We start from the raw sequence: 57671 nt of genomic DNA on the forward strand, positions 1-57671 counted from the left end.
AAGAACTGAGAAGTTCTAAAGTCTGCCTCAGAGTTTGCTACAGCTGCTAAATTGTTTATTAAAGATGTAACCTTTTTTTCATGAGCTAATGTACGCTCAAGAATATCCATTGCAGAAGTAAAGTCTGAATCTGGCATTGGGATAGCATCAAGTTGAACTTTTCCTCCTACATTATGTAAATATTTGTAGAAAAACATAGCATGGTCTGTCTCTTCTTTATATTGAACATAAAACCAATTAGAAAATCCTTTAAGTCCTTCTGCTTCAAGGTAAGAAGACATAGAAAGATAAAGATATGCAGAATATAATTCATGGTTAATCTGCTCATTAAGTAATTTTTCCATTTTAGCTGAAATCATTTTCATACCTCCAAATTTTAAACGCTCTTATAAAATATAATAATATTAAATGGAAAAATATTCAATAAAAGTGTTTAAATATTTTACATATTTAATAAAAATTTATACTTCCATTAAAAAATTTGTAGCTGACAATAGCTATAGAGCCGATTAATGGTGCATTTGCTCCAAAATTTGAATGTTTTACACTTATTTTTTTATATTTAGAAAAACTTGCCGAAGCAGTTAGTTTTTTTAATAATGTATTTTCTATGAATGTGCCTGGTATATTAAAATCATAGCCTATTATTATAGAACTACAGTCAATCAATGTAAGTGTATTTACTAATGCGTATGATATATATGTACAAAATTCATCAAGTAAAAACATAGCAAGAGTATCCTTATTATTTGCCTCATCTATTAACTTAACTAGAGAAAAGTCTTTACAGTTAATTAATGGAGAGTCAGGATAAATATGGCTCAATGATTCAATTCTTTTAATTAAATTACTAACACTTGTGTAATAATCCAAGCATCCATTATTACCACAACTACATAATGGTCCACTAAAATTAATAGATGTATGTCCTATTTCTCCACTCTGACCCAGATTACCAGTATGAAGCCTATTTTCCAGTACTAGACCAGCTCCAATACCATTCATTATGTGCAAGTATATATAATTTGATATATCTTTACCTAAACCATACATTTTTTCAGCTAAAGCACCTGAATTAGCATCATTTATCAAAAATATTGGCAAATCAGACATTTCTTCTATAAAATTAACTATATTTAGATTTGATACATTTCCAAAGTCTGGAGGATTCAATATAATACCATTTATATTATCTACTGGACCTATTGAAGAAATACCAATTCCAATTATATCTCTTTTATTATTCTTCATTATCTTAGTAAACATTCTTTTTATTATATCTTTTAAGACCTCATTTGATAGATACTTAGGGTAAGTTTCAGAAAGTTGTTTTACAATATTACCTTTCAAGTCTGAAATAATTACCTTACATATATTTCTTCTTATTAGAATTCCACAGATACAAGGTGATATATTAGAAATATCTAATAAAATAGGTTTACGACCTGATGAATGTGCATTTAAAGTTGATGACTCTATTTCTCTAATCATGTTTTCATTAATAAGTTCTGTAACTAGATTTGATAAAGTCATTTTGGTAAGTCCTGTAGACTTTGCTAAATCAACCCTAGACATAGGTGTATTTGTAGAAAGTAATTTCAATATTATTAACTTATTTTTAATTTTTACATCTTTTATGTTAGAACCTTGTTTGTTGCTCATCGTAAATCTCCTTAAATAAAGTTAAGTGTTTTATTTATTTTCAAGCACAATGTCACTTTATAAAACAGTAACATTTTTTAATTTGAAAATACCATTAATTAGAATATATCACATTATATATCATAAGACACATAAAAATATGTTAGAATTAAATTAAAATTGAAAAATATGTTTACATATTATATAGTAAAAACAGTATGTACTTAATAAAAAAATTGACACATAATAAATTTATTAAAAAATGTATTTTTAACAATATTGATAAAGAATTTACTTAATAATGAATAGATTCTGTAAAAATATAATCTGTTTGTTGTATACAATAAATTTCCATTTTGTAAAAAAATATAATAAATATGAGATATAAATGTCGATTTTTATTACAAATTGTTACTAAATATATGTACATATGAACTGAAACCTTAGAAATTGTAACTAAAATGTAAATTTTTCCTCTAATCTATCTAATATTATGGAAACTTTTTGTAATTTATGATATAATAACAAATATATAATTATTAAATTATAATAAATGACTATAGCATAGATGTAGTACTATGCTATAGTCATTTTTGAATTAAACTTGATATATCAAGGGGGAAGAATATGAGAACAATTAAGAGAGTTTTAGCATTAGGTCTAACATTAGCTATATTTCTAATAAATGTGCCTAATGTAAATGCATTAACATCAGATACTATTAAAGGTAACAATATATATGAGACGGCTGGATTAATAGCAGACAAAAAGAGTTATGATACAGCGATTATGGTAAATATGGATAGTTCGATAGCAGATGGTCTTTCAGCAAGTGGTCTTGCTGGTGCTGTTGATGCTCCAATTTTACTTGCACAAAAAAATAACATACCAAATGAAACGAAACAAAGATTAAAAAATGTCAAAAAAATATACATAATAGGTAAAGAATTATCAATAAGCAAATCAGTAGAAACTGAACTTAAAAACACAGGAGCACAAGTAACTAGATTAGGTGGAGATGACAGAATAAAGACTAGTTATAGTGTTGCTAAAGAGGTAAGTAGTATTAAAAAAGTTGATGAAGTGATATTAACTAATGCATATAAAGGAGAAGCTGATACTATAAGTGCAGCACCTGTGTCAGTAAGAGATGTAGCTCCTATAGTGCTTACAGATGGAAAGAGTGTTCCTTTTTCAACAAGTGATGTAAAATCATATGCAGTAGGTGGAAGTATATCTATGAGTACTAGCTTAGTTAATAAGACTAACTCTAAAAGACTTGGTGGCTCAGATAGATATGATACAAATAAGAAAGTTATAAAAGAATTTTATCCAGATGCATCAGAATTTTATTTAAGTGATGGATATGATTTAGTAAATGCACTTACAGGTTCTACAATTGCTAAAGAAAATCCAATTGTGTTGGTGTCAGAAAGTAGTGATAAATCTATATTAGCAGGAGCAGACAAAATTACTAGATTAGGTACAATAAGTGATAGCATATATAATAAATGTGTTTCTGCTGCACAGAATAATGGTGACTCATCTACAAAAGGTGATTCTCCTATGAAAAATGAGACAAGCATATTAGGTGAACCAACAGCTAGTTTAGAAGCTTGTTTAAAATGGGCTAAATCTAAAAGAGCTAATGATTTATTTATAGAATTAATACCAATATTGTATGATACTGCTGTTCAAGAAGGTGTAAATCCTGTATTAGCAGTAGCTCAATCTGCAAAAGAAACTGGTTTCTGTAATTTTGGTGGGGTATTAGATGCATCATTCAAGAATCCTTGTGGACTTAAGACTTCTTCAGGAGGTTCTGATACTGATAAGAATGCCCACTCAAGATTTGGTACGTGGGAAGAAGGAATCTTAGCTCAGATTCAACATTTATGCTTATATGCAGGACAAGATGGTTATCCACTTTCAAATCCAGTAGACCCTAGACATGAAAAATCTTTATTTGGGAAAGCTAAAACAGTTGAAGGTCTTTCTAATAATTGGGCTGGAGGTCAATATGGACAAGATTTAGTTAGAATGATGGGGGAAATTGAGGCTACAAAATAATTAAAGTATTAATTTAAGATATGCTTATTAAAGATTATCAAATAGCTGACAAATAAGGAATGATTATTGTGAAAAAGAGTAATATTTTTAGTATCATATTTCCCACAATTATAATGATATTAATGTTTTTAACCTTTGCTACAGATATATTTAATATACCAAATGTTCAAGCTAAAGGGATTTTTGTAATAGGAATGGTATTGATTTTTCCAGTTGCCTTTTTAATGCAGGGGATAGTTTGTGTACTAAATAAAACTAATTGGATTTTATCACTTGTAGTGTCTTTAGTAACTTATATAATATTAATGTATATATTTTTAAATGATTCAGCATATGTATATGTTTTACTTTATGCAGCTTTCTATATGATTGGGCATATAACTGCTAAACTCTATTACAAAATTAAGACTTTTAAAAGTTAAATAAAAAAGTGTGTGAAAGAGAAGCATCTTTAATGATTTTCTAAAATCAAAATAGATGCTTCTTTTTTATGAAAAATTATGTAAATAAAATTTAACTCTTATAATATTCTTTTAACACTTGTATACAATGAACTCGTAGTATAATTGAGATAGATAAAATAAAGGGAGGGATAATATGAATTTAATAGATAATCATATTCATACTAATTTTTCAAGTGATGGAAAGGATTCGATGGAAGATACAATAAAAAAAGCTATAAGTATTGGTGTTAGATATTTAACTTTTACAGACCATTTAGAGCATGATGAAGGTAGAGGCTTTTGCATTAATTATAATGACTATGTTCCAGTGTTTAATAAGTTCAAAGAAAAATATAAAAAGGACATAGAGTTATTATTAGGAGTTGAAGTTGGTTATAGAAAACATCTAAAAAATGAAATAGATGAAATAATAAACTCTAATCCTTTTGATTTCATATTGTGTTCAACTCATACAATTGATAATATACCTGTTCCATCAAAGGAGTATTTTAAAGGGCTTAGCAAAGAAGATGCATATTATAAATATTTTAATAGTATACTTGAAACTAATCGTGAATTTAGAGACTATAACATATATGGGCATTTAGATTACATATCTAGATATGGAATATATTCAGATAATAGAGTTATATACAATGATTTTAAAGATGTTATTGATGAAGTTTTAAAATCAATAATCGATAATGGAAGTGGTATAGAGTTAAATACTTCTGGTTATAGATATGGATTAAATGCTATACATCCAAATGAAGATATATTAAAAAGATATAAAGAGCTTGGCGGATTTATAGTTACTGTAGGTTCTGATTCTCACAGAGTAGAAGATATATGTAGAGATTTTGATGTGGCTTATGATATGCTTAAGTATCTTGATTTTAAATATGTATCTTTATTTAAAGAAAGAGAAACTTATTTTATAAATATAGAAAAAGTTAAATCTAACAATATAGCTTAGAGTATGTTTTGAAATGAATTAACAGATAGTAAAAAAGTTAATAGTATAATATTGTATCCTCTAGAAAAATACTAGAGGTTTTTATTTTGCAAAAATAACTGGATAAAATTAAATTTAATAATATAATTTATTTTAACTTGGATAGCATATTGTTAATATATTTTACTATTATATATTTTTATTGTGATATAATAATAAAATATATTAACCTATCTTTAAATTATGTAAATTATTATAAAGGAGGGAGAAATTTAAATTGTCTAATAAAAATAAAAAGAATATAAATTTAAGCAATAAAATCAAAGAAACTACTAAAAAAAATTTAACAAAAGAAGCCATATTACATATACCAATGAGTAACTATGCCTATGGTTATGATAGAGAAACATTACATATAAGACTTAGAACTAAAAAAAATGAAGCAAAAAAAGTGATTTTGAGAATAGGAGACCAATATGTATGGGACAAAGGTGGTGCAGGAGGAGGAAATTTAAATGCATCTGGGATTGGTTGGTCTGGTGGTTCAAATATAATAATGGATAAAGAAGTAGAAACTGAATTATTTGATTATTGGATAGCTAAGTGCAAACCATTAAACAAACGTTCAAGATATGGGTTTATAATAGAAGGCCAAGAGGAAAAGATTCTATTTACAGAAAAAAGGATAATAGAGTTGGGCAATGAAAATGACAAAAAAGAATTGTGTGAGATAAGTAATTTTTTTGGATACCCATATTTAAATTATATAGATATACCTAAAGTACCAGATTGGGTTAAAGAGACTATTTGGTACCAGATATTTCCAGATAGATTTGCAAATGGTGACCCATCTATAAATCCAGTAGGAGTGGAGGAATGGGGAGCTATTCCAACAAGAGATAATTTTACAGGTGGAGATTTGCAAGGTGTGATAGAACACTTAGATTATTTGAGTGATTTAGGGATAAATGGAATTTATTTTTGCCCTATTACAGTTGGAAATACAAATCATAGATACGATACAATTGATTATATGAAGATAGACCCTTCATTAGGAGATAAAGAGACTTTAAAAAGGCTAATAAAAGAAGCTCATAAGAAAAATATAAAAATAATGCTGGATGCTGTTTTTAATCATATAGGATACTATTCTAAACAGTGGCAAGATGTAATTAAAAATAAGGAAAATTCTAGGTATAAAGAGTGGTTCTATATAAAAGACATGAGCAAAGTTGATACTCCAATAGAACAAATAGATGAAAAAAATATACCTTATGAAACTTTTGGCTGTGAAAAGTATATGCCTAAACTTAACACAGAAAATTTAGAAGTAATAGAATATTTATTAGGTGTAGGAAAGTACTGGATACAGGAGTTTGATATAGATGCATGGAGATTGGATGTCTCAAATGAAGTAGACCACGTTTTTTGGAGAAAGTTTAGAGAAGAACTTAAAAAAATAAAACCAGATATATATATACTGGGCGAAATTTGGCATGGTAGTTTACCATGGTTGATGGGGGACCAATTTGATTCAGTTATGAACTATTTGATGTCAGAAGCTATGAAAAAATTCTTTTGTACAGATGAGATAAATGCTGAAGAGTTTAAATACATGATAAATGATATAATGGTAAGTTATCCAATGCAAGTTAGTGAAGTTATTTTTAATTTACTTGGAAGTCATGATACCACAAGGATACTGAATTATGCTAGAGGAAATGTTGATAGAGTTAAACTTGCATATTTGTTTATGTTTATACAATCAGGCAGTCCTTGTATATACTATGGTGACGAAATTGGAATGGACGGAGAACTGAGTTCAATATCTGAAGGACAAAGAAAATGTATGGAATGGAATGAAGAAAAATGGAATAAGGATATATTTGATTTTATGAAGAAGATTATTAGGCTTCGTAAAGAAAATAAAGAACTTAGGTCTATGTCAAATGAATGGATATTAGCAGATAAGGAAAGTGGAACTATTCTACTAAAAAAAGAATCCATTTCCATAATAATAAATAATTCATCTAAAGATATAACTTTAAAATTACCAGATTATTTGGCTAATAGAAAAGTAAAAGATTTGTATGAAGAAAAAATAGTAGACTTAAAAGAAGAAATAAGAGTAAAAAAATACAAGTTCATCATTTTAAAATAATATAAAATGTATTTATAGAAGATAGATGAAATACGCTATCATAGACGTAAGTGTTAGTTCAAATAGAAACTATTTTCAGTAAAATAGATTCAGTATGCTTTTTATTTGAATAAAAACAAATATTAACACTTCTAATCATTCTGTAATTCAATAAGAAAAGTAATTACTGAATAGGTAGGGGGAAGGAGCGATATGAATGACTATAAAGAACATATAGTTATAGTAAAATCAGGAACTGTAAATTTAATTTTAGGTGTTATATTTTTATTAATTGGAATTGTTATAAATGTATTACTTCTATATGTTAAACAGTATTATATAGCAGGAATCACTTTTATATTTACAATGTATGGATTATTTTCAATTTTTGATTATACAAGAAAATATATTATTTTTGATTTACATAATATTAAAGTTCGTAAATGTATAGGAAGTGAAAAAGAGTATTCATATCATGATATCACTAGGATTTCAATAAATAATAAAAAACAAGGGTGTCCAGTTAAAATATATGTAGATAAAAGTAAAATTGTAACTTTTTTTATATCTGATAAAAATTACATGTCTGCTATAGCTGAGATGAAGCGAAGAGAGTTACCTTTTGATAATAAAGCCATAGACTATATATCAGATACTTCATTATGGGTTCCAATTCGAGATAATGAAATTAAAGAATTCTGTAATGAAGCATCACTAAAACTTGAAAATCAGATTCGGGAAAATCTGCATAAAATAGAAAAAGAGTTGGGAACAGATATATCTTTTTCTTTTGGTATGGATGTTGAAGAAAATCCATTTGTATGTGTATTTTTAGTGTGTATTATGAAGAATGAAAACTATACAAAATTTGTAAAAAAATACAGGGGAAAAGAAGCATGGGCTATATTTCCAGTATATATAGTTGGACCACAATTATATAATAAAGAAATTGAAAAAGGAAAGTTTATTTGCAATATAAACTATTTAAATGCCTTTTCTGGAAGAATGTGGTCAAATTTTTGTAGAGCAATAAAAAAACAAGGTGTAAAAGAAAGTGAAATGGAAATAGATTTTGAGTTAAAGACTGAATTAGAATAGAAAATTCTATAAATAATACCTTAAATGTAAGAGAGAAGGTATAAAATAAATTGATTATTAGTCTAAAAATTTCTTGTAGAAAGAGGAAATAAGAATGATTGAAGCATTTATATTTGATTTGGATGGTGTAATTACAGATACTGCATATTATCATTATATGGCTTGGAGAAAACTAGCTCATAAGGTTGGGATAGATATAGATACAAAATTTAATGAATCTTTAAAAGGCATAAGTAGAATGGAGTCATTGGACAAGATATTAGAATTTGGAAATAAGAAATATTTATTTTCAGAAGAAGAAAAAGTGAGAATGGCCGAAGAAAAAAATAGTTATTATGTATCACTGATAGATGAGATAACTTCAAATGATATTTTGCCTGGAATAGAAAATTTATTAGGTGATATAAAATCTAATAACATAAAAATAGGTTTATCATCTGCAAGTAAGAATGCAACAAATGTGCTAAATAATTTGGGTATGAGTGATAAATTTGATTTTATAGCTGATGCAGGAAAATGTAAAAACAGCAAACCTCATCCAGATATATTTCTTATGTCAGCAGAAGGGCTTAATGTAAATCCTCAAAACTGTATAGGAATAGAAGATGCAAGTGCAGGGATAGATGCTATAAATTCTTCTAATATGTTTTCTGTTGGTGTTGGAAACTATGAGAATTTTAAAAAAGCAAATTTAGTTGTAGATTCAACAAGTCAATTAAATTTCGAATATATACAAGAAAAGTATAATGAGTATATGGTTAGGAGAATTATATGAAATGTTTATTTAATAATATAGATGAATGGAAGATTATACAAGATAAGATTGAAATCAAAGAAAATAGATTAGCAGAATCTATAATGAGTATAGGTAATGGTTATATGGGTATGAGAGGAAACTATGAGGAAAATTATAGTGGAGATACTCATAAGGGGTCTTATATAGCTGGAGTATGGTTTCCAGATAAAACTCGTGTAGGATGGTGGAAAAATGGATATCCAGAATACTTTGGTAAAATCCCTAATTCAATTAACTATATAGGAATAAGAATTTTTATAGATGACATAGAATTAGACTTAGCAAAATGTAAAATTGAAAATTTTTATAGAGAATTAGATATGAAAAATGGGATTTTAAATCGTAGGTTTATTGTACACATAAGTGATAAAAAATTTGAAGTTAACATTATTAGATTTTTAAGCATATCAGTTAAGGAGTTAGCAGTAATTAAATACAGTATAAAAGCATTAAATTCTGATGCTAAAATAAAATTCATACCATATTTAGATTCAAACATAAAAAATGAGGATTCAAATTATGAGGAAGAGTTCTGGAATGGAGTTTCTTCAAGTTCTTCAGAATATCGAGGAAGCATACTTTCTAGAACAAAGGAAAATGCATTTAATACACCAGTATTTACTGTGGGTGCAATGATGTATATTAAGGCAAGAGGTAAGATAAAAGACCTATCTCATACAAATGAATATAACTACTGTGAGAATTCAATAACAATGGATATTCTAAAAGATGAGGTTGCTAGTATAGAAAAATATGTATCTATAACTTCAACTAGAGACTATAAGGAAAGTGAGCTATTAGGAAAATGTGAAGATATTTTAAATAGAGAAATATCTAAAGATTATGATGATATATTAAATGAACATACAGAGTTATGGAATAAAAGATGGAAAAGTGCAGATGTAAAAATAAATGGAGATAAAAGTAGTCAACAAGGAATACGATACAATTTATTTCAACTATTTTCAACATATTATGGAGAAGATTCAAGATTGAATATAGGTCCCAAAGGCTTTACTGGAGAAAAGTATGGAGGGGCTACTTATTGGGACACAGAAGCATTTTGCGTTCCAGTATATCTAGGGGTAACAGATAAGAAGGTAACTAGAAACCTTTTGGAATATAGATATAATCAATTGGAACAGGCAAAAGATAATGCAAAAAAACTAGGGCTTAAAGGTGCTTTATATCCAATGGTTACATTTGATGGAGTAGAATGCCATAATGAGTGGGAGATAACATTTGAAGAAATACACCGAAATGGAAGTATAGTATATGCAATATATAATTATGCAAATTATACAGGTGACTTTGAATACATAAAAGAAAAAGGAATCGATGTAATAATAGAAATAGCTAGATTTTGGGCTAGTAGAGCTCATTTATCTATAAAAAAAGATTTGTATATGATACATGGTGTAACCGGTCCAAATGAGTTTGAAAACAATGTCAATAATAATTGGTATACTAATTATATAGCTAAATGGTGCTTAGAATATGCTGTAGAAAATGTATTAAAATTAGACATAGAATATAGTGAATGTATTGATAGAAATAATGTAACTAAAGAAGAAGTTGAGCTATGGCAAATGATATCAAAAAAAATTTATCTGCCATATGATGATGAGTTAAAAATAATAGTTCAAAATGATAATTTTTTAGATAAAGAATTTATAGAAGTAAAGGATTTACCAAAAGAAAATCTTCCTCTTAATCAAAATTGGTCTTGGGATAGGATTCTTAGGTCGTGTTTTATAAAACAAGCAGATGTATTACAGGGAATTTACTATTTTGGAAATAGATTTACTAAAGAAGAAAAGAAGAGAAACTTTGATTTCTACGAAAAATATACTGTACATGAATCTTCTTTATCTTCTAGTATTTATTCCATTATTGCTTCTGAAATAGATGATTTGGACAAAGCTTATGAATTATACTCAAGAACTGCTAGGCTTGATTTAGACAATTATAATAATGATACCAATGATGGACTGCATATAACTTCTATGTCTGGTTCATGGCTTTCTATTGTGCATGGGTTTGCAGGTATGAGGACATGGGATGAAACATTATCTTTTGACCCTAAGTTACCGAAAGAATGGAGAGGTTATTCTTTCAACATAAGCTATAGAGATAACATTATTAATGTAGATGTATGTAGTGATTTAATTAAAATAGAAAATTTAAAAGGTAAGCCAATAAAAATTATTGTATATGGTAAAAAATATATATTAGAAAAATATATAAAAATTGATAGAAATAAATTTAAATAATATTTTTATTATGTAAATAGTTAAAATAAGTTTATCTAATTATGAATTTATTTTAACTATTTTTATTTAATAGAAAACTATATATTATAACAATAATTGCGCTTTTAGTTAAATATATTTCATAAATCTTCATAAAATCTTCAAAATTTCGTAAAGAAAATGTAACAAAAATAAGATATATTGTATTCAGCAGATAATATGAGGGAGGACAATAATTATGAAGAATAAAAAATTCATTGTTATAATACTGATAATATCAGTTTTAATAGGTGTAGGAGTAAAAGAGTATTTCACCAGAGATATAAACAAGGAAGATATAGAGGTTAGTAAGTATATAAAATATTCTGATTTAGCAAGTAAAAATAATGTACAAGTTAACTGGAAGTATGTAGCTTCTATTGTTGCTGTATTGAATAAAAACAACTTAAAAGAAGTTAAAGATTCACAAATAAAAGAAGTATCAGATTTATTTGTTAAAAATTTTTCTGAAAATAATAAAATAAATAAATTAAGTAATGTCTTGGATGAATTAGAATTTAGTAATAAACAAAAAAGATTGGTTGATAATTATATTGACGAACTTAAGGATTATGGCATAAAGCCAGAAAGATTGAAGTCTGATACACAGTATATGAAGTTTATAAACGAAATTAAAGAAGAAGCTATACAAAATTACGAAGATTATAAAATACTTCCATCTATAACTATTGCACAAGCTATAATCGAATCTAGCTGGGGCAAATCAACTTTAGCAAAACAACACAATAATCTATTTGGCATAAAGGCAGATGCCTCTTGGAAAGGTAAATCAGTGACTTTAGAGACAAAAGAACATTTAGATACAATTATAGATGATAAATTTAGAATATATGATGATAAAAACGAATCTATAAAAGACCATGCAAAGTTTTTGGCTACGAATAAAAGATACAAAGCCAATGGTGTATTTGATGCAAAAACGTATATATATCAAGCTAAAGCATTGGAAAAAGCAGGTTATAGTACAGCAAAAGATGAAAATGGAAAGAGCATCTATGCAGACCGTTTAATAGAAATAATTCAACAATACAATCTTCAATTAATAGATAGTGAAATTCAAAGCAACATGTAACTTTGATGTAACATAAGGATGATATATTTATCGAGGAGGTGGCTTTTATGAAAAAAATAGTCTCGATATTTATAAGTTGCATGGTTGTTATAACTACTATTACTGGTTGCAGTAGTGGGGAGGTGGCTAATAGCAAATCATCCATGTACAATGTTAAAAATTTGGATTTTAGTTTTGAAGTGAAACCTGAAACCTTTGAGGTATCAGTTGAATCTAATGGTTCAAGAGAAAAGATATCCGAGCCATTAAAAGAAAGGAAGGTATCAAATTTCAAAAAGACAAAAACAGAAGCATCATGGACATATCCTGATGAAAACATAGACATAAATATAAAAAAAGAGAACAATTATTTAGATGTAAACATTAAATCTAATTCAGAACAAGAAGCTAGTTTTAATTGGCCTAAAGTTGAAGGTGAAAGTTATGTACTACCACTTTATGAAGGTAAGTTTATACCAAGTAATGATAAGTATTGGAAAGAACATTTAAATGAGTCTACTTATAATGTTATAGAATCTTTTTCAATGCAATTCTTTGCAGTAAATAAAGCAAAATATTCTGTGTTATATATTATTGAAAATGAATTCAACAATGAAATTGAATTTAGTTCTAAAGATAAGATTAATTTTACGTTTAAACATGAATATCCAAGTATCAATAAAAATAAAGAGTATGGGTTTAAAGTGTACTTGACCAATAAGAATATTACAGATGTAGCGAAAACTTATAAAAATTATATAGTTGATAAAGACGAATTTAAAACATTAGAAGAAAAATCTAAGGAAAATAAAAATATTGAAAAACTCTATGGAGCACCACAAATTTATTTTGGAGATAAATCTATAATCACAATAAATGATATTAAATGGAATAAATTAAAAGAAAACTTATCAGATGATTTGATTAATTGGATGAAAGAACTTTTAAGTATGAAGTCTGATGATAGTGAATTTATAGAAGTGACTAATCAAATAAAAACTCAAGACTATATAGATAAATATCAAAAAAATCAAATAGTTCAAGCATTTAATGAGGTTATGCAAATGAATACTTTTTATAATGACAAAGTTTTTAATAGTAAGGATAGAGATATAAAAAGAGTATTAGACAAAGGTATATCTAAATTAAATAGAGTAGAACTTATAGAATTTAACAAGAGATTATTAAAATCAAAACTAGGAGATAGTGTGAATGATGTTGCTACATGGACAAGATATAATACAATTGATGTGATTAATGACATCAATAAATCTGGTATTAAAAATGCCTGGATAGGTTTTGATGATATGAAAGAAGGTTATGTATCTCCAGAGATGGTTAAGAGAGCTAATGATTTAGGATATCTAGTAGGGCCATATGATTCATATCATTCTATACACAAGCCAGGAGAAGAAAAATGGAGTACAGCATCATTTAAGGATAAATCTCTATATGAAAATGCTACTATAGAAAACAAAAAAGGTGAAAAAGAAACTGGATTTCAAGGAGAAGGAAGAAAATTAAATCCTACATTGTCTTTACCAAGTGTGAAAGAGAGAGTACAAAGTATATTGGATGAAGGATATAAATTTAATTCTTGGTTTATAGATTGTGATGCTACAGGTGAAATCTATGATGATTATTCTCAAAGTCACATAACAACTCAAGCACAAGATTTAAAGGCTAGACTTGAAAGGATGTCATATATAAGAGATAATGCAAATATGGTTATAGGTTCAGAAGGTGGAAATGATTTTTCAAGTAGTACCATAGCATTTGCACATGGTCTTGAGACACCAGCATTTGCTTGGGTTGATAAAGACATGAGCAAGAATAAAGATAGTGAATACTATGTCGGTAGATACTATTCTCCAACAGGAGGAGTACCAGAAGTATTTTCAAAACAGATACCTGTAAAAGAAAAATATAAAAAAATATTTATAGACCCAACTTACTCTCTTCCTTTATTTAGATTAGTTTATAATGATTCTGTTGTATCTTCTCATCAGTGGTTATGGGGAACTTTCAAAATTAAAGATGAAGTTGGAAGCAGAATGATGAGAGAAGTATTGTATAATACGCCACCTATGTATTATATAGATAGAACTGAATGGGAAAAACACAAAGATGAAATAGTTTCACACAATAAAGTATGGTCAGAATTTAATAAAAAGGCTATAAAAAGAGAAATGACAGATTTTAAATTTATTTCTGATGATAGGTTAGTTCAAATGACTGAGTATGGAGAAGATTTAAAAGTAGTAGCTAATTTCTCTCAAAAGGATGTTAAGTATGGGGCTGAAGTTATAAAAGCAAAATCTTTGGTAATATATGATGATGATAATAAAGTTGTATATAAACCAGAACAATAAATTTAATAAAAACAAATAAACATTATGTCAAATGGTCATTCTGAAATAAGAATCAGTCTAGCCATTTGACATTAAAAAGTATCTTTGAGGAAATGAAATGTATATTTTTAGCTGTAATATGATTTTATTATGATATCTCATTCTTATATAGATACTTAGCAAGAACTGAAATTAATAGCATAATTATAAACATACATATTATAGGTATATAAACTTTAAGGCTAAAAACTTCAAATAATTTACCATGCATAATTTGACCTACTGGAGCAACACATTGTGATACAGCTGTAATAGTGGCCATTACCTTTCCCAATAATTCATTAGGTGTTTGTTTTTGGACAATAGTTAGGACAAATACAGTGATAATTGTCATAGACATAGCAATAGGTATAATGCAAATAAATAATAATATAAAAGATGGATAATATCCTAGTCTGAGCATTGAAGGAGAAATTGAAATAGCCATTGGAATCATTAAAATACTAATTAGCATTAACCAGCGATATAATGTATTCATCTTCATTTTTTTTGCAAATAAACCTATTGAAAGTGCACCTAAAACACTACTAAATTCTATAATCCCTATTCCTATGCCATACATATTATTGCTACTGTGCATTGTTACACGCAAAATATATTGTATTCCGACAAGTAAAAATGGAGTTAAAAATAAATTTAAAGAAGCTGCCAGAATCATAGCTTTACTAATATAAGGCTGTTTTACAACATAAGAAAATCCTTTTTTCATGTCATTAACTATAGTCATTACTATGTCACCATTAAAGTCTCTTTTATTAAAAGGGATATAAATAAACATCTCCATTACTGCTGATAGAAAAAATGCAACGCAACTTATAATAAGAAGCATCTTAAGTCCAATAAGACCGTATAAAAGACCTCCAAGTACAGGAGCAAACATACTTGAAAGTGCACCTATTCCATTTACAATTCCATTTGCTTGTTCTAAATCTTTTTCATTTACTATTAAAGGTATGCTTGCCTGTACAGTAGGCTGATACATACAACTAATAATAGATAGGAGTATCATAATAATTCCAATTAATACAATAGAATCATTTATAGTAGAAAAAAGACAGATAAAAATGAGGATAATTATAGAACTCATAAAATCAAATATAACCATTAGATTTCTACGATTGAATCTATCAGCTATTGCACCACCAATTGGGGACAATAGAAGTGGAATATTTGATATTGCATATAAAGTTGCAAATATATCTGCACGACCTGTTATATCTAAAATATAAGTAGAAAGACCAAATCTTAATAATGATGAACCCAGTATAGATATAATTTGACCGAGTACTACAAGGTTAAAGTTTTTGTTAAAAGAATTATTTGTTTTATCTAAATTTTGCATATATAGGACACCTCTCTTTTTCTTGACCGACTGTCGGTCTATTAAAATTATAATAAACTATATTCCAAAAGTCAATAGTATATATTCAATGAAAAATTTTAAGATAAGTTTTTACTGTTAATATAGAAATCAATATGTATGAAAGATTATTATGTCTTAAAAAGGATAAGAGCTATATGGTGAATAATCAAAAATGGGTAATTTAGAAGAGTTTTTATGAATAGTATTAATATATAGATATAGGGAGATTGATGTGATTATGTATGAAAATAATAAGGTAATATATAATTTTGAAAGATGTGAAAGACTAGAAAATACTTTTTATTTATCTCAATTTAATACATATAAAAATTTTAAGTTAGCTTCTAAAAAATCCATAGTAAATTCATTGGAGACATCTGTTTGTAATATGAATATTCATAATATAAGTCTTGTTGATACGATGGAATGTGTATCATTAGAAGATGAGCAAATGACGGGTAAGAAATTAATTTTAGTTGGTGATATAGATACTGATGTGATACTAGATTATGTGGGGAATAAGAGAAATAGAAGCTCTAATAAGAGAAATATACTTAAATTAAAAATACCTTTCAGTACATTTATACAAATGCCTAGGAGAATAGAAAATAAAGAGAAAATTAATTTAAAGTATCTTATACAAGATATGGCATCGTCTATTTTAGATGATAATAATTTATTTATTAGTGTGACTGCAATTATAAGTTATGAAAATAGTTCTAAAATGGAGTAATCTTTAGATTATAGAAAGGTGGATGCAATGAGAATAACTAAAACTACTTTTAATGATGTCTTTTCAAATGATATAAGTGGAAGTATTTTAAAAGTAGAAAAATATGTTGATAAAAAATGTGCATCTGTATTCGACATTTTGACTTACACTATTATTGTTACAAATACGAGTAAATATAAAACAGGAAATATATTTTTTAAAGATTATATTTCTAAATATATAGAATTTATAAATAATACTGTAAAAGTTAATAGTATTACAAAATGTGGATTAGACCCACAACAAGGTTTTTACATAGGAAAAATAGATGCTAATTGTAAAAAAATAATATCTTTTAAGAGTGTAGTTTTGCCAAATTCAGCATATAGAGTTATAAAGAATAATGCTAATATATACTATTATTATAAGTGTACCCTAGATAAATTTCCAACAAGAATATCAGTGGAAAGTAATAGTGTTTATACCAACATAAACAAAACTGTATTTAAGCAGTTGAATATAAGCAATACTTTAAAGATGCCTAAAAACCTAAAAGATATATTAAAAGTAAACATAAATAGTAAGATACTTTATGTTAAACCTATAAAAAATCCTACAAACAAAGGAAAAGATTTAAATCTGTGCAATTTAATAGTTTTTGGAAGTATAGAATTTGAAATGGACTATAGTTGTAGAAATCATAGTAAGTTTAAAGTAATGAGCAAGTCTGATAATATTCAGAAAGAAATGGGTTATGATAATGATTTACAAAATAATAATAAGAATATAAGTGACTGTAAGAAGCAAACAAATTTTAATGAGAATAAAGTAAAAAAGATAACAAAAACTTTTGGATTTTCTTGTTTTATTTGTTCACCAGTTGGAATTGTTTATGAGGATATGAAAAATATAAATATAAAAATTGAACATACATCAGTAAATGAGCTAAATGCAGATGAATTATTTATAGATACATCACTTTTATTGTATTATTAACTCTTCAAAGTTAAAAATTAAATTTATTAAGCTAGCATTTTATTAGATAGAAAAACATAGATATTGATATATATTGTATATATAAATAATTAATAGAAATTCTTAATTTTAAGTAATTCTAAATAATAAGTATAATATAATATTTTAAAAGTGTAGATTTATGATAAAATAAGACAAATATGTTAAAAAAATGATAATCACAGAGAACTTTTGCCTTCTTCAATTAATATATTATTATTAGTAATAACTTTAAAATCATATTACTATTATATAAAAATTGGCTTAAAAGAAGGTGAAAAAGGTAAATGAAAATATGCATAACAGTAGGTCATAGTATACTAAAGGGTGGTAAAAGTACAGGTGTAAGTGGCATAGTTGATGAATACAATTATAACAAAAAATTAGCTCCTATGTTAGCTGAGATGCTTATAAGTCAAGGTAATACAGTAGATGTAATAGTTTGTCCAGAAAGGCATTTTATGTCAGAAAGAGAAGAATTTTTCTATAGAGTTCCAAAAGTAAATAGTGGCAAATACGATTTACTAGTAGAGCTACATTTAAATAAAGGTGATGGAACAAAATCTGGTGCAGAAGTGCTTTATTATGGTAATGAAGGATTAGAATATGCTAAAAGAGTATCTAATAAACTTGGAGAATTATTTGAAAATAGAGGAGCTAAAAAAAGAGAAAATTTATATATATTGAGAAACACAAATCCAGTTGCAATACAGATTGAAAGTTTTTTCTGTGATAATGTGGATGATTGTAATAAAGCCAATGAAGCAGGTTATGATTATATAGCACGATTAATTGCAGAAGGTATATTAAACAAAGATATAAGTATGTGAGATTATGGTGACTTAGGTGTTGATTAATACCTTTTAATTTTAGATACAAACTAAAACACAATATATTGGTATAATTTAAACCTGTAAAAGATACATTAGTTTAGTTATCCACAAGAAATACCCCTTGAAAGTATTGATTTATCAATATATTCAAGGGGTATTTAAATATAAATCTATAATTTATTTAGAACTAAACTGTAACTTTATATAATATAGATATTATTTAAGTATAATAAATAATATAAAAATGTTACAACCTTGTATTATAATAAGATAATGTAGAAAAATATAAGAGATAAGATAAATATAATAAGGTGGTAATATATGAAATATACATTCGAAAAATTTAAATTAAACGAAAAGATACTTAAGTCATTGAAAAATTTAGAATATAATATACCTTCTAGAGTACAAATAGAGGTTATTCCAAAACTGTTAAATGGTCAAAACATAGCAGTGAAATCAAAAACAGGAAGTGGAAAAACAGCAAGTTTTGCGATACCTGTATGTGAGAATATAGATGTAGAGTACAATAATATTCAAGCACTTATAGTTGTTCCAACAAGAGAATTAGCTTTACAGGTGAAAGAGGAGATATCAGGAATAGGGAGATTAAAGAAAGTTAGATGTAGTGCTATCTTTGGTAAGCAACCTATAAAAGAACAAATATCAGAATTAAAGCAAAGAGTTCATGTTGTTGTAGCTACTCCAGGCAGAATAATTGACCATATAAATAAAGGTACTATTAAGTTGGAAAATATAAAGTATTTAGTAATAGATGAAGCTGATAAAATGTTTAATAAAGGTTTTGTTGAGCAAATGGAAAAAATATTATCAAGTTTACCTAAAGAGAAAACAATAGGACTATTTTCAGCTACAATGAGTGAAGAAATAAAATATATATGTGAAAAATATATGCCAAACTATGGCATTATAAATGTAGGTGAAAATGAAGATAAGAATAATGAGAAAGTAAAACAAATAGATGATAGAATAATAAAAGTAAATGAACAAGATAAGTATATAATTTTAAAAAATTTAATATACAGTGAAAATCCAAAGAGTATAATAATTTTTTGTAATACTAGGGAAAAAGTATCTAGACTATATAATAAGATGAGTAAAGATGGTTTTTTGGTAAGGCAGTTACACGCTGATTTATCACAAGAAAAAAGAATATTTGTAATTAAAGATTTTAAAGACTTAAAGTTCAATGTGTTAGTTAGTAGTGATGTAGCATCTAGAGGAATACATATCGATGATATTTCTTTAGTTGTAAACTATGATGTACCTTATGATAAGGAAAACTACATACATAGAATAGGAAGAACTGGAAGAAAAGGAAGTAGTGGAAAAGCTATTACTATAGTGGATACGTGGGATGAAAAATATATAGAAGGCATAGAAGAATATATAGGATATAAAATATATGAAATACCTGAAATAGAGAAAAGTAAAGTTATATCAGGGAAAAGATTGTTTGATGAATATTCAAAAGAACTTTTAAAAGAAGCATTAAAAAGAAAGAAAGTCAGTAAAAGTTATCAAAAGGGCAAAGATACAAAACTAAATTCAGAAGATGAAGTGGTAAGATTATATTTAAATGCTGGTAAAAAAAAGAAAATAAGAGTTTTAGATATAGTTGGGGCGTTCAGTAACCTAAAAGAAATTGCTAATGATGATATAGGTGTAATAGAAGTTCAAGATTTGTGTTCATATGTAGATATATTGAATTATAAAGGAGACTTAATATCAAAAAAATATAAGGAAATACCTATAAAGAAAAAGATGGTTAAGGTAAAGAGAGATATGAGATAGTTGAAGTTAAGAGTGTGAATTAAGTTTAATAAAATAATTTTATATTTTCAAAAAATTATTGAGTTACGAAACTTTAAAAAGTAAGTTATAATGGTATTATGTGTTTATAATAATAGTCACTATGGATATAAGTTATAAACATATATTTATAAAGATATTAGAGGAGGGAATGTATGGCATATTTCACTTATAATGACAAGAAATGTTACTATAACGAGATAGGAGAGGGTATACCATTACTTTTTTTACATGGTAATACTGCTTCTTCTAAGATGTTTAATGAAGTAGTTGATTTTTACAAAGATGAATATAAGGTAATATTAATAGATTTTGTAGGTCATGGTGAATCTGAAATGGTGGATAAATTCTCTGTAGATTTATGGTTTGATGAGGCTATGCAGGTTATATGCTTTTTAGAAAAAATGAATTATAAAAAGGTAAATATAATTGGAAGTAGTGGAGGGGCTCTTGTAGCATTAAATGTTGCCCTTGAAAGACCTGACTTAGTTAATAAAGTAATAGCAGACAGTTTTGAGGGAGAAGTTCCTTTAGAGTCATTTGTAAAAAATGTGAAGATAGAGCGTGAAGAATCAAAAAAGGATGCTGGGGCAAAAGCTTTTTATATTTATAATCAAGGAGACAACTGGGAAAAAGTTGTAGATAATGATACAGAAGCTATTTTTGAACACTATAAAACTATAGGTAAATTTTTTCATAAACCTCTAGAAACTATGCAACCAGATGTACTTTTAACAGGAAGTAAAGAAGATGAGTTTGTATCTTTAGTATCTCCTGATTTTTTTGAAAATACTTTTTCAGCACTTATTGAAAAAATTAATAATTGTAAAATGTACTTGTTTGATGAAGGTGGTCATCCAGCCATTTTATCAAATGGATTGAATTTTTCAAATGTAGCAAAGGAATTTTTAAAAGAATAATTTAGTAATATGATTATTTAAAGTTTTAGTATTTACATAAAATGTAGCTTAACTATATAAATTTTAGAATAAATTTATATAGTTAAGCTGTAAGGTTAAATACTTTAATTAAATAAATCTATTATCTCATCATCAGACAAGCTTTTCAAGACACCTTCATTGGATAATTCTCCATTTATAAATTGGTTTATAAGTTCTTTTTTACTTTCTTGTAATTTTATTATTTTTTCTTCTATAGTTCCTTTAGCAATCAATTTTATAACTTGTACTGAATTTTTCTGACCAAATCTATGAGCCCTATCACTAGCCTGATTTTCCACTGATGGATTCCACCATGGGTCGAAGTGAATTACCATATCAGCAGATGTAAGGTTAAGACCAGTTCCACCTGCTTTTAGAGATATCAAAAAAACTTTTTTATCCATACTATTATTAAACTCATCTACAAGCTCAAGTCTTTCTTTAGCATTAGTTTTACCATCTATATAATGGTATTCAATTTTGTACTTATCAAGTTCTTTACTTATGTTTTTAAGTACAGAGGTAAATTGTGAAAATAGTAATATCTTGTGGTTTTCATTTATACTGTCCCTAAGTATTTCTAAACATGTTTCAATCTTTGAACTTTTTTTACCATAATCTTTTACTACTATACTTGGGTCTAAACAAAGTTGTCTTAACTTTGTTAAGTAAGAAAAAATAACTATTTTATCTTTCTTTAGATTTTTATCTTTTATTTTGTCTTGTATATCTTTTGCATATACACTATATATCTTTTTCTGTTCCTTATTTAACTCGACAAAAAAGTTTTTCTCAATTTTATCTGGAAGCTCTTTCATAACTTGTTTTTTACTTCTTCTAAGAATAAAAGGTTTTATAAGTTTTTTTAAATTTTTAACATTATCTTCTTTATTTATGAACAACTCTTGGAATTTTGTTTTACTATATAAATAACCAGGCATTATAAAGTCAAATATAGACCACAATTCTAGAAGATTATTTTCCATAGGAGTACCAGTAAGTGCAAATTTATTTTCTGCATTTATATTTTTTACAGATTCAGTCACCAAAGCTACAGGATTTTTGATATTTTGAGCCTCATCTATGATACAATAATCAAATTTTATTTCACTATATTTTTCTAAATCATTTCTAAGGGTTCCATACGTTGTAAGTATTATGTCAAAATTTTGTAACTCCATAAAACATTTTTCTCTATCTCTCTTACTTCCATGTATCAATAAAACTTTTATATCTGGAGCAAATTTTTCAAATTCATTTTTCCAATTATAAATAAGTGATGTGGGTGTAACGATAAGACTTTTTTTATTAGATAATGATAATAAAAATGCAATAGTCTGTATTGTTTTACCAAGACCCATTTCATCAGCTAATATACCACCAAATTTATAATAATCTAAAACCTTAAACCAATTAAAACCATTTACTTGGTAGTCGCGAAGATTTGCTTTTAAGTTGTTTGGAATTTCCAAATTTATACTATCAAAGTTTTTGAATTTTTCACAAATACTATCCAATTCTTTTTTGCCATCTATAAACTTTAAGTTTTTACCTTTTATCATGTCATTTATATATAGAGCTTTATTATTATGAATTTTGTTGTTTTTTGATTTATCTATTATATCTAGATTTTCAACTAATTCAAAAAAGTCTTGTGTTTCTCTTTCTGATAAATCTATAAAGTTTCCATCTTTAAGCTTATAAAAAGTACGTTTTTCTTGAAAAGCTTTCAGAATAGACTTGTACTCTTTTGGATTTATATCAGATATATTAAAATTAAATTCTAGATAATTTTGATTAGTTTGATTGATTGAAGCTTGAATTGATGAAGAATTGTATATCTTTTTCAATTTAAACTTCTCAGAATAATATATATCTCCAAATTCTTTTAAAGATTCTAATTGTGAATCTAAAAATGTAAATAGGTCATAATCGCTTCCTTTAAATACATAACTGTTATTTTCCTTTATAAATTGTGAAGAAGTTATTTTATTCTCAATTTTAGCTTCTTTTTGTGTATTAGGAAGTATAAATTTTTTCTCTTCATTGTCATATATATACTTTATATCACAACATATGTTTCCATCAATCATATCAAAGTAGAATTCAGCTCTAAAATCTTTTGTTATATTATTTGTTATATTGTCATCTAAATAAACTTCTTGAGATATAGCCCTTAATCTAGGTACCAATAATCCTAAAACATCTTTAGAATCTTCCTTGTCAAATTTAAGTTCTTTAGATTTTGATAATACTTGATAGATTTTTGAATAATCATGAGCTTTTTTATGTGATAACAAGTATAGATTACCATCATATAAAAGTACATCATTTTTTTTTGTAAGTGGAACAGGTAGCGAATCTTGAGAAGATAAGACTATTTTATCTTCTATATTTTTAAAATTAAACTTTAGTGGCAAAGTATCATTTAATATTTTTGGGTGGTATTCTTTTTTAGAAAAAATAAGTGTAAAATCTTTGTATTTAATAGCATTTAAAAACTGTTTTAAAGAGCTTGCATTTATCTCCATAAACTTCTTTGAATATGATGAAGAAAAATTGTATGAAAGATTTGTGCCATATTCTTCTATAATGTCTACTAATTTCTCATCTTCATCAGCAAAATAATGAATGCTAGGATTATAAGTAAATTTTTTTCCAAAATCTAACTCATATCCATTAAGTTTTGAATATGCAAATTCAGTAATATTTTTTAGAATATACATCTTGTCAATTCCAATTTTAAATTCGGCAATTGCTTTATTTGAATCTATATTTATTAATACATCTAAATTAACTCTTTCTCTTTTAGTATTATCTAAAAAAGAAAGCAGTTGCTTACTTAAGTCTAAGTTAGTTTTAGAATTAGTATTAGAACTTTTATCCTTATCATTACCTAATATGTCTATTAAAATAGGAGGAACATCTTTTTTACTTTTTATTTGTCTTAAACTTTTTATAACAATAGCAACTATATGTTTACATATGAAAATTCTTTGATTTACACCCTTTGATTGACAATCAGCACAACCACAATCATTTTCAATTATCTTAAAATGTCTTATATCTATAGTTATTGAGCTAAAATAAAAGCTATAATTATCTTCAGAATTGACTCCACCACGAAATGTCAGCAGATTATTCTGTAGGTCATCAATATCTATGTCTATATAATCAACCAACTGATTAGTGTAGTATTTTACACCTCTTGACCACCTTGATGGCTCTGTATTTCTTTTTATTAATTTATATATCATATCTATTTTCATTTTATTCACCTTACCTCACTGTATATATTATAATCTAAATGCATTTAATTTACACTCTAAATCTATAGCTAAAATTAAAGTATATATAAATAGCTTTTATCTATCATAAGATATATGCAAATAACAATTTACTATTAGATTTTTGTCGTATTATCTTATAAACTATGAATGAAAAATAATTATCTAAATAAATATTAGAAATATAAAGCTTTATTATTAAAATATTCTTAAATATTATAATATATAGGATTTAAAATATGATATTTGAATGAAAAGAATGTATAATAAGTTTAATAATTATATTTATTATTAGGAAAGGAGAGTGTCAATATGAATAGTTGTAATTTGCTTAAAGCTAAAATACCATGTGAAGAAACTGGCATAGAAATAAAGAGAACTTTGTGCGATATTTGTTCTCCAGGAATACATTGTGGAATTGATGCATATGTTAAAGATGGTAAAATTATAAAAATAGAAGGTACAAAAGAACATCCAATGAACAAAGGATTGCTATGTACAAAAGGTCTTTGTAATAGAGAGTATATCTATAGAGAAGATAGAATAAAGACACCATTAAAGAGAATTGGTAAAAGAGGTGAAGGTAAGTTTAAGCCAATATCATGGGAAGAGGCTTATAGTGAAATAGGAGAGAAATTAAATAAAATAAAAAGTGAATATGGAGCAAAGCATGTAGCATTTTTTACAGGTTATGGAAAGTGGTATAGACCGTTTTTACAAAGGTTTGCATCTTCCTTTGGTTCTCCTAATTATGGCACAGAATCTAGCTCATGCTCAACATCAGCACAGATGGCTGGAAATGTTGCGACTGGGAGAAACTTTACAATGCAAGATATGGAAAATACAAAGACTTACTTAGGGTGGGGATTTAATCCATACTACTCTAAATTTTTAAATAGTGTAAATCTAACAAAATTAAAAGAAAAAGGAATAAAGTTTATAATTGTAGACCCTAGAATAACACCAACAACTCAAAAAATAGCAGACATTCATTTGAGAGTTAAACCTGGGACTGATGGGGCCTTGGCTCTTGGTATGGCAAATCTATTTATACAAAGAGATTTAATAGATAAAGAATACATAGAAAAACATGTATATGGATTTAACGAATATAAAGAATATGTCAAATCATTTGATTTAGATACTGTAAGTAAGATTACAGGTATTTCTAAGGATGATATAATAAAAGCAGTAGATATGTTGTCTCAAGGTCCGTTTTGTATAAATGAAAGTGCAGCTCCAATAGTTCATCATCAAAATGGATTTCAAAACTATAGAGCAATGATGTCTTTATCAGCTATAACAGGTAATTATGACAGAGTAGGTGGTAATATACCAAAACAAGATTACTTTGCTGGTAAGTTAGGTGGATTTCAAGCACTAGAGAAAGATTTTGTAAAAGAGGTTCTACCTAAAAATATAAATGAAAGAATTGGTGGAGAAAGGTTTCCTCTATGGAATGAGATGGTGACTCAATTTCAGGCTATGGATTTAACAAGGCAGATAGAAGAAAAAACACCATATGAAATAAAAGCTTTGTTTTGCCATGGGATAAATGCTAGAATGTTTCCTAATTCTGGCAGACTTTTCAAAGCATTAGATACTGTAGATTTTTTTGTAAATATAGACTTATTTATGACAGATGCATCAAAATATGCAGATATACTTTTACCTGCATGTACATCTTTTGAAAGAGAAGAATGTAAGAGTTATCCAGGTGGATATATTACATATACTAAAAAGGTTATTGATACATTATATGATTCAAAATCAGATGTAGAAATACTTTCAGGTTTAGCAAATGTTATGGATGTAGATGATGACTTATTAAAGGCAGGTTATGAAGCAAGTATAAGACATATGTTCAAAGATACATGTGTGGATGTAGATAAACTTAAAGAAAGTGATTTGCCATTAAAATGTAAAGACTTTAAACCATACATAGTAGGTTCATACACAAGAGATGGATATGATACTAGCACATCTAAGTTTGAATTAAAATCTGTAATTATTGAAAAATATAAAGATTTTGGGTTAGATGCACTACCAACATATAGAGGATTTAATGATGATATAGATAGTGATTATACTCATCTATTGACATCAGGAGCAAGAATTCCAAATGCATTACATTCAAGACTTCATGACATAAAGCTTTCAAGGCTATTAAAAAATGAAGCTAGTTGTGATATTTCTAGTTTAGATGCAAAAGAATTGGATGTTATTAATGGAGATTATATAAAAATAACTACTAAGATAGGAAGTTTAAATGTGAAAGTTAATGTTACAGACAGAGTTTTATACAGAAATATACATATGTATCATGGATACAGAGAAGCTGATGTAAATAGCATCATTTGTGATAATTTTGACCCTTATAGTGGATTCCCTGCATATAGAAGTTGTAAGTGTAAGATTGAAAAGATAAATAGATAGATGGAGGGATAAAATGAAAAGTTTATTTAAATTTAATAAAGAATTATGTACAGCATGTGGAGCATGTTTACTTGCTTGTGTAGACCAAAATGATAATAATATAGATAATGGCGAATTTTTTAGACGTGTATTTACAATGGAAGATGGTGAAAATATAGAATATTTTTCGTTAGCATGTATCCATTGTGATGAGCCAAAATGTTTGGATATATGCCCTAAAGGCTGTTTTAAAAAAGATGATGGGTTTGTTTTATTGGATAATCAAAATTGTATAGGATGTAAACTTTGTGAGAAAGCTTGTGAATATGGAGCTTTGAATTATAGCAAGGATGGCAAGGCAAATAAGTGTAATGGGTGTGTTGAAAGATATGAATGTGGTATGGATTCACCTTGTGTAATGGTATGTCCTACAGGAGCATTAGAATTTAATAAATAAATCAAAAAATAGTGGCTTACACTTAGTTGTAAGATGTTTTTTATGAAAGACTACATTGAGTTTGTATTATAACAAACTTAATGTAGTTTTTTTTATGGATATAGTTGGATACTATAATATGGCTATGGGGGATAGTTTTTTGCTATTGGACAAAGAATGGAAAAAATATTAAACTTATGTTGTTCAAAGTCGAAGTATAATACAATAAATAGAAAATTGTATTATATTTGTAGTATATAAATAAGGGGTATTGAAATGGAAAATACAAATACATTAATTTTAAAAAATATTACTCATTATTATCAATCTAAAAATGGAGAACATATACATGCTATTAATGATATAGACCTTTCTGTAAAAAAAGGAGAATTTCTAGCTATTGTTGGTTCTAGTGGATGTGGAAAAAGTACACTTTTAAACATAATGTGTGGTATGTTAAAACCTACAAAAGGAGAAGTCTTAATTGATGGAAAACCATTGCATTTTGGAAGACATAAAATAGGATACATATCACAGATGGATACTTTACTTCCTTGGAGGAAGATAGTTGATAATATTGCTCTTGGTCTTGAGATAAGGGGAGAAGATAAAAAACATAGAATAAAATTGGCAAAAGAGCTTATGCAAACTAGTGGTTTAGCTGGTTTTGAGGAAAAATATCCATATGAGCTTTCTGGAGGTATGAGAAAAAGGGCGATTATAATGCGTGCTTTAGCCCAAAATCCAGATGTTATTTTTATGGATGAACCATTTGGTCCATTAGATGTATTTACAAGAGAATTGTTACAAGATGAAATTTTAAATATTTGGGAAAAAAGAAAAAATACTATTGTGTATATTACTCATGATATATCAGAAGCAATAACATTAGCAGATAGAATTATACTTATGAGTTATAGACCTTCATCTATTAAATCAGAATATATTGTAGATTTACCTAGACCACGTAATAATATTGAAAGTAAATCAAGCTCTCAATTTATAGAATTAGAAAAGCAAATTTGGGATGATATAAAGTCTGAAGTAATAAAAGGGAGAAAAGAGGAGATGGGCGAGTATGGAGCTTAAAAAAATACTAAAAAAATGTTATTGTTTAATTTTTATAGCAGTATTTTTAATGGTTTGGGAATATCTATCTGATAATAATTTCATTAATACTTTTTTCTTTAGTTCACCATTGAGCATCATAAAAGATTTAATAGCTATGTTTGGTACAGGTGAAATATGGCCCCATATTTATATAACATTAAAAGCTTCATTATTTGGTTTATTTTATGGTGTAGTATTTGGAGTAATAATAGCATTTTTATTTGGAAATATACCACTTTTAGCAGATATATTTGACCCAATATTAGTAGGATTATATGGATTACCAAAACTATCACTAGGGCCTTTATTTATAATTTGGTTTGGAATAGGGTTACAAGCCAAAATTTTTATGGCTGCAATAATGGTGTTCTTTTTGGTGTTTTTTAATGCATATGCAGGTTTTAAAAATGTAGATATAAATTTAATAAATACATTAAAAATTATGGGTGCATCCAAGTTGCAGATTATACAAAAAGTAATATTACCTTCCTGTGTTCCTTGGATTATGGCTAGTTTACGTTCAGGAGCAGGGGCTTCAGTTTTAGGTGCAATAGTTGGAGAATATTTAGGTTCTAATCAGGGATTAGGATGGATGGTACAAGCAGCTGGAGGTGTTTACAATATTACAAGAGTATTATCTTGTATCTTTTTAATGATGTTTATAATGTCAATGCTTGATTATATATTAAAACATGTGGAAAAAAGAATTTTAAGATGGAGAGAGAGTATTGACTAAAAAATAATGTGAGGAGAGAAAATATGAAAAAATTTATTTCGATTTTGTTATGTGGTGTTATGTTATTGGGTATGGTTGCTTGTAACTCTGGAAAAGAAGAAGAAAAGAGTTCAAAAAATGCTAAAAAAGAAACAAAACAGTTAGAAAAAGTTAAAGTATCTGAACCAGTGAGAGGTGAGCTTTGGGGACCAGCATACTTAGCAAAAGCACTAGGATTTTTTGAAGAAGAAGGTTTAGATGTAGAATTTGTTACAGTACAAAGTGATATGCCAACAGCACCAGTGTTATCTGGTGATGCTCAATTTGGTCTATATGGTCCAGAAATGATTTTAGGTTTTAATGAAAAAAATCAAGGCACTAAGTTATTACTTTCAACTACACAAAAATATCCATATTCATTTGTGGTAGCACCAAAATATAGCAGTGTAAAAGATATGAAAGGTAAAACTATAAACGGTGCTGATAGTGGTTCATCTCCTAGAGCATTTGTACGTTCTGTGTTAAAAGAAAATGGTCTTAATCCAGATACTGATGCTACATATGTAAATCTTCCAAACTCAGCATTAGTTGCAGCTTTGGAAAAAGAAGATGTTGCAGGTAGTTATGTATCTCCATCTGCTCGTAAAATTGTACTTGATGCAGGTAATAAGTTAGTTGAAGATATATATAATCCAGAAGTTCATAAAAAGTTAATTGGTTCTGAAAATTATGAAATGTATATAACATTTACTACAGATAAATATATAAAAGAGAATCCAGAAACAGTACAAAAATATGTAAATGCTATATATAAAGCTATATTATGGACAAATGAAAACTCTGCAGAAAAAATAATAGAAACATTGAAACCATTATTCCCAGGAAATGAAATGCTTGAAGATTCTGTAAAAGAAATAAAAGATAATAATATATATTCTAAAGATGGAAGTTTCACTGATGATGGATATGCAGCTATAAATAGAATGTCTATGGCTTCAGGTGTTATTAAAAAAGAAATACCTCGTGAAAAGGCTATAGATGATACTTTTTTAAAAAATGCTCAAAAAAATGTTAAGTTAGATAAATAGATATAGAGAAAGAAATTGCCTTAAAAGCTGAAATTTTTAAGGTGATTTTTTCTATGTTACTATAATAATTTATCAAACAATATATTAAATTAGGAGATGATGATGATGGAATTGACTTCTGCTGAAAGAATGAAAGCATTAATGAATAAAGAAAAGTTAGACCGTATACCAGTTAATCCAAACGTTACTTTATATGCGGCTAACATTTCAAATTATTCTTCAAAAGAATATTATATGGAAGCTGAAAAAGCTTTTAAAGCTCAAATGTGTTCAATAAATTTACATAAGTACGATGCTACTCCAGGTTATGCTATTCCAGAATGGCAGACTTGGGATTTTGGTGGTGAATTAATGTTTTCAGAAACTCCAAGAATAAGACTACCAAAAGTGATAAGAAGACCTATAGAGGATATAAAAGATGTTAAAAATCTAAAAATACCTGATGTAGACACTGCACCATCAGCAATTAGGTCTTTGAAATTTGCTAAAATATGTGTGGAAAATGGGTTTGGTTTTTCAGTTCCATCAGGTTCTCCATTTGGTGGAGTACAAAGTATTCTAGGAACAGAACTATTATTAAAATCCTTAAGAAAAGACCCTGAAGTAATACATCATCTTCTTAGAATGGTGACTGATTACATGATGGCAATAACAAAGAAAAGCATAGATATATTTGGTGTAGAAAAAATATCAACATTTTCAGCATATCCTATGGAATCTCATGGAATAATTTCTTCAAAAGATTTTGAAAAATTCTCCATTCCATATATAAAAGAGATTCAAGATATGTATCAAGAATGGGGGATTAAGAAATGGATAGTACATCTTTGTGGAGACCATAAGGAAAACTTAAAATACTGGACAAATGAATTAAAATTACCAAGAAGAACTGTATTTACATTAGGTTATGAGATGGATATGAGAGAGACAGCAGAAGTTTTGGGAGATGAATACATTATTGGTGGAAATGTAAGAAACTCTATTATACATTCAGGGAAACCTGAAGATGTATATGAAGAGAGTAGAAAAGCAATTGAACAAATGAAATATTCTCCAGGAGGATTTATATTGATGCCAGATTGTGCATTAACTCCTCTTGCTCCAGCATGTAATGTACAAGCTATGGTGAAAGCAGTAGAAGATTTCGGAAGATATGATTAAGATATTCATATTGACATTATGGAATAGACTCTTTGAATATATGCTAGTTAGTAAATAGATTTTTCATATTAGACAAAAAATAATAAAAATATTAAATTTAAGATAAGATAAATTATTTTGACATAAAAGTATTTTAAAAATGACCTTATGGTTACTATTATTGTTCAATTTTAAAAATTGGAAAAATGAAAATTAAATTGGTTAAGGGGGAAATATATATGAGTAAAGAAAAAGAGGAATTGTTAAAAAAATTAGCTCATAATGTAGTTGAGATGGAAGAAGAACAAGTAGTAGAGATAGCTGAAGAATATTTAAAACAAAATTTTGACGCATTTGAAGGAATAGATAAGGGGCTTTCTGTTGGAATGCAAAGAGCTGGTGAGTTATATGAAGAAGAGGAATATTATGTTCCAGAACTACTTTTATGCTCAGATGCAATGAATGCAGGTATTGATGTTTTAAAACCTCATATTAAAAAAGAAGATTCAAAGAAAACTGGAAAAATAGTAATGGGTGTTGTGCAAGGTGATACTCATGATATTGGAAAAAATATAGTAAAAATAATGTTAGAAACAGCTGGATTTGAAGTTTACGATTTAGGAAGAGATATACCTATGAGTGAATTTGTTGAAAAAGCTAAGGAAGTAAATGCTGATATTATAGCAATGTCTACTCTTATGACTACAACTATGGATAATATGGAAGTTTTAATAGAAGATTTAAAAGGTCAAGGAATAAGAGATAGTTTTAAAATAATGATAGGTGGAGGTCCTATATCTGAAAGCTATGCTAAAAAGATAGGTGCAGATGGATATTCACCATCAGCAGCAAAAGCTGTTGAATTGGCAAAAAAATTAGTATCCTAAGCGTTATTTATATTATATAAAAAGGATGGTAAATTAATTTGTATACTTGCAAAGAGAGATTATTGAAAGTTTTAAATAGAGAGTCTGTTGATAGACCTCCTTGTATTTGCCCTGGTGGTATGATGAACATGGTTGTAGAAGATGTGATGGATATGAAAGGAATAAGTTGGCCTGATGCACATTTTGATGCTATTAAAATGGCAGAACTCACTTATGGTATCTATGAAAATGATGGTTTTGAAAATTGTGGCGTACCATTTTGTATGACTATAGAAGCTGAGGCAATGGGAGCTAAAGTTGATTTTGGAACTAAAATTACAGAACCTAGAGTGAACTTTTATCCTATGGACACAATATCTGATTACACAAAATTAAAAGAACTTGATATAAATATTGGACGAGCAAAAGTTGTTATAGATGCAATTAAGTATCTAAAAAATAAAGATAGTGATGTACCTATCATTGCCAATGTAGTCGGTCCAATAAGCGTTGCTACATCTTTAATTGAACCTACTATATTTTATAGAGAATTAAGAAAAGATAGAGAAAGTGTCCATAAGTTTTTAGAGTTTGTGACAGAAAATATAATTAAATTTGCAAAGGCACAAATTGAAGCTGGTGCAGATTTAATAGCTATTGCTGACCCAAGTGCTACAGGAGAAATACTTGGACCTAAAAAATTTGAAGAATTTGTGGTTCCATATATAAATAGAATTTTAGATTCATTAAATGAAGATGAAAATAATATTCCAAGCATAGTACATATTTGTGGAAGATTAAAAACTATATATCCTCAATTGAATAGTATTCGTAGTTTAGGTATAAGTTTTGATTCAATAACTGATGAAAAACAGGTTGTATTAAATGTTCCTAACAAAGCAATTATTGGTAATGTAAGTACATATGCCCTTGAATATGGAACTGAGGATAAAGTTGGAGAAATAGGAAGAAGATGTATAAAAAATGGTATAAATATTTTATCTCCAGCATGTGGAATAGGAGCTAGGACTCCAATTAAAAATATACAATCAATGGTTCTGAGTGCACGAGAAAGTGAATGTTAAGCATATGGTAGGTGTCAAAATGTACATATTAACTGTAAATGATAGATATGGAGAACAAAAAAGATTAAAGTTTGATTCTGGAAAAAATTTGTTAGAAATTTTAAAAGAAAATGGAATAATGATTGAAAACCCCTGTGCAGGTAAAGGGTATTGTGGAAAATGTAAGGTTAAAATCTTAAGTAATATTAAAGATAAGAATTTAGAGGAACAAAGAAGGTTTTTAAGTGAGGAAGAAGTTTTAGATAATATTAGGTTAGCATGTTTATATCAAGTACATGGAGATATTGATATAGAATTGTTGCATGATGAAAAAAAAGTAGAAGTATTAGATGAAGGTTATATGCCTAAGTTTGATTTAAATCCTGCTGTAAGAAAAGAATGCAAGATATTTTCAGAAAAGTCTCTTTTACAAAGTGATGCAGTAGAAAAATTATTATTAGAAGATAAAGAAAGTTTACCCTTAAATGTAATAAAAAGGTTTTCTAACTTAAAAGAAGGAGAAACCTATACAATAACTAGGTATGATGGAAAGATTATATCCATAGAAAATGGAGATACAAGAAGTTTGATGTATGGATTTGCAGTTGATATTGGTACAACTACCATGGTGGTATCATTAATAGATTTAAATACTGGTAAAGAAATTAAAAGTGCTTCTTCTATAAATCCTCAAAAAAGCTATGGATTGGATGTGTTATCAAGAATTAATTTTGCATCAAAAGAGAAAAATGGAGCAGAAATTCTAAGTAAAGTGGTTGTTGAATGTTTAAATAATCTATTTAATTATTTGTGTGAGGATAATAAAATAGCAAAGGAAAACATTTATGATATATCAATTGCTGCAAATACTACAATGTTACATTTACTCTTAGGAATAAATCCTAAAAGTTTAGGAATAAATCCATATAGACCGATGTTTAAAGATAGTAAGACTTTTTTAGCTTCAGATATAGGTCTAGAAATATCAAATTACACGAGGCTTTATTGCTTACCGAGTGTGTCTGCATTTATAGGTGCTGATATTACTGCAGGTGCTATTGTCACAAATTTAAAAAAAGTAAATCAGAAGATACTTTTCATAGACATAGGAACTAATGGAGAAATGATTTTATCTGATTGTGGAAAATTAATTGCATGTTCGTGTGCTGCTGGACCAGCATTAGAAGGAATGAATATAACTTGTGGAGTACGAGCAGGTGAGGGAGCTATTGAGGGAATAAGTATCAAAGATGAGGGAATACAAATAGATATTATAGGACAGGGAAATCCAAATGGTATTTGTGGAAGTGGTATTTTAGATTCTATATCTGAAATATATAAAGCGGGTTTGATTAATAAGAGCGGAAGGCTAAAGAAAAAAGATGATTTTAATGAGGATAATTTTCTTAAAAATCTTTTGGTAGAGGATGGTAAAAAGAGAAGTATAGTATTATCTAAAAAATATAATATATATATTACTCAAAATGATATTAGACAAGTTCAGCTGGCAAAAGGAGCTATTTTATCTGGTATTTTATCTATGTTACATAATTTAAAGTTAAATCCTAGAGATATTGACAAAGTAATAATAGCTGGTCAATTTGGAGCACATTTAAAGGTTGAAAGTATTGTTGGTGTAGGAATGGTTCCTGTAGAATTTAAAGATAAAATTAGTTATATTGGAAATTCCTCTAAAAGTGGTGCAATTTTATGCCTTTTAGATATATCAAAAAGAGCTGAAGTAAATGATGTTTTGAAAACATGTGATTACTTAGAATTATCATTACTAGAAGATTATGAACGTTTATTTGCAAGTTGTTTAAGCTTTGATATAAGTAAGTTGAGTAAATAAGTAAGTGGAGGTGAGTTAAAATTAAAGAAAAATACAATTTTAAATGTACATATGATACTACAGGAATGGAAGAGTTAAAATTTCTAAAGGAAAACAATCTAAAAATACCAGATGTTTATCTAAAATGTGATGAAATGGTAAAGGCTACAAAACTTTTAAAAGAAAGTACAAAAAATAGAGTTTGTTATCTTCCGTTATGTGACACTATGTGTGCACAAAGTTTAGGGGCAAATATTTTAATTGATGAATTGAGTACACCAAGAGTAAAAAGCTATAAATATAATGATATTGAAGAATTATTAAATCTTCAAAAAGTTTATTTAGATGAAGTAGAAGCTAATGAAGTATTAAAGGCAATAAAAAAATTATCATGTGAAAACGAAGATGTTATTTTAAGTATTGAAGGCCCAATTAGCATTTTGAGTAGCTTAATAGACTTAACAAATATAGTAAAAGCTTTGAAAAATAGAAAAAATGATTTATACAAAATTCTAGAATATGTAAAAGATTTTATTGTAGAGTATGCTGTTAAAGGAGTAGAATCTGGAGCTAAAATTATATCTTATGCTGACCCAACTGGAAATATGGATATTTTAGGTAAGAGAACTTTTTGTAACTTAAGTAGTGATATAACAATAGAAATATTTAAAGAATTACAACAGAAAATAAATGGTAAAGCAAGTATACATATCTGTGGAAGAACAACAACTTCACTTTTGAATTTAGGACTTATGGAGATTGAAGAACTTAACTTTAATAATAATATGACTTATGCAGATGTTCTATTGAAAGAAGGTATATGTAAAGGAAGAATGTTTGGGCAAAATTGTATTAAAAATACTAATAAAAGTGTATTCAATGAAAAGATATATACAGTCAGAATATTATAAGCACTTTAACTTTGAAGTAATATAAATTTTAATTATTGGGGCGTGTTGAGATGAAAATATTAAAAGATGAATTAACACCTAAAGAAAGGGCAATTTTATATAAATCAGGAAAAGAAGTTGATAGATTACCATGTTCATTTTCTTTATCTGAAACAGCACCTGTTATGTATGGATTAAATATAAGTGATTATTATTATTCTTCAGAAATGATGATTGAAATGGAACGAAATTTAGCAAGAGATTTTAATGTGGATTCTATGGGTGTAGGTTTAGGTCTTAGAGGCATAGGAGAAGCTCTTGGTTCTAAGTTAAAATATCCCAAAGATTCAGTCTCTTTTATAGTTGAGCCTGTACTCAAAGATTATTCAATGCTTGATTCTTTAGATATAATAGACCCTTATAAAGATGGGAGAATGCCAGCTATTATAGAAGCATTAAAAGTCTTAACAGATGAATTTTCAAATGAAAGATTTATAGGTTCAAGTTTAGCAGGTCCAATAAGTAATGTTGTAGCTATAAGAGGAGCTGAGAATATACTAAAAGATACTGTTAAAAATAAAGAAAATTTACATAAACTTTTAAAATATACAGTAAAATGCATGCTAAGATACACAGAAGTAATTTATAAAGAATGTGGGTCAAGTGTCAGCCTAGCTGAACCAGTAGCTTCGTCTAATCTGATAAGCTTAGTGCAGTTTAAGGAATTTGTAAAACCATATTTAGAAGAATTCGTACTAGGAGTTAAAGAAATTACAGGTTCAGCACCATCTATACATATATGTGGAAAGACTAAAGACAGATGGCAAGATTTAGTTGATGTAGGTCTTTCTGCGTTTAGTGTTGATAATTGCGAAGATTTAGAAGAGGTTAAAAAAGCAATTGGAAACAGTATGGGTATCTCTGGAAATGTACCACCAGTAGAAATTATGAGAAATGGAAGTATTAATGATGTAATGGAATCAGTAAAGGAATGTATCTTAAAGGCAAGTGACAATCCATGTGGATTTACGTTATCTCCTGGTTGTCAAATTCCGGTAGGAACTCCTATTGAGAACATACATGCATTTATGAATGCTGCTAGAATTTATAGTAAAAATGCTGTAAAAGGTAAATTATGTACATTTTAAATATTAATAAAAATATCATTGGAGGAAGTCATGAAAATTAAAAAATTAATTAGTTTATCACTAATAGCTATACTATCATTATCATTAGTAGCATGTTCTGGAAATGATAATGAAAAAAAAGAAAGTGAGTCTGCTAAAAAAGAAGTAAAAACTGTTAAAGTAGGTACATCTGACCCTATTATAAAAGAAATGTTAGATGCAGTACAAAAAGATTATTTAAATGATGGTTATAAAATGGAAGTTACTCTTTTTGATGGAGATATAATAAGTCCAAATAGTGGAGTTGCTGAAGGAACTTTAGATGCCAATTTCTATCAACATAGTGCGTTTTTAGAGCAATTTAATAAAGATAAAGGTACAGACTTGTCAGCAGTAGGAGAGCCTATTTATTATTCAAAAATGGGTGTATACTCAGATAAATTAAAAAGCTTAAATGATGTTAAAGATAATATGAAAGTTGCTATACCATCAGATGCAACTAATAAATCAAGAGCATTAGTTTTATTAGCAGATGAAGGTTTAATTAAATTAAAAGATGGTGTCAAAACTTATAGTCCTTTAGAGGTAGTTGAAAATAAACACAATCTAGAATTTATAGAAATGGATACTGTAAAAATTCCAAGTGCACTTCCAGATGTAGATTTAGGAGTGGTTAGAGCAATACAAATAATGAAATCTGACAAAGACCCAGAAAGTGCTTTAGCTTTTGATGAGCATGGGTCAGAATATGGTATAGTTTTAGCTACTAAAAGTGAAAATAAAGACCAAGAATGGGCTAAAGCTTTAACTAAAGAGTTAAAAGGAGAAAAAGTAAAAGCTATAATAGAGAAAAATTATGGTACTACATCAGTTCTTATAGAAGATAAATAACATAATTTTTAGATTTAACTATTTAAAAGAATTAAGCTGTTTTATGTGTGTATAAAAAACAGCTTAATTCTATGTGAAAAACTTGAGGTGATTATTTGATAAATGTGTCTAAATTGTATAAATCTTTTGGAAGTTTAGATGTGTTAAAAGATATATCTCTTTCTATAGAGCAAGGCGAAATATTTGGTTTGATAGGGAAAAGTGGTGCTGGGAAATCTACACTTTTAAGATGTATAAATCTATTGGAAGATTATGAAAAGGGTGAAATTTTGGTAGATGGATGTGAAATAAAAAACAATTCATATCGCAAAATTAGAGAATACAGAAAGAATATAGGAATGATATTTCAACATTTTTCTCTATTAGAAAGACAAAATGTATATAATAATATAGCTATTCCAATGAAGTGTTGGGGATATAAAAAAGATGAAATAGAAAAAAAAGTAATGGAACTTGTAAAAATAGTAGGTATAGAAGATAAGATATATCAAAAGCCTAAAGAATTGAGTGGAGGACAACGCCAGAGAGTTGCTATAGCTAGAGCTTTATCACTGGAGCCTAAAATTTTACTTAGTGACGAAGCTACATCTGCACTTGACCCAGAAACTACAAAATCTATACTATCACTTTTGAGAGAAATAAATGAAAGACTAAACATAACTATAGTATTAGTCACTCATCAAATGGATGTTATTAGAGAAATATGTAATAGAGTAGCTATATTAGAATATGGAAAGATAGCTGCATTGGGAGATGTCCAAAAGCTATTCTTGAATCAACCAGACTGCTTAAAGAGACTTTTAGGAGAGCAATTGGAGATTATGCCAGAAGAAGGTGTAAATATAAGAATATTATTTAAACAGGATAAAGCTAAAAATACATTGATTCCAGAAATGGCAAAACAAATTCCAGTTAATTTTTCAATTGTGTCTTCTAAGCTAGAAAAATTCAGAGATGATATTATAGGTAGCACTGTTATAAACATGGATGCTAGAGATAAAAAAATAATTAGTGAGTATTTAAATAGTAGATGCATAATTTGGGAGGCTTTAGATAATGGATAATCCAAGTCTTGTAATAAATAAAATAATAATTCCTGCAGTGTTTGATACTATTTATATGGTTACATGGGCTACTGTTATATCTTCTATAATCGGTTTTATATTAGCTATTATATTAGTAGAAACTTCAAATGAAGGACTTAGACCTAATAAATACATATATAAGATTTTAGATTTGATGATAAATATAATTAGGTCATTTCCATTTATCATATTGGCGGTGTCTATAACTCCAATTACAAGATTTGTAGTAGGTACTTCTATTGGAAAACAAGCAGCTATGTTACCTCTTATAATAGTTGCATCTCCATTTATAGCTAGATTAATTGAAAGTAATCTTAGAGAAGTTGATAAAGGTATGATTGAAGCAGCTAAATCTTTTGGTGCTTCAAATTTACAAATATTGTTTAGTATTATGTTTAGAGAAGCTATACCATCTATATGTTCAAGTATAACTCTTGCAACTGTATCAATACTTGGTAGTTCTGCTATGGCAGGAGCATTAGGGGCAGGAGGTTTAGGGTCAGTTGCTCTGATATATGGTTATCAAACATTTAACGATACCATAATGTATGGAACTGTAATTATAATAATTATAATGGTTCAAGTGATTCAAACTGTTGGAAATGTATTATATAAAAAATTGAAATAAAATTAGATTTAAAAGGAGAGAACAAATTATGAAGAAGCTTAAGTTAATTATTATGCTTGTTTTAGCATCATCACTTTTAATTACAGGATGTTCATCAGGAAATAATAAAAATAAAGAAGAACAAAAAACTATAAGAGTTGCTACATCAGGAACGTATTTCCCCTTTGCTTTTAAAGAGAAAGATAAACTTAAAGGGTTTGAAGTGGATTTCTGGGATGAATTTTCTAAACGAACTAATTGTAAAGTTGAATGGGTATTAACTGATTTTAGTGGATTATTTGGATTATTAGAAGCTGATAAAGCAGATGTAGTATCTGCTCAACTTACTGCAACACCAGACAGAAAGGAAAAATATGGTTTTTCAGATGCTTATAATTATAGTGGAACAAATATTATTGTTAGAAAAGATGATAATAGTATAAAATCAATAGATGATTTAGTTGGCAAAAAGGTAGGTGTGGGTACTGGAGCAGTGGCAAATGAAATACTAAAAGAAAAGTATCCAAATGGCGAAATAAAAATAGTAAATTATTCAAGCGCAACTCTTAAAGGGAACTATCAAGACCTAGAAATGGGAAGATTAGATGCAGTGGTTGCACAGGACGTTGAGGCTTTAATAGCCATAAAAGAACAAAAATTAAATCTTAAAATGGTAGAACCTCCTATTCAATTTGGTGCTTGTTCTTTTGCACTTCAAAAAAATGAAAAAGGTGAAGAATGGACAAAAGAAGTAAATAAAGTAATTGCAGATATGCACAAAGATGGAACTTTGACTAAAATATCTGAAACTTGGCTAGGAAAAGATATTACTAAGGAGCCTACTAATGAGTAATTTGAACTTTGAATTTTGTCTAAGTATATTTCCATTTTTAATTAAAGCCTTGGGAATAACAATACTAATATCTATTGTTGCATTTTTTATATCAATATTATTGGGTGTGATACTTGCATTTTTTACACAGACAAAATCAAAAATTTTGAAATACATAACTAGAATATACATTTCATTCTTTAGAGGAACACCACTTTTAATTCAAATATTTTTCTTTTACTTTGGATTTCCGATGATATTTTCCTTCATGAAAGATTGTTCTCCTTATTTAGCAATAGTAATTTGTTTAGGTGTAAATTCATCTGCATACATGGCAGAAATTATACGAGCATCCATTGAGAGTGTTGATAAAGGACAACAAGAGGCCTGTTATGCTTTTGGATTAAGTAAATATCAGTCAATGGTTAAAATAATCTTACCTCAAGCAGCTACATCTGCAGTACCTCCTATTGTAAGTTGTACACTAGATATAATTAAGGGGTCTTCCTTAGGTTTGACTATAGGAATACAGGATTTAATGGGAGTAGCTCAAGTAGAAGCTGCATCAAGTTTTAAATTTTTTGAGATATATATGGTAACGATACTAATTTATTGGGCGGTATCTATAGTATTGAGTAATATACAAATCAAGGTTGAAAAAAGGATAGGAAAAGCATATTAGATTTTGGTGTTTAAAGATAGGTTATATAAATATGTTCCTTCTTGTAAATAAATTTTTAATTTTAGAAAAAAGACATTTAGTAGTCTAAATATCAAAAAAATATAGTATCAAAAGGGTCTATATAGTCAGTTAATAAAATAGTTTTTTTCTATTGGAAAAATAAAGAAAATTCTATTATAATTTAACATGTGACAAAAGCTTGCAAAAAACAACATTAAGTGAGGGGGGATTTATTTTATGATTTTTAGTATGAAATATTTTTTAGAATTATTTCCAATAATAATGAAATCATTCAATATAACTGTTATTTTGGCAATAAGTTCATTAGTATTTTCATTAATTATAGGTACAATAGTAGCGTTATCATCTTATTACAAAGTGAAAGTATTGAATCAAATATGTAAAGTGTATGTATCTATCTTTAGAGGTACACCTCTTATGCCACAGTTATTCTTTCTATATTTTGGACTGGCATATATGAGTGATTTGGTTAAAAACATGGACCCAGTATTTGCAACCTCTATAGTACTTAGTTTAAATATGGGAGCTTATATGTCTGAAACTATAAGAGCATCCATACTTTCAATTGATAAAGGGCAGGTAGAAGCATCATATGCAATGGGATTAACAAATTTACAAACCATGAAAAGAATAGTGATACCACAGGCTATAAGAGTTGCCTTGCCATCATTATTCAATAATTTTATAGATTTAATTAAAGGGTCTTCTGTAGCTTTTGTTGTTGGAGTAAATGATATAATGGGTGCTGCTAAGTCACAAGGAGCATTGAGTTTTAAGTTCTTTGAAGTGTATGGAGCAGTTATGGTAATTTATTGGTGTATAATAACTCCTTTAGGATGGGGACAAAAAAAGTTAGAAAAGAAGATAAGTGATTATTAGAATATTAAAAAAATACATATAAAGTATTTTTACATAAAAATGGTGTGAGGAGAAGAGATATGATAAAAAGAAATATTATAAAATGTTTAGTAGCAGTTTTAGCATTAGCAGTTGTAACTACTGGTTGTTCAAAAAAAGAGGAAGCAAAGGATGAAAAGGTTATAAATGTAGCTTCATCTAATTCAGCCGACCCATATTCTTATGTTGACAATGGTGAGCATAAAGGTTTTGAAGTTGACATGTGGAAAGAGATTGGTAAAAGAAGTGGATATGAAATAAAAATGGAGCCAACAGGTTTTAGTTCTATATTTGGTATGTTAGATTCTGGTAAAGTTGATGTAGCAGCCAACTTCTTTGGAATGTCTAAAGAAAGATTAGAAAAATATGATGCCTCTATACCTTATGGTTCTGATGCTGTATGTATCGCTGTAAAAGATGGAAATAATGAAATTAATAAACTTGAAGATTTAAAAGGAAAAATTGTAGCAGTATCAGAAGGTTCTCAAGGTCAACAAGTTGCAGCTAGTGTTAATAAAGATAATTTATTTGAAGAAAAGGTTTATGGTGATGGAACTAATGGTATTCAAGATTTAGACTTAGGAAGAGTTAGTGCCTGGATTGATGCGGAACTTACTGTTGTAGGTGATGCTAAAAAAGCTAACATGAAGATAAGAGTATTAGATGATAAATTATCAGTTACTAACATAGCATATTTCTTTAAGAAAAATGATGAAAAATCTAAGACTATAAAAGAAGATGTAAACAAAGCAATAGAGGAAATGCTTGCAGATGGAACAGTGAAAAAAATATCTGAAAAATGGTTTGGAATGGATGTAAGTGCTGATATACAAAAATAAGTACTCCAAAACTAAAATATAAAGTTTTGATAACTATAGATAAGTATACTAAATTTATCTATAGTTATCTGTGTATTACAATATATTTATAGTAGTCTTTATAAATAAAAATAAGTTATGGAGGTATTGTAAATGATTGAAACTAAAATAAAATCTATTGCACTAAAAAATAGGGAAAAAATCATAAAAATAAGGCGACAGATACACCATAATCCAGAGTTGGCATTTAAAGAATTTAAAACATCCAAACTTATAAAGGAAGAACTAGATAAACTTAATATAGAATATATAGATGTTGCTGGCACAGGAGTATTAGCTACTATAGAAGGAAAAAATATTAGTGGTAAAACCATACTACTTAGAGCGGATATGGATGCTCTTCCAATAAAAGAGGAAAATGATTTAGAATTTAAATCAATAAATGATAATATGCATGCTTGTGGGCATGATGCACATGTTTCATGGTTGCTAGGAACAGCAATGATTTTAAATGATATAAAAGAAGAACTAAATGGAAATGTAAAGTTACTATTTCAACCTGGTGAAGAAAAAGGTGGTTCTGATATTGTAATTAAAGAAAATGTACTTGAAGGTGTAGATGTATTAGCAGCTGGTCATTGTTGGCCAACCATTGAATCAGGAAAAATTGGAATAGCTAGAAATTGTGCAATGGCAGCAACTAATACTTTCGAAATAACAATAATCGGAAAGGGTGGACATGGAGCAGAGCCTCACAATTGTATAGACCCAATTGCAGTTGGAAATGCAGTGTATTCGTCTATTCAACAGATAGTATCAAGAAAAATTGATCCAGTTGTACCAGTGGTAGTATCTGTTTGCTCTTTTAATTCTGGTGTTTCCAAAAATATAATACCAGATATATGTACACTTCAAGGAACTATTAGAGCAGTAAGTCAGGAAAAAGTGATTGAAGTAAGTAAAATTCTAGAGAACATAGTAAGAAGTGTATGTAAAGCACATGGAGCAGACTGCAAGTTTGAAAAGAGTGCAGGAGGAGATGCTATTATAAATGATAAAAATATGATAGAACTGGGGAGAAAAAGTGCTTGCAAAATACTTGGAGATGAAAATGTTGAAATGATTGATTTTCCAGCAATGACAGGTGAAGATTTTGCTATTTATATGAAAGAAAAACCTGGTTTATTTATGTATATAGGTATAGGTAATAAAGAAAAAAATATAAACTATAAATTGCACAACAGTAAGTTTGATATAGATGAAAAATGTTTGAGCATAGCATCTTCCTTATTATCTCAACTTGCAGTAGATTATTTATGTCAATTTTAGAGTATATTTATTAAAAAAGGTGGAGAACTATGATAAAAGTAGAAAATTTACATAAAAGTTTTAAAGGGACAGAAGTTCTTAAAGGTATAAATCTAGAGATAAATCAAAGTGAAGTAGTAGCTATACTTGGACCATCTGGAACAGGTAAATCAACACTCCTTAGATGTTTAAATTATCTAGTTGAGCCTACAAAAGGGAAGATAATGATTGGAGATGTAAAGGTAGATGTAGAAAAAGCGACAAAAAAAGATATAGCAAATTTAAGAAAACATACATCTATGGTATTTCAGAATTATAACCTATTTAAAAATAAAACTGCACTAGAAAATGTAATGGAGGCATTAATAGTAGTACATAAAAAAAGTAAACAAGAAGCTAAAGAGATATCTTTAAAATTAATAGACAAAGTAGGTATGTTGGATAGAAAAGATTTTTATCCATCAAAATTATCTGGAGGTCAACAACAAAGAATAGGTATAGCTAGAGCTATGGCAGTAAATCCAAATGTAATATTATTTGATGAGCCAACATCAGCACTTGACCCAGAACTTGTTGGAGAAGTGTTAAGTGTTATAAAATCACTTGCAAAAGAAGGAATAACAATGCTTATTGTAACTCATGAAATAAATTTTGCAAAAGAAGTTGCTGATAAAATCATATTTATGGATAATGGTGTAATAGCTGAAGAAGGAACTCCTAATGAGATATTTAATAATCCTAAAAATGAAAGAACTGCAAAATTTTTAAATATCATTAGGAAAGAAGAAGTATTTAATTAAATTTAGACAACTTTGAAAGAATACTATAAAACTAATAGTAGCAACAATAGCTACTATAACTGATATTCCTAATACTATATTAAATACAACTGGTAATACAGTAACATCAATGTTAGTTGCACGATTAGTGGAAGGAAAAGACTGGCTTATAGATAAAACATCAATTACTACAAAAAAATAAGCTAATTATAAATCCAATTAATATATAAAGTTAATAGATGTCTAATTTTGGATAAATTAGACATCTATTAACTTTTTGAGTAAAAATATAAATTTAAGATTCAAGTACAATACTTATAATTTTAATCAATTAACATAATTTATATTGAGGTAGACAAGTTTAAATGTCTAGTCTACTTTTGAAAACAGAATATTTCAAACTTGTTTTTATTAAAAGATAACAAACCTTCATCTCTCATCTTACCAAGCTCTCTTGACATAGAACTCCTATCAACGCACAAAAAATCAGCCATTTCATTTCTTGAAAAAGGAACTGTAAATTTGTGACTACCTGTTTGTTCTATTTGTTTTGAAAAATACATAAGTAATTTTTCACGAGTCGTTTTACGAGAAAGTAATTCTATTTTATTGTGAAGTAAAATATTTTTTTCAGCTATTAATTGTAACATGTTTTCAATTAATCTATTATGAAATACACATGTTGATGAACAAATACCAGTTACACTTTTAAACTTTATAAATAAAATTTCACAAGAAGATGTTGTAGTCACTGTGACATTGCTTTTATGTAGTCTAGTACATGCAAATACTTCTCCAAATAAATCTCCAGGTAATAGTTCAGCTACAATATTTCGATTACCTTCAATATCTTCCTTTATTATATGTGCATTTCCTTTAAGCATAATTCCAATAGAAGTGACCTCACTTCCAACTGAGAATATTATGCTATCCTTTGGATAAATCTTATCAACAACACCTAAACATTCTAACATTGCTTCAAGTTCGTCATTTTTAATTCCTTCAAAGAGAGGAATTTTTTTTAGCAGACTTATATGTTTTTCTAAAATTTTTTTCAAACAATCACTTCCTTGTTGCATATGCAACCGATAATTTGTTTTTATTGTACTATACTAAATTTATAAAAGCAAGAAGATATAAAAATCTTATTACAAAAAATTTGAAAGAAAAAGATGTAAGTCTTGAAAATAAATATATAAAAAATCAATATTTTAAATTAAAAAAATTTTATGAGGTGATATAAATGATGAGAAAAATAATTAAAATCGATGAGAAAAAATGTAATGGTTGTGGATTATGTGTTGAAGCTTGCCATGAAGAAGCTATAGGAATGGTAAATGGAAAAGCAAAACTTTTAAGAGATGATTATTGTGATGGTCTAGGAGATTGTCTACCAACTTGTCCAACAAATGCTATTTCATTTGAATATAGAGAAGCAGCAGAGTATGATGAAGTAGCAGTAAAAGCAAACATGGAAGCAAAGAAAGCACAAAATACAAATCTAGCATGTGGATGTCCAGGCTCTCAGTCTAAATCTATAAATAGAGACGTGTCAGATAATGAACAGGTAAATAATAATATAGCAGCTGAAACACAAGGGTCTCAGCTTAATCAGTGGCCAGTACAAATAAAACTAGTACCAGCTAATGCATCATATTTAAAAAATGCAAGTCTTTTAATAGCAGCTGACTGTACAGCATATGCATATGGAAATTTCCATAATAAATTTATGAAAAACAAGGTTACATTAATTGGTTGCCCTAAACTTGATGAAGTAGATTATGCTGAAAAACTTACAGAGATTTTAAAAACGAATGATATTAAAAATATAGTAGTAACACGTATGGAAGTTCCTTGTTGTGGTGGTATAGTAAATGCTGTTAAGACAGCTCTACAAAATAGTGGAAAGATGATACCATGGCAAATAGTTACTATATCTGTAGATGGAAAAATTGTGGATGGAGAAATTTAATCAAGCTAATAACAAAAAATGTAATAAATTTTAATAAATAAAAAGGGAGGAATAAAAATGGAGAATATGTTTTGTTTTCAATGTGAACAAACAGCAGGGGGTAAAGGATGTACTATAAACGGAGTTTGTGGCAAAAAGGGGGGTACAGCCAACTTACAAGATGAGCTTACAGGAGTATTAATTGGTCTTTCAAGAGCAACTATTGGAAATAAAAATAGACCAACAAGTGAAACAGATAAAGTTATGATAGAGGGATTATTCACTACTATAACAAATGTAAGTTTTGATGATGAAGCTATAAAAAGACAAATTGAAAAAACTGAGATAGAAAAAAGTAAACTTGTACCTAGATGTTTAGATTGTGAAACAAAATGTAGTAGAAATGATAACTATGATATGAAAAACTTGTGGAATGACAATGAAGATGTACGTTCATTAAAATCATTAATTCTATTTGGATTAAGAGGTATGGCTGCTTATGCATATCATGCAATGGTACTTGGTTATATAGACAAAGAAGTAAATGAATTTTTCTATGAAGGATTAATAGCAGTTGGAGGGGACTTAGCGATTGATGAACTTTTAGGATTGGTTATGAAAACTGGAGAAATAAACTTAAAATGCATGGAATTACTTGATAGAGCAAATACTGAAACTTATGGAATACCAGAGCCAACTCAAGTACCTATGAAAATTGAGAAAGGGCCATTCATAGTAGTTACAGGACATGACCTTTATGATTTACACAAATTATTAGAACAAACAAAAGATAAGGGAATAAATATATATACTCATGGAGAGTTATTACCAGCACATGCATATCCAAAATTAAAAGAATATAAGCACTTAAAAGGAAATTTTGGTACAGCATGGCAAAATCAACAAAAAGAGTTTGATAATATTCCTGCTCCAATACTGTTTACAACAAACTGTTTAATGCCTGTTAAAGACAGTTATAGAGATAGAGTATTTACTACAGAAGTAGTTGCTTATCCAGGAATGATTCATATTGATGAAGATAAAGATTTTTCTAGTGTAATAGAGAAATCTCTTGAACTTGGAGGCTATAAAGAAGATGTTCACATGACTGGTATTAATGGAGGAGATAAATTAACTACTGGTTTTGCAAGAGGTACAGTTTCATCTGTACAGGATAAAGTAGTAGATGCTGTTAAAAGTGGAGATATAAGACACTTTTTATTAGTTGGAGGTTGTGATGGTGCAAAACCTGGAAGAAACTATTATACTGAATTTGTAAAACAAGCCCCTAAAGATACTGTCATATTGACACTTGCATGCGGAAAATATAGATTTAATGATTTAGACCTTGGAGAAATTGGAGGTTTGCCTCGTTTAATGGATATGGGGCAATGTAATGATGCTTATAGTGCGATACAAGTGGCAGTCTCATTGGCGAATACTTTTGAATGTGGAGTAAATGAATTACCTCTTAGTATGGTATTATCATGGTATGAGCAAAAGGCCGTTTGTATACTTCTTACATTACTTCATTTAGGTATCAAAAATATTTATATAGGACCTTCTTTACCAGCATTCTTATCTCAAAATGTATTGAATATATTGGTTGATAAATTTGCATTAACACCTATATCTACTCCAGAAGAAGATATGAAGAAAATACTAGGATAAAGAGAATAAGTATATTCAAGAAGGGCAGTATTTGTAATTAAAATAAATAAGGAAGTGTCTCAAATTAACTTTTTAGTTCATGAGGCACTCTTTTTTTTATGAAATCAAATATATTTTTATCATTTCAATAATAAAAAAGAGGCTTATCTCTATTTTGGGATAGCCTCTTATTTATTTTTTATAATATGTTAAGGTACAGAAATTATTTTGATTCGTTAAATTTATTACTTATAATATCTAAAACAAATACTATATTCTATAATATTTATTTTAGATATTATAAGGTATGTACAGTACAAAGTACTTTAAATACCGAAATAGTAACATCGTTATATAGAACTTGCATAAAATATATATACTACTATAATGAAATTATTTTAACTGAAATTTAAAATCGATAAGGTATTTTGTATGGGGGTATATATATGAAAAATTCTAATTTTAATATATTGACTTTTGATGGTGGAGGATTAAGAGGAGCATTGAGTATAGCCATACTTGAGAGAATGGTAAATCAGTATCCAAATTTGTTAGATAATATAAATATGTTTGGAGGTACATCTACAGGAAGTTTAATCGCATTAGGTCTTGCGTATGGTGTAAGTCCAAAAGATATAAAAGAACTCTATTCAATAGAAAATTCAAAGCATATTTTCAGTAAAAGTTATGCAGAAATGTTAAGACCTAAGTATGAAAATAAAAATTTAAAAGAAGTTTTACTAAGTATATTTCCAGAAGAATTAGAATTAAAAGACTTGAAAAAATTAGTAATGATACCAAGCTTTTATATAGGAAATGAAGAAAACTCATGGAAACCAGTGTTTTATAATAATATGCCAAGTTCTCTTACAAAGACTAGTAAGGTTATAGATGTAGCAATGGCAAGTAGTGCTGCTCCTGTGTTTTTTCCAACATATAATCGACATATCGATGGAGGAATAATAGCAACTGACCCAAGTTTAGCATGTATAATTCATGCCATTGATAGTGGGTTTAAACTTAAAAATACAAGACTTTTTTCAATAGGAACTGGATATGTGTATAATAGTATAAAGGCAGATACTACTGAATGGGGAGCTATTGATTGGATAATTAATAAAGAACCCGATTTACCAATTATATCTATAACATTAGAAGGAAATTCTCAAATGAGCCAGTTATTTTCTCAAAAACTTCTTGGAGATAATTACTATAGACTAAATCCAAAAATGGAAAAGGATGTAGCTATGGATGATTATGATGAGTTGGAATATCTGTTATCTTTGGGCGAAAATTGTGATATAAAGGATGCTTTTGGATGGATAAGTAAAAAGAGTTTTTATAGAAAATAGATTTAATTTATAATTACATTTACAAACATTATTTTACTAATTAGATAAAAACAAGAAAATACAAGATTATTAAGCTACTTCTTAGGGAATAAATAAAATATAATTTTTTTAAGGAGTGATGAAAATGATAAAACTTGCTACTTTTGCAGGTGGATGTTTTTGGTGTATGGTGAAGCCTTTTGATAAATATGATGGGGTTATAAAGGTAGTTTCTGGATATATAGGTGGTCATGTTGAAAATCCCACATATCAAGAAGTATGTTCAGGAACAACTGGTCATGTAGAAGCTATTCAAATAACTTATGATGATGATATAATAAGCTATGATGAGTTACTAAATATATTTTGGAAACAGATTAATCCTACAGATGATGGTGGACAATTTGGTGATAGAGGGACTCAATATAAGACTGCTATATTTTATCATGATGAAGAACAAAAAAATATAGCTTTAAAGTCAAAAGAAGATTTAGAAAATAGTAAAATATTTGATAGCGAAATAGTAACAGCTATAATTCCAGCAACTAAATTTTATGATGCAGAAGAAAATCATCAAGATTATTATAAAAAAAGACCATTAAACTATAATATGTATTATAAAGGTTCAGGTAGGTATAACTTTGTAAAAAGTCACTGGGATGGAAATAATATAAATAGAGAAGAGTTAAAAAAGACTTTAACTCCTATACAATTTGAAGTTACTCAAAATGATATGACAGAAGTACCTTTTGAAAATGAATACTATGATAATGATAAAGAAGGGGTTTATGTTGATGTTGTGAGTGGAGAAGTTTTATTTTCATCAAAAGATAAATTTGATTCAGGATGTGGATGGCCAAGTTTTTCAAAGCCAGTAATAGATAAATCTATAGTTGAGAGAAGCGATTTTTCACAAGGTATGTATAGAGTTGAAGTAAGAAGTGCTAAAGGAAACTCTCATTTAGGTCATGTATTTGATGATGGGCCAAAAGAACTTGGAGGCTTAAGATACTGCATAAATTCTGCCTCTCTTAAATTTATACCTAAAGAAGAGATGGAAGGTTTAGGATATGGAGAATATCTAAAACTTTTTAAATAATTAAAATTAGCTATTATAGACTTAGATAAAAGGTGAAAATAAAAGATATATTTTCATCTTTTGTTTTTTTGTCAATAATATGATAAATTATTAATTGTAATCTTATAATTTATATTGATAGATTAAGAATTTAATTTTGAAAGAGAGAAAACAAATGAATTTAAAAGACTTTAATGGAAAGAGATTAAAATCAGCTAGAGTTTTTAGAGCAAAGACTATAGAACAGTTAGCTAAGGAAACGAAAATAAATAAGAAAGATTTGAAGGCTTTTGAAGAAAATAAATATATTCCTAACATGGAAAATACATTAAAATTATCAAATATATTAAATTTTCCAAAAGAGTATTTTTATAAACATGAAAATATGAATGTTATTGTTGAGGATAGTCATTTTAATCCTCAATCTAAACTACCTAGAGTAGAAGAAATTTCTTATAGAGAAAAAATGATAATTATTCATAAAATATACTCATTTATGGAGAGTTATATTAAGTTTCCAAAAGAAAATTTACCAAGTAAAAGAATAATGTCAGATACTAACATAAATGATATAGAAAGTCTTGCATATAAAACAAGAGAATTTTGGGATTTAAATAACAGCCCAATAGTAAATATGGTACACTTACTAGAATCTAATGGAATTATAATATCTGGTATGAATGTAGATAAAAAAGGGGCAACAATCTTTACCCAAAAACAGAGAATTGGAAAAGAAGTTAAATATTTAATATCTCTGGGCAATGATAAAAAATCAGCATCAATTAGAAACTATGATTTAGCATATGAACTTGGTTATATAGTGTCAAGTGAATTGAGAATACCAAATAAGCAATTTTCAGCAGATGAGTATGCATGTGCATTTTTATTACCAAAAGAGAGTTTTTTAGAAGACTTGATTCATCCAGAAGACATAGATTATTATGTAGAGTTAAAGAAGAAGTGGATTGTACCTATGTCTGCTATGCTTTTTAGAGCATATAATCTAGGTAAGATAAATTATAAAAAATATAATTATCTTATGAATGAGATGGAGAAAAAAGGGTGGTTAAGAGAAGAACCTCTAGATAAAATGAAAGGTTCAAGTCCAATGTATTTAAAAAGAGCAGTCGAATTATTGATAGAAAATAAAATAATGAGTACAAATAGTATAGTATCTAGTTTAGAAGAATTTGGAATAAATCTTTATCCAGAAGATTTAGAATTGTTAATGGGACTAAAAAAGGGATTATTATCTCAAAATATAAATAAAAAAAGCAAAGTTATAAAATTTGATGGAAATAAGTAGGTTGATATTTTAGTATTGAAATTAAAAGCAGGTATAGATGATTTTAACATTAACTTAGTTAAAAGATTTTTGTTATGAGTAATTTACCTGCTTTTAATATAAAGTTTTAAAATTTAAAAAAAGTATCTTAGTCGACCATTAGTAGCTCATAACAAACACCTTGAGCTACCAAGTTAAATCCAAAATGTAAACCAACATGACCAATTCCGATTATTGATATTTTTCTAGGTTTTATTGTAAAACTTAGCATCTCATCACATTTTGTTTTATGTATACATATCATGATACTCTACAATAATCATAGAGTTATTTAAATGAGTTAGATAAGACTCTCTTAAAATAATTTTGAATCTAAAGTGTTTTTGAAAGTGCAATATGTTCTCTTAAAACAGAGCAAGATTTACTAAATTCATTTTGCTCATCTTCAGTCAGATTGATTTCAATAATTTCTTCTATGCCATCTTTTCCTATAACACAAGGAACACCTGCAAATACATTTGTCTCATTGTATTGACCTTCTAACAGTGTAGAGACAGGTAGAATTTTTTTCTCATTATGTAATATAGCTTTTACAATTTCTACTAAAGCAGTTCCTATTCCAAATTCTGTACAATCTTTACCATTTATTATGCTTATACCTGTTTTCTTATTTTTTTCAACTATTGATGGCAAATCTAGTTCTCCATAAGTAGTTGGATTATCCTTTATCATGTCTAATAAAGGCTTACCACCAATTGAAACATGAGACCAAGGAACCATTTGAGAGTCTCCATGTTCACCCATAGAATAAGCTTGTATTGACTGTTGAGCTATTCCAGTTTCTTCAGATAGAAGTCTTCTAAGTCTTGTTGAATCTAAAGCTGTGCCAGTTCCAATAACTTTATTTTTAGGAAAACCAGATTTTTCCCAAATATAATTTGTGACTACATCAACAGGATTAGATATAACTATAAATATACCATCAAAACCAGAATTAATTATAGGTTCTACTATAGACTTTATCATTCCAATGGTTGGTCTTAGTAGGTCTAATCTAGTTGTGTTTTGTCTACGTAAAGGTCCTTCTGAAGAGTCAGCAACGCTTATTACTACTATATCAGAATCTTGGCAATCATCAAAAGTTCCCTTGTCTATAGATACTTTATGTGGTAAATAAGAAACTGCATCAGCTAAGTCTAAAGCTTGAGCTTTTGCCTTAGCCTCATCTATATCAATCATAAAGAGTTCATCACAAACCCCTTGAGTTATCAAACTAAATCCACAATGAGACCCAACATGCCCTGAACCCACAATAGATATTTTTCTTGGTTTTATTGCCATTTTATATCACTCCTCCTAAAACAACGACACATTTATAAGAAAATTATAGATGTTATTAAAAGCTGTTTTTGTATATTTTAATATTCTATTATTTCAGAAAATTTATTTAATATGATTTTATACTAAAATTTTTAAAAAATCAATGTTAATATACTCTATATTAATGAATGTTAAAGTATTATATGTATATTTGAAATTATTAATAATTATTAAAATATGTAATGTCACGGATATTTAAAACATTTAAGAGTAGAATATGTGCATAAATAATAATGATGTCGGTTGATAATGATATTAAATTGAGGTATACTGTTTTCTCAAATTAAAAAATAAAGGAGTAAATGTGTTATGAATTATTACACAAAGGAAGAATTGATGGAAGCACTGAGAGTAGTTTCTTCAAGTATTATTAATTGTGAAAAAATACAACCAAAATTTTCAGAGGGGACTTCTCAGCATTCCCTTCTTAGAAATAGGATAAAAGCCTTGTATATTTCTAAGGCATTGATAGAATCTGAGGATATTATGGATAAATATACAAAAGAAGAGTTAATAGAAGCTTTACCACCTGTAACTTCGATTATTAGCAAATGTGAAAAAGGACAGATGAAATTTTCAGAGGGGACTTCTCATCACACACGTTTTAAGAATATTATAGAAGCAATGTATATTTCAAAATCATTAATAATGGATGAAATTAGTAAAAGAGATTAAAGCTTATTTTGCAATTTAACATGTTTTAATATACTTTTCATTATATAAGAAAATAAGTAAGCATACATGTTATAAGATATTAGAATAATATACAATTATAAATTTGTTAACACTAATATCTATATGTTAAAATATAGTAGATGATGTTAGTAAATAATAGGATGAGTTCTATTTTAATACAATTAAATTAAGCTTAGGTTGAAATTTGTATTTAAAAAGTAAAGTAGTCTAGAATTAAGAAAATGGAGATAGAATTATAATGGAAAAGTTATATTATACAAACCAATATGTAAGAGATTTTACAGCAGAAATAATTGAAATAAAAGAAATAGAAAATAAGTATCATGTTTTATTAGATAAGACAGCGTTTTTTCCTGGTGGAGGAGGTCAGTTTGGAGACCTAGGAAAAATAGAGAATTATGATGTAATAAGTGTGTATGAAGATGGAAAAAATATATACCATGTATTAGATAAAAAACCTATAAAGATACATAAGGTAAAGTGTAGTATTGATTGGGAGAGAAGAGAGGATGGAATGCATCAACATTTTGGACAACATGTATTATCTGGATGTTTTTTTAAAACTTTTAATGCAAATACGACAGGTTTTCATCTAGGAAATGAGTATAGTACAGTAGATATAGAAGGTAATTTAGAAGAGGATAAAATTAGAGAGATAGAGTTGCTTGCTAATGAAATTATTCGTCAAAATATACAAGTAGAAACCTTACTTCCAACAAAAAAAGAACTAAAAAAGATTTGGTTAAGACGTGACTTGCCAAATACTAATGAAGAGATAAGAGTAATAAAAATAGGTGATTTAGATACAAATGCGTGTTGTGGAGTGCATCCAAAATCAACTGGTGAATTGAGAATGATAAAAATAAAGAAATGGGAAAAACATAAGTCAAGTACAAGAATAGAGTTTCTAGCAGGTAAAAGGGCAGTGGATGAAGTATTAAAGAGGGATATATATCTGACTAAAATATGTAGATATTTGAGTTGCAGTGAAGAGGATGCTATAAATGGTATTGTAAATTTAAATAATAAGGTGGAAGAAGCTCTAAGTAAAAAAAGAAAGATTGAAGAAGTAGTAGCTAATTATCAAGTTAAAGAAATGATTGAAAATGCAAATAAAATTAATACTATTTCAGTTATTAAAAAGGCCTATGATAATGAAGATTTAAAATATGTAAACAAAATAGCAAACAAAATTACAGAAGATGAAAATAATATTGCATTATTTGCTGTTAAATTTGAAGATAAAATAAATCTAATTTTTGCATGTTCTAAAAACTTGAAAAATATTAATATGGGAAATTTATTAAAAGATGCAATAAGTCTTATAGATGGTAAAGGTGGAGGAAGCCAAGTACTAGCTCAAGGTGGAGGAAAAAATAATGGTAATTTAGAAGCTACACTTGATTATGCATTTATGAAGCTAGAAAAAACTCTATAAATATATTTAAGCAAAAACATCAATGTAATAAAATAGATATGGGGGAATAAACATGGAACAACAAAAGGATTATATAGAGTTATATGAAAATGAAGAATTAATAGAGATAAGGGAAGCTCGTATAGATGATTTGGATGTAATAGCAAAATTTAATTATAATTTAGCTAAGGAAACTGAAGGAAAAGAGCTTGATATGGATGTTCTGACTAAAGGTGTAAAAGCATTATTATTGGATGAAAGAAAAGGTAAATATCATGTCTATACAGTATTTGATAAAGTTGTTGCACAGATTATGTATACGTATGAGTGGAGTGATTGGAGAAATGGGAACTTTCTTTGGATTCAGAGTGTATATGTAGAGAAAGAATATAGAAGAAAAGGTATTTTTAATTATTTATTTAATTATATAAAAAATATGTGTGATAGAGATGAAACTATTGTTGGAATGAGATTATATGTAGAAAAAGAAAACATAAATGCAAAAGCAACATATGAGTCTTTAAATATGTATGAGTGTGATTATAATATGTATGAATATGAAGTAATACACTAGTAATATAAACCTATGATATTATAGAGATTATTGAGTATATTGATAACTATGTGAAATAAACTGGATATTATAATTAGAATTTTTAGGGGGTATAAAAATGGACGTTTTCAAAGGAATGTTTTATGTATTTTTATTTTTAGATTTAGTATCAATATTTTGCTTCTTTTTTAACAAAGGAAAAATAGCATCTAATAAATTTGTATTTAATGCAATAGGGGTACTTACATTTGTGCTTTGTTTTATGCTTTTTAGTTATTATCCAAATAGCAATATTCTTGGCAAGTTTATTGCATCTATATTTTTTATATTTGGAATAGTAGGAGTTATGTTAAAAGAGAAAAACTTTTTATATGCTAGGCTTCTTTTAACATTAGTTATTGTTTTTTCAACAATTATATTGTTCGTTATTCATTAGAATATATTTGTTTAAGGATTTGTTAAGGTCTACACTTTTTAGTGTAGGCTTTTTTTTGTTTTTAATAAATATTTAAGGAAATTTTAAGAAAATTTTAAAATCGTCTTAAATGTTTATTGCTACCATTGAAATATTAAGAGAGAAGGTGATTATTAGTGGAAGAAAATAAAAAATTAGAAAAATTTTTACTATCAATTGTGTACATAATATTTTTTGTATATGTTTTATTGACTATAAGAATAATTTTATTTAAAGATGTACCAATTTATGCTATTTTTAAAGGAATGTTCAGGTCTGTAAATTTAATACCATTTTATACAATATGGCAATTTATCATAGATAATAATATTAGTTTTATGAGAGCTACTGTAAATATTATAGGAAATATAGGC

General features: G+C 27.7%; 51 protein-coding genes (2 of these 51 cut by a window edge). 44 read left to right on the forward strand and 7 right to left on the reverse strand.

Annotated features, from left to right (window positions below):
- A protein-coding gene (locus tag KGF38_RS02555; RefSeq protein WP_021385062.1) for a ferritin crosses the window boundary here: on the reverse strand, nucleotides 1-359 show its 5' portion. 157 nt of this gene lie to the left of the window's left edge; the window shows 359 of its 516 coding nt (coding positions 1-359); it begins with the start codon at nucleotides 357-359; its stop codon lies off the left edge, out of view.
- Between the two features lie 91 nt (nucleotides 360-450).
- The gene (locus KGF38_RS02560; protein ID WP_167639876.1) at nucleotides 451-1662 is read right to left on the reverse strand and encodes an ROK family transcriptional regulator; all 1212 of its coding nucleotides are present in this window, start codon (nucleotides 1660-1662) and stop codon (nucleotides 451-453) included.
- 606 nt (nucleotides 1663-2268) lie between these two features.
- Here KGF38_RS02560 and KGF38_RS02565 point away from each other — a divergent pair.
- From KGF38_RS02565 to KGF38_RS02605, 9 genes are all read left to right on the forward strand, one after another.
- Entirely contained in the window at nucleotides 2269-3711 is a 1443-nt protein-coding gene (locus KGF38_RS02565; protein ID WP_054270663.1) for a cell wall-binding repeat-containing protein, read from the forward strand.
- 113 nt (nucleotides 3712-3824) lie between these two features.
- Nucleotides 3825-4133 (forward strand): hypothetical protein, encoded by a 309-nt coding sequence (locus KGF38_RS02570; RefSeq protein WP_227832139.1) that lies wholly within the window; start codon nucleotides 3825-3827, stop codon nucleotides 4131-4133.
- Between the two features lie 175 nt (nucleotides 4134-4308).
- On the forward strand, nucleotides 4309-5130 hold the full coding sequence (locus KGF38_RS02575; RefSeq protein ID WP_219673342.1) for a histidinol-phosphatase HisJ family protein: 822 nt from the start codon (nucleotides 4309-4311) through the stop codon (nucleotides 5128-5130).
- A gap of 256 nt (nucleotides 5131-5386) precedes the next feature.
- Nucleotides 5387-7270, forward strand: coding sequence for a glycoside hydrolase family 13 protein (locus KGF38_RS02580; RefSeq protein ID WP_227832140.1), 1884 nt, complete (start codon nucleotides 5387-5389; stop codon nucleotides 7268-7270).
- 192 nt (nucleotides 7271-7462) lie between these two features.
- On the forward strand, nucleotides 7463-8347 hold the full coding sequence (locus tag KGF38_RS02585; RefSeq protein ID WP_227832141.1) for a hypothetical protein: 885 nt from the start codon (nucleotides 7463-7465) through the stop codon (nucleotides 8345-8347).
- A gap of 94 nt (nucleotides 8348-8441) precedes the next feature.
- A complete protein-coding gene (gene pgmB, locus KGF38_RS02590) occupies nucleotides 8442-9122 on the forward strand; it encodes a beta-phosphoglucomutase (protein WP_227832142.1) in 681 nt (226 codons plus the stop codon).
- On the forward strand, nucleotides 9119-11416 hold the full coding sequence (locus KGF38_RS02595; protein ID WP_227832143.1) for a glycoside hydrolase family 65 protein: 2298 nt from the start codon (nucleotides 9119-9121) through the stop codon (nucleotides 11414-11416). Before pgmB ends, KGF38_RS02595 begins: the two co-directional genes overlap by 4 nt.
- A gap of 217 nt (nucleotides 11417-11633) precedes the next feature.
- Nucleotides 11634-12527, forward strand: a complete 894-nt coding sequence (locus KGF38_RS02600; protein WP_054270657.1) for a glycoside hydrolase family 73 protein — start codon at nucleotides 11634-11636, stop codon at nucleotides 12525-12527.
- 47 nt (nucleotides 12528-12574) lie between these two features.
- Complete coding sequence (locus tag KGF38_RS02605; RefSeq protein ID WP_227832144.1) at nucleotides 12575-14878, forward strand: glycoside hydrolase; 2304 nt, start codon at nucleotides 12575-12577, stop codon at nucleotides 14876-14878.
- 127 nt (nucleotides 14879-15005) lie between these two features.
- On the opposite strand, the gene KGF38_RS02610 is transcribed toward KGF38_RS02605, so the two are convergent.
- Complete coding sequence (locus KGF38_RS02610; protein ID WP_227832145.1) at nucleotides 15006-16259, reverse strand: MFS transporter; 1254 nt, start codon at nucleotides 16257-16259, stop codon at nucleotides 15006-15008.
- A gap of 259 nt (nucleotides 16260-16518) precedes the next feature.
- Here KGF38_RS02610 and KGF38_RS02615 point away from each other — a divergent pair, with 259 nt between their 5' ends.
- From KGF38_RS02615 to KGF38_RS02635, 5 genes are all read left to right on the forward strand, one after another.
- Complete coding sequence (locus KGF38_RS02615; RefSeq protein WP_054270654.1) at nucleotides 16519-17013, forward strand: hypothetical protein; 495 nt, start codon at nucleotides 16519-16521, stop codon at nucleotides 17011-17013.
- 27 nt (nucleotides 17014-17040) lie between these two features.
- On the forward strand, nucleotides 17041-17988 hold the full coding sequence (locus KGF38_RS02620; RefSeq protein ID WP_054270653.1) for a DUF11 domain-containing protein: 948 nt from the start codon (nucleotides 17041-17043) through the stop codon (nucleotides 17986-17988).
- 305 nt (nucleotides 17989-18293) lie between these two features.
- Nucleotides 18294-18836 carry an N-acetylmuramoyl-L-alanine amidase gene (locus KGF38_RS02625; RefSeq protein WP_054270652.1) on the forward strand — a complete coding sequence of 181 codons (543 nt, stop codon included), beginning with the start codon at nucleotides 18294-18296 and terminating at the stop codon, nucleotides 18834-18836.
- Nucleotides 18837-19160: 324 nt separating this feature from the next.
- Nucleotides 19161-20654 carry a DEAD/DEAH box helicase gene (locus KGF38_RS02630; protein WP_074179616.1) on the forward strand — a complete coding sequence of 498 codons (1494 nt, stop codon included), beginning with the start codon at nucleotides 19161-19163 and terminating at the stop codon, nucleotides 20652-20654.
- Between the two features lie 173 nt (nucleotides 20655-20827).
- Nucleotides 20828-21592, forward strand: a complete 765-nt coding sequence (locus KGF38_RS02635; RefSeq protein WP_054270650.1) for an alpha/beta fold hydrolase — start codon at nucleotides 20828-20830, stop codon at nucleotides 21590-21592.
- 104 nt (nucleotides 21593-21696) lie between these two features.
- On the opposite strand, the gene KGF38_RS02640 is transcribed toward KGF38_RS02635, so the two are convergent.
- A complete protein-coding gene (locus tag KGF38_RS02640; protein WP_176702524.1) occupies nucleotides 21697-24882 on the reverse strand; it encodes a DEAD/DEAH box helicase in 3186 nt (1061 codons plus the stop codon).
- 330 nt (nucleotides 24883-25212) lie between these two features.
- On the opposite strand from KGF38_RS02640, the gene KGF38_RS02645 reads away from it, so the two are divergent.
- The 20 genes from KGF38_RS02645 (at nucleotide 25213) to KGF38_RS02740 (ending at nucleotide 45523) form a co-directional block, all read left to right on the forward strand.
- Nucleotides 25213-27336, forward strand: a complete 2124-nt coding sequence (locus tag KGF38_RS02645) for a molybdopterin-dependent oxidoreductase (protein WP_227832146.1) — start codon at nucleotides 25213-25215, stop codon at nucleotides 27334-27336.
- Nucleotides 27337-27349: 13 nt separating this feature from the next.
- Nucleotides 27350-27772: a 4Fe-4S dicluster domain-containing protein gene (locus tag KGF38_RS02650; RefSeq protein ID WP_054270647.1), complete on the forward strand. Its 423-nt coding sequence runs from the start codon at nucleotides 27350-27352 to the stop codon at nucleotides 27770-27772.
- Between the two features lie 255 nt (nucleotides 27773-28027).
- A complete protein-coding gene (locus tag KGF38_RS02655; protein ID WP_054270646.1) occupies nucleotides 28028-28840 on the forward strand; it encodes an ABC transporter ATP-binding protein in 813 nt (270 codons plus the stop codon).
- Nucleotides 28830-29597: an ABC transporter permease gene (locus KGF38_RS02660; protein WP_054270645.1), complete on the forward strand. Its 768-nt coding sequence runs from the start codon at nucleotides 28830-28832 to the stop codon at nucleotides 29595-29597. The genes KGF38_RS02655 and KGF38_RS02660 overlap by 11 nt, the downstream gene beginning before the upstream one ends.
- A gap of 23 nt (nucleotides 29598-29620) precedes the next feature.
- Nucleotides 29621-30664 carry an ABC transporter substrate-binding protein gene (locus tag KGF38_RS02665; RefSeq protein WP_074179619.1) on the forward strand — a complete coding sequence of 348 codons (1044 nt, stop codon included), beginning with the start codon at nucleotides 29621-29623 and terminating at the stop codon, nucleotides 30662-30664.
- Nucleotides 30665-30766: 102 nt separating this feature from the next.
- Nucleotides 30767-31825: a uroporphyrinogen decarboxylase family protein gene (locus KGF38_RS02670; RefSeq protein ID WP_227832147.1), complete on the forward strand. Its 1059-nt coding sequence runs from the start codon at nucleotides 30767-30769 to the stop codon at nucleotides 31823-31825.
- 218 nt (nucleotides 31826-32043) lie between these two features.
- The gene (locus KGF38_RS02675) at nucleotides 32044-32691 is read left to right on the forward strand and encodes a corrinoid protein (RefSeq protein WP_074179621.1); all 648 of its coding nucleotides are present in this window, start codon (nucleotides 32044-32046) and stop codon (nucleotides 32689-32691) included.
- Between the two features lie 38 nt (nucleotides 32692-32729).
- Nucleotides 32730-33755, forward strand: coding sequence for a methylcobamide:CoM methyltransferase MtbA (locus tag KGF38_RS02680; protein WP_219673352.1), 1026 nt, complete (start codon nucleotides 32730-32732; stop codon nucleotides 33753-33755).
- A 19-nt stretch (nucleotides 33756-33774) separates the two neighbouring features.
- Entirely contained in the window at nucleotides 33775-35586 is a 1812-nt protein-coding gene (locus tag KGF38_RS02685) for an ASKHA domain-containing protein (protein ID WP_219673353.1), read from the forward strand.
- Between the two features lie 65 nt (nucleotides 35587-35651).
- Nucleotides 35652-36476 carry a uroporphyrinogen decarboxylase family protein gene (locus KGF38_RS02690; RefSeq protein ID WP_227832148.1) on the forward strand — a complete coding sequence of 275 codons (825 nt, stop codon included), beginning with the start codon at nucleotides 35652-35654 and terminating at the stop codon, nucleotides 36474-36476.
- 50 nt (nucleotides 36477-36526) lie between these two features.
- Nucleotides 36527-37603, forward strand: a complete 1077-nt coding sequence (locus KGF38_RS02695) for a uroporphyrinogen decarboxylase family protein (RefSeq protein WP_054270638.1) — start codon at nucleotides 36527-36529, stop codon at nucleotides 37601-37603.
- Between the two features lie 30 nt (nucleotides 37604-37633).
- Nucleotides 37634-38473: a MetQ/NlpA family ABC transporter substrate-binding protein gene (locus KGF38_RS02700; RefSeq protein ID WP_054270637.1), complete on the forward strand. Its 840-nt coding sequence runs from the start codon at nucleotides 37634-37636 to the stop codon at nucleotides 38471-38473.
- A gap of 95 nt (nucleotides 38474-38568) precedes the next feature.
- Nucleotides 38569-39537: a methionine ABC transporter ATP-binding protein gene (locus tag KGF38_RS02705; RefSeq protein ID WP_167640615.1), complete on the forward strand. Its 969-nt coding sequence runs from the start codon at nucleotides 38569-38571 to the stop codon at nucleotides 39535-39537.
- Entirely contained in the window at nucleotides 39530-40186 is a 657-nt protein-coding gene (locus KGF38_RS02710) for a methionine ABC transporter permease (protein ID WP_054270635.1), read from the forward strand. The genes KGF38_RS02705 and KGF38_RS02710 overlap by 8 nt, the downstream gene beginning before the upstream one ends.
- 28 nt (nucleotides 40187-40214) lie before the next feature.
- Entirely contained in the window at nucleotides 40215-41018 is an 804-nt protein-coding gene (locus KGF38_RS02715; protein WP_167640614.1) for a transporter substrate-binding domain-containing protein, read from the forward strand.
- Nucleotides 41011-41679: an amino acid ABC transporter permease gene (locus KGF38_RS02720; RefSeq protein WP_054270633.1), complete on the forward strand. Its 669-nt coding sequence runs from the start codon at nucleotides 41011-41013 to the stop codon at nucleotides 41677-41679. Before KGF38_RS02715 ends, KGF38_RS02720 begins: the two co-directional genes overlap by 8 nt.
- Before the next feature lie 237 nt (nucleotides 41680-41916).
- The gene (locus tag KGF38_RS02725) at nucleotides 41917-42579 is read left to right on the forward strand and encodes an amino acid ABC transporter permease (RefSeq protein WP_167640613.1); all 663 of its coding nucleotides are present in this window, start codon (nucleotides 41917-41919) and stop codon (nucleotides 42577-42579) included.
- A gap of 59 nt (nucleotides 42580-42638) precedes the next feature.
- Nucleotides 42639-43436, forward strand: a complete 798-nt coding sequence (locus KGF38_RS02730) for an amino acid ABC transporter substrate-binding protein (protein ID WP_074179623.1) — start codon at nucleotides 42639-42641, stop codon at nucleotides 43434-43436.
- A 132-nt stretch (nucleotides 43437-43568) separates the two neighbouring features.
- A complete protein-coding gene (locus KGF38_RS02735) occupies nucleotides 43569-44744 on the forward strand; it encodes a M20 metallopeptidase family protein (protein ID WP_054270630.1) in 1176 nt (391 codons plus the stop codon).
- A 29-nt stretch (nucleotides 44745-44773) separates the two neighbouring features.
- Nucleotides 44774-45523, forward strand: coding sequence for an amino acid ABC transporter ATP-binding protein (locus tag KGF38_RS02740; RefSeq protein WP_054270629.1), 750 nt, complete (start codon nucleotides 44774-44776; stop codon nucleotides 45521-45523).
- 353 nt (nucleotides 45524-45876) lie between these two features.
- Here the strand turns inward: KGF38_RS02740 and KGF38_RS02745 are convergent, their stop codons facing one another.
- Nucleotides 45877-46581: a Crp/Fnr family transcriptional regulator gene (locus KGF38_RS02745; RefSeq protein ID WP_054270628.1), complete on the reverse strand. Its 705-nt coding sequence runs from the start codon at nucleotides 46579-46581 to the stop codon at nucleotides 45877-45879.
- A gap of 164 nt (nucleotides 46582-46745) precedes the next feature.
- Between KGF38_RS02745 and KGF38_RS02750 the strand changes: the two genes are divergently transcribed.
- The 5 genes from KGF38_RS02750 (at nucleotide 46746) to KGF38_RS02770 (ending at nucleotide 52818) form a co-directional block, all read left to right on the forward strand.
- Nucleotides 46746-47474, forward strand: a complete 729-nt coding sequence (locus KGF38_RS02750; RefSeq protein ID WP_054270627.1) for a 4Fe-4S binding protein — start codon at nucleotides 46746-46748, stop codon at nucleotides 47472-47474.
- 57 nt (nucleotides 47475-47531) lie between these two features.
- Nucleotides 47532-49124, forward strand: coding sequence for a hydroxylamine reductase (hcp, locus tag KGF38_RS02755; protein ID WP_054270626.1), 1593 nt, complete (start codon nucleotides 47532-47534; stop codon nucleotides 49122-49124).
- Nucleotides 49125-49549: 425 nt separating this feature from the next.
- Nucleotides 49550-50455 (forward strand): patatin-like phospholipase family protein, encoded by a 906-nt coding sequence (locus KGF38_RS02760; protein ID WP_054270625.1) that lies wholly within the window; start codon nucleotides 49550-49552, stop codon nucleotides 50453-50455.
- Between the two features lie 124 nt (nucleotides 50456-50579).
- On the forward strand, nucleotides 50580-51533 hold the full coding sequence (gene msrA / locus KGF38_RS02765) for a peptide-methionine (S)-S-oxide reductase MsrA (protein WP_054270624.1): 954 nt from the start codon (nucleotides 50580-50582) through the stop codon (nucleotides 51531-51533).
- Between the two features lie 154 nt (nucleotides 51534-51687).
- On the forward strand, nucleotides 51688-52818 hold the full coding sequence (locus KGF38_RS02770; protein ID WP_054270623.1) for a helix-turn-helix domain-containing protein: 1131 nt from the start codon (nucleotides 51688-51690) through the stop codon (nucleotides 52816-52818).
- Between the two features lie 127 nt (nucleotides 52819-52945).
- Here KGF38_RS02770 and KGF38_RS02775 read toward each other — a convergent pair whose 3' ends face one another.
- Nucleotides 52946-53101: a hypothetical protein gene (locus tag KGF38_RS02775; protein WP_227832149.1), complete on the reverse strand. Its 156-nt coding sequence runs from the start codon at nucleotides 53099-53101 to the stop codon at nucleotides 52946-52948.
- 68 nt (nucleotides 53102-53169) lie between these two features.
- Entirely contained in the window at nucleotides 53170-54138 is a 969-nt protein-coding gene (locus KGF38_RS02780; protein WP_054270622.1) for an L-lactate dehydrogenase, read from the reverse strand.
- A 348-nt stretch (nucleotides 54139-54486) separates the two neighbouring features.
- Between KGF38_RS02780 and KGF38_RS02785 the strand changes: the two genes are divergently transcribed.
- The 5 genes from KGF38_RS02785 to KGF38_RS02805 form a co-directional block, all read left to right on the forward strand.
- Nucleotides 54487-54852, forward strand: coding sequence for a hypothetical protein (locus KGF38_RS02785; protein ID WP_054270621.1), 366 nt, complete (start codon nucleotides 54487-54489; stop codon nucleotides 54850-54852).
- Between the two features lie 259 nt (nucleotides 54853-55111).
- Nucleotides 55112-56311 (forward strand): alanyl-tRNA editing protein, encoded by a 1200-nt coding sequence (locus KGF38_RS02790; RefSeq protein WP_054270620.1) that lies wholly within the window; start codon nucleotides 55112-55114, stop codon nucleotides 56309-56311.
- A 52-nt stretch (nucleotides 56312-56363) separates the two neighbouring features.
- Entirely contained in the window at nucleotides 56364-56864 is a 501-nt protein-coding gene (locus KGF38_RS02795; RefSeq protein ID WP_054270619.1) for a GNAT family N-acetyltransferase, read from the forward strand.
- A gap of 97 nt (nucleotides 56865-56961) precedes the next feature.
- The gene (locus tag KGF38_RS02800) at nucleotides 56962-57279 is read left to right on the forward strand and encodes a hypothetical protein (RefSeq protein WP_054270618.1); all 318 of its coding nucleotides are present in this window, start codon (nucleotides 56962-56964) and stop codon (nucleotides 57277-57279) included.
- 155 nt (nucleotides 57280-57434) lie between these two features.
- Nucleotides 57435-57671, forward strand: partial view of a VanZ family protein gene (locus KGF38_RS02805; protein WP_054270617.1) — the beginning only. The gene runs 723 nt beyond the window's last position; only the first 237 of its 960 coding nucleotides appear in the window; its start codon is at nucleotides 57435-57437; its stop codon lies off the right edge, out of view.

This window comes from Clostridioides sp. ZZV14-6387, assembly GCF_020657835.1.
GTDB lineage: Bacteria > Bacillota > Clostridia > Peptostreptococcales > Peptostreptococcaceae > Clostridioides > Clostridioides difficile_A.

What these genes read in the sequence shown, in the direction of transcription:
- KGF38_RS02560 (WP_167639876.1), bottom strand. Translation starts at nt 1,662, where the DNA reads ATGAGCAACAAACAAGGTTCTAACATAAAAGATGTAAAAATTAAAAAT.
- KGF38_RS02565 (WP_054270663.1), top strand. Translation starts at nt 2,269, where the DNA reads ATGAGAACAATTAAGAGAGTTTTAGCATTAGGTCTAACATTAGCTATA.
- KGF38_RS02570 (WP_227832139.1), top strand. Translation starts at nt 3,825, where the DNA reads ATGATATTAATGTTTTTAACCTTTGCTACAGATATATTTAATATACCA.
- KGF38_RS02575 (WP_219673342.1), top strand. Translation starts at nt 4,309, where the DNA reads ATGAATTTAATAGATAATCATATTCATACTAATTTTTCAAGTGATGGA.
- KGF38_RS02585 (WP_227832141.1), top strand. Translation starts at nt 7,463, where the DNA reads ATGAATGACTATAAAGAACATATAGTTATAGTAAAATCAGGAACTGTA.
- pgmB (WP_227832142.1), top strand. Translation starts at nt 8,442, where the DNA reads ATGATTGAAGCATTTATATTTGATTTGGATGGTGTAATTACAGATACT.
- KGF38_RS02595 (WP_227832143.1), top strand. Translation starts at nt 9,119, where the DNA reads ATGAAATGTTTATTTAATAATATAGATGAATGGAAGATTATACAAGAT.
- KGF38_RS02600 (WP_054270657.1), top strand. Translation starts at nt 11,634, where the DNA reads ATGAAGAATAAAAAATTCATTGTTATAATACTGATAATATCAGTTTTA.
- KGF38_RS02605 (WP_227832144.1), top strand. Translation starts at nt 12,575, where the DNA reads ATGAAAAAAATAGTCTCGATATTTATAAGTTGCATGGTTGTTATAACT.
- KGF38_RS02610 (WP_227832145.1), bottom strand. Translation starts at nt 16,259, where the DNA reads ATGCAAAATTTAGATAAAACAAATAATTCTTTTAACAAAAACTTTAAC.
- KGF38_RS02615 (WP_054270654.1), top strand. Translation starts at nt 16,519, where the DNA reads ATGTATGAAAATAATAAGGTAATATATAATTTTGAAAGATGTGAAAGA.
- KGF38_RS02620 (WP_054270653.1), top strand. Translation starts at nt 17,041, where the DNA reads ATGAGAATAACTAAAACTACTTTTAATGATGTCTTTTCAAATGATATA.
- KGF38_RS02625 (WP_054270652.1), top strand. Translation starts at nt 18,294, where the DNA reads ATGAAAATATGCATAACAGTAGGTCATAGTATACTAAAGGGTGGTAAA.
- KGF38_RS02630 (WP_074179616.1), top strand. Translation starts at nt 19,161, where the DNA reads ATGAAATATACATTCGAAAAATTTAAATTAAACGAAAAGATACTTAAG.
- KGF38_RS02635 (WP_054270650.1), top strand. Translation starts at nt 20,828, where the DNA reads ATGGCATATTTCACTTATAATGACAAGAAATGTTACTATAACGAGATA.
- KGF38_RS02640 (WP_176702524.1), bottom strand. Translation starts at nt 24,882, where the DNA reads ATGAAAATAGATATGATATATAAATTAATAAAAAGAAATACAGAGCCA.
- KGF38_RS02645 (WP_227832146.1), top strand. Translation starts at nt 25,213, where the DNA reads ATGAATAGTTGTAATTTGCTTAAAGCTAAAATACCATGTGAAGAAACT.
- KGF38_RS02650 (WP_054270647.1), top strand. Translation starts at nt 27,350, where the DNA reads ATGAAAAGTTTATTTAAATTTAATAAAGAATTATGTACAGCATGTGGA.
- KGF38_RS02655 (WP_054270646.1), top strand. Translation starts at nt 28,028, where the DNA reads ATGGAAAATACAAATACATTAATTTTAAAAAATATTACTCATTATTAT.
- KGF38_RS02660 (WP_054270645.1), top strand. Translation starts at nt 28,830, where the DNA reads ATGGAGCTTAAAAAAATACTAAAAAAATGTTATTGTTTAATTTTTATA.
- KGF38_RS02665 (WP_074179619.1), top strand. Translation starts at nt 29,621, where the DNA reads ATGAAAAAATTTATTTCGATTTTGTTATGTGGTGTTATGTTATTGGGT.
- KGF38_RS02670 (WP_227832147.1), top strand. Translation starts at nt 30,767, where the DNA reads ATGATGGAATTGACTTCTGCTGAAAGAATGAAAGCATTAATGAATAAA.
- KGF38_RS02675 (WP_074179621.1), top strand. Translation starts at nt 32,044, where the DNA reads ATGAGTAAAGAAAAAGAGGAATTGTTAAAAAAATTAGCTCATAATGTA.
- KGF38_RS02685 (WP_219673353.1), top strand. Translation starts at nt 33,775, where the DNA reads ATGTACATATTAACTGTAAATGATAGATATGGAGAACAAAAAAGATTA.
- KGF38_RS02690 (WP_227832148.1), top strand. Translation starts at nt 35,652, where the DNA reads ATGGAAGAGTTAAAATTTCTAAAGGAAAACAATCTAAAAATACCAGAT.
- KGF38_RS02695 (WP_054270638.1), top strand. Translation starts at nt 36,527, where the DNA reads ATGAAAATATTAAAAGATGAATTAACACCTAAAGAAAGGGCAATTTTA.
- KGF38_RS02700 (WP_054270637.1), top strand. Translation starts at nt 37,634, where the DNA reads ATGAAAATTAAAAAATTAATTAGTTTATCACTAATAGCTATACTATCA.
- KGF38_RS02710 (WP_054270635.1), top strand. Translation starts at nt 39,530, where the DNA reads ATGGATAATCCAAGTCTTGTAATAAATAAAATAATAATTCCTGCAGTG.
- KGF38_RS02715 (WP_167640614.1), top strand. Translation starts at nt 40,215, where the DNA reads ATGAAGAAGCTTAAGTTAATTATTATGCTTGTTTTAGCATCATCACTT.
- KGF38_RS02720 (WP_054270633.1), top strand. Translation starts at nt 41,011, where the DNA reads ATGAGTAATTTGAACTTTGAATTTTGTCTAAGTATATTTCCATTTTTA.
- KGF38_RS02725 (WP_167640613.1), top strand. Translation starts at nt 41,917, where the DNA reads ATGATTTTTAGTATGAAATATTTTTTAGAATTATTTCCAATAATAATG.
- KGF38_RS02730 (WP_074179623.1), top strand. Translation starts at nt 42,639, where the DNA reads ATGATAAAAAGAAATATTATAAAATGTTTAGTAGCAGTTTTAGCATTA.
- KGF38_RS02735 (WP_054270630.1), top strand. Translation starts at nt 43,569, where the DNA reads ATGATTGAAACTAAAATAAAATCTATTGCACTAAAAAATAGGGAAAAA.
- KGF38_RS02740 (WP_054270629.1), top strand. Translation starts at nt 44,774, where the DNA reads ATGATAAAAGTAGAAAATTTACATAAAAGTTTTAAAGGGACAGAAGTT.
- KGF38_RS02745 (WP_054270628.1), bottom strand. Translation starts at nt 46,581, where the DNA reads ATGCAACAAGGAAGTGATTGTTTGAAAAAAATTTTAGAAAAACATATA.
- KGF38_RS02750 (WP_054270627.1), top strand. Translation starts at nt 46,746, where the DNA reads ATGATGAGAAAAATAATTAAAATCGATGAGAAAAAATGTAATGGTTGT.
- hcp (WP_054270626.1), top strand. Translation starts at nt 47,532, where the DNA reads ATGGAGAATATGTTTTGTTTTCAATGTGAACAAACAGCAGGGGGTAAA.
- KGF38_RS02760 (WP_054270625.1), top strand. Translation starts at nt 49,550, where the DNA reads ATGAAAAATTCTAATTTTAATATATTGACTTTTGATGGTGGAGGATTA.
- msrA (WP_054270624.1), top strand. Translation starts at nt 50,580, where the DNA reads ATGATAAAACTTGCTACTTTTGCAGGTGGATGTTTTTGGTGTATGGTG.
- KGF38_RS02770 (WP_054270623.1), top strand. Translation starts at nt 51,688, where the DNA reads ATGAATTTAAAAGACTTTAATGGAAAGAGATTAAAATCAGCTAGAGTT.
- KGF38_RS02775 (WP_227832149.1), bottom strand. Translation starts at nt 53,101, where the DNA reads ATGATATGTATACATAAAACAAAATGTGATGAGATGCTAAGTTTTACA.
- KGF38_RS02780 (WP_054270622.1), bottom strand. Translation starts at nt 54,138, where the DNA reads ATGGCAATAAAACCAAGAAAAATATCTATTGTGGGTTCAGGGCATGTT.
- KGF38_RS02785 (WP_054270621.1), top strand. Translation starts at nt 54,487, where the DNA reads ATGAATTATTACACAAAGGAAGAATTGATGGAAGCACTGAGAGTAGTT.
- KGF38_RS02790 (WP_054270620.1), top strand. Translation starts at nt 55,112, where the DNA reads ATGGAAAAGTTATATTATACAAACCAATATGTAAGAGATTTTACAGCA.
- KGF38_RS02795 (WP_054270619.1), top strand. Translation starts at nt 56,364, where the DNA reads ATGGAACAACAAAAGGATTATATAGAGTTATATGAAAATGAAGAATTA.
- KGF38_RS02800 (WP_054270618.1), top strand. Translation starts at nt 56,962, where the DNA reads ATGGACGTTTTCAAAGGAATGTTTTATGTATTTTTATTTTTAGATTTA.